Here is a 55,371-nt window from a genome sequence, read left to right as displayed (position 1 = left end):
GGGGAGTCTGGGATGATGGTGTCCAGCTCGAGGTCAGTGTCGTTGATGTTCTCCTGGATGGAACCGACCATGAAGTCAGCATCCATGCGAGGAGCCTCAGCGCGGTTGTTGGAAGGCAGGTAGCCAACCAGGTCGCGGACGAAGTCCAGAGCGTCGGCATCGTCAGCACCGGTGTAGTGGGAGGTGCCGGACATTGCCATGTGGGTGTGAGCGCCACCCAGCTCTTCCTGGGTGACCTCTTCGCCGGTGACAGTCTTGATGACGTCTGGGCCGGTGATGAACATCTTCGAGGTCTTGTTCACCATGACGATGAAGTCGGTGATTGCTGGGGAGTAGACGTGTCCGCCTGCACAAGCGCCCATGATCAGGGAGATCTGCGGGATAACGCCGGAAGCCTGAACATTGCGGTAGAAGATCTTGGCGTAAGCGCCCAGGGAGACAACGCCTTCCTGGATACGGGCGCCAGCGCCCTCGTTGATGCCGATCAGCGGAACACCGGTCTTGACAGCCAGGTCCATGATCTTGACGATCTTCTCGCCGTAAACCTCACCAAGTGCACCACCGAAAACAGCGCCATCCTGGGAGAAGACACAGACCTTACGGCCTTCAATGGTGCCGTAACCCGTGACAACACCGTCGGTGACTGGGCGACGAGCGTCCAGGCCGAAGTTCTTGGAACGGTGGCGAGCCAGCGCGTCAACCTCAACGAAAGAGCCCTCGTCGAGCAGGTACTCGATGCGCTCGCGTGCAGTCTTCTTGCCCGCAGCGTGAACCTTCTCGATGGAAGCTTCACCCATTGGGGCGTGGGTCTCGGCAATGCGGGCACGCAGGTCGGCCAGCTTGCCAGCGGTGGTCGTTAGATCAGGCGTCTGTGCGCCAGTGTTCATTGCGGCAGTCATGGGAATCAGTCTATGTGGTAGACCCACTTTTGTTTACTGAGTGGGCAATCGAATTGGTCGGAACCCTAAAACTCGTGGTGATTCGACCCGCTTTTAGGGGTAAAAGCGGGGTAGATCACGATTCGCCCGGCTCCAGTGTGATCGTCATAACTTCAATCGCGTTGGCAAAGTTTGCGAAAACGGCTGAATTACAGCGGAATGTTGCCGTGCTTGCGGGCAGGACGAATCACGTTCTTGTTGCGAAGCAGGCGAAGATTCCGGGAGAGCTGCTCGCGGGTCTCGGATGGCAGGATCACAGCGTCGATAAGCCCGCGCTCGGCGGCGGCATATGGGGTGAGCATGTGGTCCTCGTACTCACGCTCGAAGGACTTCACTAGCTGGTCAACATCCAGACCCTTAGCCTGAGCGTCCTTGATCTCGCGGCGGTAGATGAAGCCCACCGCGCCGGCTGCGCCCATGACCGCGATCTGGGCGGTCGGCCACGCCAGATTCAGGTCGGCGCCCAGACCCTTGGAGCCCATAACGCAGTACGCTCCGCCGTAGGCCTTGCGCATGGTGACGGTAATCTTCGGGACGGTCGCCTCGCCGTAAGCGTAAAGCAGCTTCGCGCCGCGACGCAGGATGCCGCCGTACTCCTGGCCAGCGCCCGGAAGGAAGCCAGGGACGTCGACGAGCATGACGATTGGGATATTAAAGGCATCGCAAGTGCGGACGAAGCGAGCGGCCTTTTCGGAGGAATCGATGTCCAGGCAGCCGGCGAAGTGCATCGGCTGGTTTGCAACGAAGCCGACGGACTGGCCGTCGATGCGGCCGAAGGCAATGACGACGTTTTCGGCGCGGTCAGCCTGGATTTCGAAGTAATCGGAATCATCCGTGAGGACGGCGATGACATCGCGGACATCGTAAGGGGTGGTCGGGGTGTCCGGGATGATGGAGTCAAGCAGCAGATCGTCCACGGACTGCTCGAAAGGCTCGGCGTCTTCCACAGGCGCGTAGTCGCGATTGTTGCTTGGCAGGAACTCCAGCAGATCCTGCACCCACTCCAAGGCTTCCTCATCGTCCTGGGCCACGAAATGGCAGTTGCCGGCGGTGGACATGTGGGTGGAAGCGCCACCCAGCTCCTCCTGTGAGATGATCTCGCCGGTGACGGTCTTGATCACATCTGGGCCGGTAACGAACATCTTGGATTGCTTATCCACCATGACCACGAAGTCAGTTAATGCAGGGGAGTATGCGTTGCCGCCCGCGCAGGCGCCCATGATGACGGAGATCTGTGGGACCACGCCCGAGGCGTTGACGTTGTGATAGAAGGTGCGTGCGATCTGGTCTAGGGACACCACGCCGTCCTGGATGCGGGCACCAGCGCCCTCGTAGAGGCCGACGAGTGGGCGACCGGTGGTGACGGCCAGCTCCATAATCTTGATCATTTTCTCGCCGTAGACCTCGCCGAGTGCGCCACCCATAATGGTGCCGTCCTGGGAGAACACGCAGACCTCGCGGCCATTGACGGTGCCCCAGCCGGTGACAATGCCGTCCGTGACCGGGCGCTTGGCGTTCATTCCGAAGTCGTGAGTGCGGTGACGGGCGAGCATGTCGGTTTCCACAAAGGAGTCCTCGTCCAAGAGGAAGTCGATGCGCTCACGTGCAGTGAGGCGTCCATCGCGCTCCTTGGAAATGGTCAGAGCTTCGCTCCGGCGCGCCTTCAGATCGGCAATCTTCTCGGATGTCGTGGCGTGCGCTGCGGTTACTGGTTCCTGCAGGCGAGGCAAAGGTGAGGAAATGGTCATGTTTGGGGATTGTAAAGGGATTTTTGGTTAGTTTCTACTAAGAAACCAAAATAGTTGAGGTTTTGCTCACGTTTGCGCTGTTCAGGGTATAAAAGAAATCTGCGTCACACCGGCGTGTCGCAAGGGGTGATTAAGACGGTGTATTTCTAGATTCTGTCCTGGGGATTTGCGAACCGGAATGCGGAATTTTACTTACGGCTAAACTGACTCAGTATGAGAACGCCTTTGGATGTCGAAAAACTGCGCGCACTGCCACTTCCGCGCATCGACTACACCGCCGAAACTGGCTCTACTAATGCTGACCTGGTGAAAGCAGCCCTGGCAGGCGCGCCCGAGTGGGCCGCCGCCGTTACTGAATTCCAAAGTGCAGGCAGGGGGCGCCACGGCCGAGTCTGGACGGCTCCACCGATGTCCCAGGCGACTCTTTCTATCTTGATCCGGCCTTCTTCGGCAGCGGTGGACCGACTGGGAACCATGCCACTAGTTACGGGCCTCGCGCTCATTGACGTCCTCGGTGCGGACTACAACGCCACCCTGAAATGGCCCAATGATGTGCTTATCGACGGGCGAAAGGTCTGTGGCATCCTCGCTGAAGTCGCGCAGTTCCAGCCGTCTCCGGCCATCGTGATTGGTCTGGGCGTTAACGTGTCGCTGACACAAGAAGAATTGCCGGTTCCGCATGCTATTTCCTTAGAGATGGTCGGCGACCCGGTGGACCGTACCCAGCTGGTGGGGGCGATCCTACTTGCGCTGAAGAATCGTCTGACGCAGTGGATGAACAATGACCCATCGCTAATGAATGACTACCGAGCGGTGTGCAGTTCGATCGGCCAGCAGGTGCGCGTGCATTTGCCCGGCGACAAAGAACTGCTCGGGGAATGTGTAGGCGTGGCCGATGACGGGCTCATCCAGGTGCGCTCGGAAGATGACGAGGTTCATGCCATTGCCGCTGGCGACGTAGTGCACTTGAGGTTGCAATGATGGGCGAAGCTGTTCGGTACGACCTCACCTCGTCCTTATCCTCTTTGACCTTTCCGGTTATTGAGGCGCTATTTCTCACGGCCGTCTGCTGGATGGCAATCGGGTGGGTGGATGTGCAGGGCATCCCAGACCTTCACAATGGCATCGTGGCACTGTGGGCGCTACTGATGCTGTGGCGGCTGATCCTTCCAATCATGCGCTCGCGTCGTCAGCGCTTTGCGATCACGGACCAACGGATCATTGTTCGTGCAGCAAGCTTCGGGGCCCGCGAGGATTCGATCCCGCTGGCGCACGTGCTTGGCGCATACAAGCGCAAAGGCGCCCTCTATGTGGACGTGGCTGGGATGGGGCGGCCGCTTGTATTTCGGGATGTGCCAAGGGCCAAGAAAGTCGCGATTGAAATCAATGAGCTGGTGGGGCAGCGGGGCAGAGGCTGGTAGGAAGCCGAGCTCTTAGTTGGCATTGGGTGCGTTGTCGCAGGAATGAGGATAAATCCGCTCACTACTGACTCTTCAATGGGGCTGCCGCCTATCCCGATACTAGATGGGATTTCGACGATAACCTCAATTATTGGCACCGGCCTAACATCACATGCTCCATCCGAAATCATCGGAAGGTTTGGTTTCTAGTTTTGTAGCATCAGATGAACGAGCACTGATGGTCACGCCCCACGGAATCTCGTCGATGTAGGCAAACAGTCGGGGCGTATCTTCGTGGCTTAATCCGAAGTGGCTGTCCCACGCGAATGCCCGAGAGTCCACCCCCAAGATGATCTTCGTGACGAGCATCCACAGGCACTCATTGTCGGTGGTCAGATCGATTCGCCCGCAGGGGAGTTTATAAGTCTCGGCCATTCGCTTGAGGTCGAAAAGTAGCGGCACGTGCAATGTCCACGAAGGCTGGTTTTCGGTGGTGACTATCGCATCGGGGTAGAACAACAGGTCGTCGGTAAGCTGCACATAATCGCCGAGTTCGATGCCGCTTCCCGCGCACATTTTTGCCCACGTCGCGGGAAAAGCGCTCCTATCGAATGCCATAAATCCCAGGTTATTCGAGTAGCACGCCACCCGCTATAGTTATTAGCCGTGACTTACAACATCGATAATCCGGCAGCGCACGCACCAGACATGCCAATTCTGTGTGTGATTGGCGATGGGCAATTGGCTCGCATGATGCAGACCGCAGCGATCGAGCTCGGTCAGTCCGTGCGCGTGCTGGCCAGCTCGCTGGAGGAAAGCGCCGCGCAGGTCGCTGCCGATGTTGTGCTCGGTGATTACACGCTTATCGACGACCTCCGCGCCGTCACCAAGGATGCAACCGCGGTTACCTTCGACCACGAGCACGTGCCGAACGAGCACTTGGAAACTCTGATTTCCGAGGGCGTGAATGTCCAGCCTCGCCCGGCAGCGCTGATCAACGCGCAGGACAAGCTGGTGATGCGCACGCGGCTCAAGGAGCTAGGCGCGCCTGTGCCTCCATTCGCAGCAATTGAAAGTGTTGAAGACGCAACCCAGTTCTGGACCGAGGTCGAAGGCCGAGTGTGTCTCAAGGCCCGTCGCGGTGGTTACGACGGCAAGGGTGTCTGGTTCCCTTCTTCGCTGGACAACCTGCAAGAGCTGACCGAAGAACTGCTAGCCAACGGCACCCCGCTCATGGCCGAGGAAAAGGTCAACTTGGTTCGCGAGCTCTCCGCCATGGTCTCCCGTCGGCCATCTGGTGAGGTCAAGGCCTGGCCGGTAGTGGAATCCATCCAGCAGGACGGCATCTGCTGGTTTACTATCGCTCCGGCTCCTGGCCTTAAGGAAGAGCTGAGGAAGCAGGCAGAAGAAACTGCTATCATGACCGCAGAAGTCCTCGGCGTCACCGGCAACCTGGCTGTCGAGCTTTTCGAGACTCCAGAGGGGATCTTCGTCAACGAGCTGGCCATGCGCCCGCACAACACCGGCCATTGGACTCAGAATGGCTGCGTGACCGACCAGTTTGAGCAGCATGTCCGCGCGGTCCTAGACATGCCACTGGGCAGTACCGACACACTGCAGGAATGGACCGTTATGGCTAATGTGCTCGGCGCCGCTGAGGATCCAGAGATGCCGATGCCACAGCGCATGGTCGAGGTGTGGCAGCGCTTCCCAGAGGCGAAAATCCACTTCTACGGCAAGGGGCATCGTCCGGGCCGTAAGATCGGCCATGTGAATATGACGGGCAATGGGGACGTCGAAAAGCTGCGTCGAAACGGCGAGCTCGCCGCCCACTTCCTCGTGCACGCGGAATGGAAGGATCAGTAATGGAACCACTCGTAGGACTCATCATGGGCTCGGACTCGGATTGGCCGACTGTCGAGCCAGCCGCCGAGGTGCTCGCGCAGTTCGATATCCCGTTTGAGGTGGGCGTTGTCAGCGCACACCGTACCCCAGAGCGCATGCTTGCTTATGCCAAGGAGGCACACAAGCGTGGTCTGAAGTGCATCATCGCTTGTGCGGGCGGCGCTGCCCACCTGCCGGGCATGGTTGCTGCTGCTACGCCGCTGCCGGTCATCGGCATCCCGCGCGCGCTAAAGGATCTCGACGGTATGGACTCACTGCTGTCGATCGTGCAAATGCCTGGTGGCGTGCCGGTTGCGACCGTGTCTATCGGCGGAGCAAAGAACGCTGGCCTGCTGGCTGCGCGCATCCTTTCCGCTGGTGATGCTGCTCTCGTGGACAAGATGGTCACCTACCAGGACAACATGCGTGATGAAGTTCTCGCCAAGGACGAGGCCCTGCGCCAGCGTCTCATGGAGGGCTAAATGCACGAGCCGGTGCTGATTCTGGGCAGCAGGCTTTTGGGCGGCCGTCCCGGCAGCACCCTCACCCGTCGCCTTGAAGCGGCCTTGCCCTATGCGCTGGAATCCCTGCACGTGGTGGTATCCGGCCATATGGGTGAAGCAGAAGCGATGTTTCAGTGGCTCGTGGAGCACGGGGTTGCCCCGGATGTGATCTCGGTGGAGAACCAGGCCCGTTCGACAAATGAAAATCTGGAGCAATCGTTTGCCCTGCTCAAAGGGTATCCCTCGTGGGTGGTGGTGACTAGTGACTTCCATTCACTAAGGACCAAGATGTGGGCTTGGCACCATGGGCTCACCGTGCAGCTGGTCACCGCGAAAACTCCGTTCCGGAAGGCACCGAAGATGTGGCTGCGTGAAGTATTGGCACTCCCGCATTCCCTGGGCAGGATCCTCTGGCGACGGGTGCGGGGCTAGCTAATCACTCCGGCCCGGAACGCCCAGATCACTAGCTGCACCCGCGAACTCGCACCTACCCGGGCCATCGCCGAGGACAGGTGGGTTTTGACCGTCGACGGCTCCAAATACAGCTCCCGCCCGATTTCGATATTCGTTAAGCCCCGACCGAGCGCGCGAACGCAGTCCAACTCCCGTGCGGTCAGCAAGTCTGAGTCAACTACCGCCCGCGCTTTTCGACGCCCAAATTCCGCGATCACTCGCTTGGTCACCGACGCATCGACCATGCCTTCGCCTGAAGCAGCACGTTTGACCCCCTCGATGAGGTCGGTCATGGGGGAGTCTTTGAGCATGACGCCACAGGCTCCGGCTTCGAGTGCACCGAAGACGTACTCGTCGAGGTCAAAGGTAGTAATGACGATGATGGCGGGCGGGTCCTCACGCTTATTGATTTCGGCGGTCGCATAGATCCCGTCGCCGTCCGGCATTCTGATGTCCATGCAGACCACGTCCACGTCGTGAGCTTTGGCGATCGCTTCGTTCCCAGAACCAGCCTCGGCGACAACGGCAATCTCGCCGGTGGCCTCAAAGATCGCTTTGAGCCCCTGGCGGATGAGGGGCTGATCGTCCACCAAAAGTACGCGAATCATTGCTTCCTCCATGTGAGCTGCACGAGCCAGCCGTCAGGTACCGGTCCGTTGAACGCAGTCGCACCTACGGCGTGTGCGCGTTCCTGGATACTGATGGTGCCACGGCCTGATGCTCCGCGCTGGTAGGAGCCTGGCGTGAAGATGCGCAGCTCATCGTCACTCAGAGTGACGGTTACTGGTGCACCCGGGGCATGTTTACGGGCATTGGTGAGCGCTTCCTGGGTGATGCGATACGCCGCGACCTGTTCAGCTCCCACCAAATGCGAAGAGTCGTCGAAATCCACCTGTTGCCCCAGCATGCGGACCTCCTCGATCAGCGCAGGAATATCCGTGGGCTGTGGCACGCGTTCGGTTTCGGCATCCGACACTGACAGCTTGCCGACCGTCGCGCGAACGTCGCGGAGCGCACGAGTGATCGAGGCCGACACATGGTCTAAATGCTGCTTGGATGCTTCAGGATTGACGTCGATAAGCGCGCGGGCAGCTTGAGCCTGAATGGCGATGGCGGAGAGGTGGTGGGCAGTGGTGTCGTGGAGTTCGCGGGCGATGCGGGCGCGCTCCTCGATGATCGCGTTGCGCTCGGCGAGCTCAGCTTGTTTGGCTAACGAAGCGTTCAGCTCGCGGCTGCCACGGACTGCGAGCCCGATGCTGAAAAATATGAGGAGGGGGAGGAGCCAGCCGAGCGTGGTGAGAAGGGAAAATACGGGACGAGGCATCTCGGCCATGGGAGGAGTAGTCAGGGCGCGGAAGATGCCGACGACCAGCCCGGATGCGGTCAGGACTATCGAGTCCCGCAGTTTGGCACGAGTGTGCAAACCCAAGGAAAAGGCCGCCACAGCCGCCGCAACGCCGTTGAAACCAAAGCTCTGTTCGCCCGTGGCTAGGGAATACAGCGGAATCACGAGTTCGACTGCAGAAATGGCTAGCAGAATGAGCATCGGAAACTGGCGGCGAAACAGTAGTAGCGCGCTTTTGATGACGATGCCAACCAGAACCAGCCAATATTGAACAGGCGAGATGTCGAAGTTGAACGTGGCCGGCACCACCGCGCTGACCATCAAGAATCCGAACAGATCCAGTCCCAGCACGATGGCGGCCAGCGCAATATCCCTAGTTGAGGGTCGAAGCATATCTTCCAGCTTAGAGGTTGGCGCGGCCAAACCGGGCGAGTCCCAGTCCCAGGCTCAGCACTGCCCATCCCACAAGAGCGGCGATGCCCGTCCACGGATTGGCGGTCTGCATGAGGCCTTGACCGCCCGCGGTGGTCACCGCAGAGGTGGGGAGCCAGCCGTAGACGATCGGATCCCAGCCAGCCATCGAACCAATCGTGCCGAAAATGACCCCGGCCATGAGTACCGCCACCACGATTCCGATGGCAGCGCCCACCTTCCGAACGGCCAGAACGACACCCACGATAGAAGTAGCTAGCAGCACAATCGCCAGGCTGCCTCGGAGCCACATCACCACAGTATCTCCAGCGGGAGCTACCAACGACGCGCTGTTCATGGGGGCTGCCACCAGGGAAATCACGGTGGTGAGGGCGCACGCACCCACGCACACGAGGAGAACCGCTCCAAGTACCGCGGCTGTCAGACTTAAGGACCACCTCATGCGCGAGCCGGTGCCGACAACTTTCCAGACCACAGCGCCACTAGAGAAGGCGTAGCTAGCAGCAGTTATGGTCAGCGCGACGATGGCGATGAGAAACATGGAGAGACCCGAAGATTGGCCAGATCCGGTGATATCGAGGGCAGCTAATTGAAAGTCGGCGGTTACCGGGTCTGCGGCGTCGATCAGCGCCTGGACCTGCTCGCCTGCGGGGCCGTCACCGGCCTGGGGCGGATCGATCTTGAGCAGAAATGGTAGAGACCATTGCAGGATTGCTCCGACACCGGCCAACACTATCGACAACACGGCGACGATGGTCACGGTCGGAAGTTTCCGAATCGTGTAAAACTCAGATTTGAGTGAATTCATTGTTCTAGCCTTTCGAAGTGAGAGTGAAGTAGGTGGATTCCAGGTCATCGATGCTGCTGAGCGCGCCGTTGAAGATGGTTTCGCCGCGTGCGATGATGACGACATCGTCGGCGATAGCTGCGGCTTCCGCCAGGTGGTGCGTGGCCATGATGATGGCCTTCCCTCGATCAGCCTCGGAGCGCATGAGCTGCCCAAACCACCGAATTCCGTCAGGATCCAGCCCGGAAGATGGCTCATCGAGAATCACAATGTCTGGGTTTTGCAGCATGGCGCCCGCCAGGGCTACTCGACGCTTCATCCCCAGCGAATAGGTCTTGATCCGCCGGTCGCAACTGTGCGCCATGTCGACCAAGTCCAGAACTTCCTGCACCCGCTGCTTATCGACGCCATAGAGCTTCGCCATGGACAGCAGGTGCTGTCGACCAGTGAGGGAGGGGACCAGGCCGCCATCATCAAGGAGCAGACCGATGGTTCCGTGAATGTCTTTTGAACCCTCGGAATTGATCAGTCCCAGGGCTGCACGGAGAGTGGTGGATTTGCCTGCACCATTAGGGCCGAGCAAGACGGTGATGCGGCCAGGAGATGCAGACAGGTTCGCCCCATGGACGACCTCAGTGCCATTGAAAGAGACCCGGATATCGCGGGCAACAAATGTGGTGTTCATGACTCTTACGTTATGGCTGGCCACCACGGAAAACATCGGCTAAGCAGGCACTCTTTGACCTCCGCCAAATGGGGGAGGTAGCCAGATGTAAGGATCGTCGGATTCGGTAAAGCAGCCGGACGAATTCACCCCAAATCGTCAGGCTGCTTTACCAGATTCAGCACGGTTAGCTCTGAGCCAATTGCGCCGTGGCGTCACGGTCAATACGGCCGAAGTTGTAGTACGCCGCGCAAGCGCCCTCTGGGGAAACCATGCAGGTGCCGATCGGGGTCTGCGGTGTACAGGCAGTGCCGAAAACCTTGCATTGCCAAGGCTTGATGCGTCCGGTAAGAACGGAGCCACATTCGCAGGCTGCGGGGTCTTCGACTCGGTTGCCTGGGACATCGAAACGCTTTTCAGCGTCCCATTTGGCGTATTCGGGTGCGATGCCCATGCCGGAGTTATCCAGCCAGCCGAGGCCACGCCATTCGAAGGTGTCGCGCAGCACGAAGGTGCGATCGAGCAAGGCCTTCGCTGCTGGGTTGCCTTCAGCGCGCACCACGCGGGCGTACTGGTTGTCCACGCGCTTGTCCTCGTTGTGCGCGAATTGCGATACGAGCATCGCTACGGCCTGCAGGATATCGAGAGGTTCGAAACCAGCCACGGCGCACGGCATGCCGAATTCTTCCACGAGGAAGTCGAAAGCGTGGGTGCCGATGATGGTGGAAACGTGACCAGGCCCAATGAAGCCGTCTACTTTGGTCTCGCCGCCGTTGACGATCGCGCGCAGTGGGGGCTCGATAGTGACGTGGTTGGAGAAGACGGAGAAGTTGGCAATGTCCTTCTTGCGCGCTGCCTCCAAGGTCACTGCAGTGGACGGGGTGGTGGTTTCGAAACCTACGGCGAAGAAAACCACCTGCTTGTCTGGGTTGTCTTCGGCCAGCTTCAACGCATCCAAAGGAGAGTAGACGAAGCGGACATCGCAGCCCTTGGCGCGCGCTTCCAAGAGGGACTCATTGGAGCCTGGTACGCGCATCATATCGCCGAAAGTGGTGAGGATGACATCGGGCTGATTGGCGAGCCAAATGGCGTCATCCACGCGGCCCATGGGGATCACACATACTGGGCAGCCGGGACCGTGGACGAGATCCACGTTTTGCGGCAGCAGGTTTTCCAGGCCATATCGGTAAATCGTGTGGGTGTGTCCACCACACACTTCCATCAGCCTGACAGGTTCGTCCAAAAGCGCTGCATCGTGTTCGATGCGCTTTAGCAAGGCCTTCGCAGCCTCGGGATCGCGGAACTCGTCGACGAATTTCAAATCGAACTCTCCTTAAACGACTCCAGCTCATCCTCAAAGGTGTTCGCACCGAGTTGCTTGATTTGCTGCAGCGTCAGTTGGGCTTCGTCTTCGTCGATCTTGCTGAGGGCGAAACCGACGTGGACGAGGACCCATTCGCCGACGGCGAGGTCCTCGGTCATGAGGTCAGTCGAGATCATGCGGGTGACACCGCTAATGGATACTTTCGCGCGCGCAGGTTCTGGAATTTCAACGATCTGCGCAGGAACGCCAAGGCACATATGTTCTCCTTCGAATATGGCCTTGAGCTTACCAGCGCTACCATTGTCGGTAGTACTCACAGCAAGGAGCAGCAATGGATCCGAAGAACCGTCTCAACGAGGACGAAACCAAGGTCAATTCCAACATTGAGCGTGTCCGGTCACGCCCGTTCCGCTTGTTGGAGGACCGTGTCACCCTCGCCCACGGCGCTGGTGGCAAGTCCTCCGCAGCCCTCGTTGAGCAGGTCTTCTTCGACGCGTATGGCAATGATCTGCTCGCCCAGGGCGGAGACAGCGCCGTAGTATCCGCCGCCGAGCTTATCGATGCCCACGGCTCCAAAATCGCAATGTCGACCGATTCTTATGTGGTCAATCCGATTGAATTCCCGGGCGGCAACATCGGCGAGTTGGCGATCAACGGCACTGTGAATGATCTCTCAGTTGCCGGCGCGATTCCGAAGCTGATTTCAGTGGCTTTCATCCTGGAAGAGGGGCTTGAGTTTGAAACGCTGCGCCGCATCGTGGCATCCATGCGCGAGGCAGCAGACAAGGCTGGAGTGACGATCGCGACCGGTGACACCAAGGTGGTGCCCAAGGGGACTGGCGACAAGGTCTACATCACTACTGCCGGTATCGGCGTGATTCCGCCGGAGCGCGAACTCGGGTTCGAGCAGGTCCAGCAAGGTGACAAGATTATCGTGTCCGGGCCGATCGCTGACCATGGCATGGCTGTGATGATGGCCCGCGGTGACCTGGCCATCGAGGCGCCGATCGAGTCCGACACCCGCTCAGTGAACGATCTAGTGGAAGCACTGATCAAGACTGCGGATGTGCGCTGGATGCGCGATGCTACCCGTGGTGGCTTGGCCACGTCCATGAATGAGATGGCTCGTGCCACCGGCAAGGCCGTAGTGCTGGAGGATTCCAAGATCCCCGTGCGCGATATGACCCGCGGTGCCTGTGACATTCTCGGCATCGATCCGCTCTACGTTGCCAACGAAGGCACCTTCGCTGCCGTTGTCTCTGCTGACAGTGCTGATGCCGCTGTAGCTGCGTTGCACGCAGCAGGGGCGGAAGGCGCCTGCGTCATGGGTCGTGTTGAGGACGAGCCCGCAGCATCTGTTGTCCTGGTTACCGGTTTTGGTGGCACCCGCATGGTGGACATGCTGGTGGGTGATCCGCTGCCACGCATTTGCTAGTTTTCTTCGAGATACAGCCTTCCGGCCAGGGCCTGGCCGAGGCTGAGCCCACCGTCATTGGCGGGCACACTTGTATGCTCCAGGAGCTCCAGTTCAGCAAGCTCGGTTCGTAGAAATCCCATGAACAGCCGGTTCAGGGCGCAGCCGCCGGTGACGCCCACAAGCGGGATGCCGCACTCCTGCAGCGAGCGGGCGATGAGCACCGCGCTGCCGTGGTGAAAGCGCATGGCACGTTCCGGAACTGGCACTGAAGACTCCAGAACTTCCAGCATGAGTTCGCGCCAGGTACTGGCGGCGGAGCGCAGCGACCCAGTGGCCGCCCGTTCCAGCTCCATGGCGGCCTGCGCCTCGTAGGTTTGCTCGGTGCACACTCCGAGCATGGCGGCGACGGCGTCGAAAAGCCTGCCCATGGATGATGTTTGCACTAGTCCGATTCCCTTGCTGAGCTGCAAGGACACCTGCGCGGCCTCTTCATGTGAATAGGAAAACGGCAAATCCCAGGCGTGGGCGAGGCCCATGGCGAGCCGCCAGGGTTGGCGCACCGCGCGGTCGCCGCCGACGATGGGGAAGTGTGGCAGGTGCCAGGCGTGCTCGAAAGAACGTAGGTCTTCCGAAAGCACCAGGATTTCCCCGCCCCATACCGTTCCGTCTGTTCCGTAGCCGGTGCCATCCAGTGTCGCGCAGGCGAAGGGACCCTCGAACCGGCCATGCGAAGCCATCAGAGACAGTGCGTGCGCATAGTGGTGCTGAACTGGCAAAACAGGGTAACCGGAGCGCTCCGCCCACGCGGTGGTGGCGTAATTTGGGTGCATGTCGCACACCACGAGCTCAGGCTCGCAGCGCTGCATCGTCAGCATTTGCTGCACCGAGCGATCAAAGGCTTGTTGGCTGGCGAGCGAGCCCATGTCGCCAATGTGCGCAGAGACATGTGCAACGTCATCATGCGCCAGGCAGAACGTGTTTTTCAGCTCACCGCCGACAGCGAGAACTGTGCCCGAACCGGGAAGCGGGAAGGGGAGGGGAGCGTACCCGCGGGAGCGGCGTACCGGCATCGACTCCAGAAACACGGAGTCTTCCACCGGCACGTAGATATCGCGGTCGTGCAGCAAGAAGGCATCCGCGAACTCACTGAGCCGAGCTATGGCGCCCTCGTTGGTAAAGCACAGTGGTTCGCCGGAGAGGTTTCCGGACGTGGCTACCAGTGGGCGGTCCACCAGCAAGGTGTGTAGCGGTGTGTACGGCAACATGACGCCCACGTCCGACAGCCCCGGAGCCACCGAGGGGGCGAGGTCATAAGTACTGCTCATTGGCGCAATCACTATCGGATGTGCTGGGGACTCCAACAATTCCTGCTGTTCATCCGTCAATACCGCGAAATCTAAGTCAGGTGTCATCACCGCGAAGGGCTTGCCGGGCCGGGCTTTTCGACGCCGCAGCTCGGCCACAGCTTGTTCATTTCGGGCATCGCAGAGCAGGTGAAAACCGCCGAGCCCTTTGACCGCCAGGATCTTTCCTTGGACCAGCAGCTCCTGAGCCGTACTGATGGGATCTTCCGAGTCGATTCCTTCCAGCCACAACCGCGGGCCACAGTTTGGGCAGGAAATCGGCTGCGCGTGATAACGGCGATCATTGACATCCGTGTATTCAGCCGCGCACTCCGGGCACATCGGGAACTTCTTCATCGTGGTCAGCGGACGGTCATAAGGGAGATCCTCGATGATCGTCAGCCGCGGCCCGCAATTGGTGCAGGTAGTAAACGGGTACTGGTACCGCCTATTTGAAGGATCAGCCATGTCGGCCAAACAGTCTGCGCACGTCGCCACATCAGGTGGCATGAGAGTGCGCACTCCGGGGACATGGCGCGAGGACACGATGCGGAAGGAATGGTCGTCGATAAGCGGCAGTTCCTCGGTGGTGACAGACAGTACGCTCGCAAGTGGTGGCAGGGTGACGAGCACGGCGTCGATAAACGCTGAGACGTCGGAGGGCAAGCCCTCGGCCTCGACAAATACCTCGCGGTCATCGTTCCCGCACAGGCCAGTAATGGGGAAGCGGGCCGCCGTTTGAGCTACATGCGGGCGAAAACCAACGCCTTGAACTACGCCGCGCAAGCGGTACAGCCGACGAATCTTCATAGCACTTAAGCCTAGACTGGAATCCATGCATGAAGTTGCACTCAGTACCCAGCTCGCACGTGCCGTTTCCCGCGCCGCGAAGGGGGCCAAGGTTTATAGCGTGCGGATGCAGATCGGAGCGCTGCGCCAAGTGGTTCCTGAGACATTGGAATACGCCTGGGGGTTCGTCATCAAAGACACCGAACTCGCCGGAGCGACATTGGACATACACTGGGTGCCGTTAAGCGTGACGTGTCCGAACGGGCATGAGACGCAATTGGACGACTTGGATTTCACCTGCCCGGAATGTGGCCAGCCCGCAGAAGTTACCGCCGGCAACGAATTCACCATCCTCGACATTGAAGTAGCAAGGAGCTAACCCATGGGACGTTTCCACCGCCACGACGACGGCACCGTGCACAGCCACGATCATGACCACGAGCATCACGACCATGATCACGACCACGGCGAGCACGTCCACCTCGACCACATCGACCCAGCTACCAGTGAGCATGGCGACCACTCCGGCTATGAGACCGGCCGCGAGCGCATCGTGGTGCTCGAGGATATCTTCGCCGAAAACGACCACCTGGCTGCGCACAACCGCGAAGCCTTTGACCAGCACGGCGTGCATTGCATCAACTTGATGAGCGCGCCGGGTTCTGGAAAGACCTCGGTGCTGCAAAAGACCTTGGAAGCGCTACAAGGCAAGGTGCGAGTCGGCATTGTCGAAGGCGACATTGAAACCGCTATCGACGCCGATCGGCTCGAGGGCTACGGGGCTCAGATTTCTCTGCTCAACACCGGTAACGGTTTCGGTGGCGAGTGCCACCTGGATGCGCCGATGGTGGCGAAGGCGCTGAAGGGGTTGGACCTGTCCAAGCTTGACCTCGTGCTCATTGAGAATGTGGGCAACCTGGTGTGCCCTGCGGAGTTTGAGGTGGGCGAGCATCGCAAGGCTATGGTCTACTCCGTGACCGAAGGTGAGGACAAGCCACTGAAATACCCGGTCATGTTCCGCTCAGTAGAAGCCGTGGTGGTCAACAAGATCGACCTACTGCCACACCTGGACTTTGACATGGAGCTGTTCACAGCGAACCTCGAGAAGGTGAACCCAGGGGTGAAAATCTTCCACGTGTCAGCGAAGACAGGTGAGGGAATGGATGCCTGGATCAAGTGGGTTTCTGCCCCGAATGGGTTGGATTGATGTATTAGCAATCAGAAATGTGACGAAGATTGCGTTTTTGTTTGGGGCCCCTCTTGCTGAGAAGTAAGGGGGGCTTTCGCCATTGTTGACAGTCTTATGTGCGCAGCTAGATGTGGCAATCCGTGGAGCGATTCGGTCCTTGAATTACGCAACAATGTTGTATTGTAATCCCAGCTCAGTGGCCCTTTTCACACTTTTCGATAATGTTGAACAATGTCTGGTTTGCGGGGTGGTCATATCCACTGCACAACTCCGGTGTTACTTGATACGGTGCTAATAGAGGTGTCGTCACGACACTAGTGTATTTGTGCCTAGAGTCACACCAACAGAAATGGGGCTCGCCAAATGAATTTTGGTGCTAACTGGCAAGGGAAAACCCTCGCCGACAACTTGGAACTCCGCGGAGTGCCGCGTCGAGACTTCCTCAAAATGTGCGGCGCACTCGCCGGTGTTTATGCAGTGGGATCACCGCTGGCACAAATGCCGGAAGCAGCCGCCCAAGAAATCGCCGACAAGCTCGGCGCCGTCAAGAAGCCGAATGTTGCCTGGCTCCAACTCCAGGAATGTACCGGCTGCATGGAATCCACGATCCGCTCCGGTGGCGCAACTGTAGAGGAGATGGTTCTCGAGCTGCTTTCGGTGAACTACAACGACCTCGTCATGGCAGCCTCTGGTACGGCAGCTGAGCAGGCATTGCATGACGTCAACAAGGAGCCGCACATCCTCGTCGTCAACGGCTCGGTCCCGCTCAAGGACGATGGAATCTACTGCACCATCGGCGGAAAGTCGGTCGAGCAGGTCTTGAAGGAAGCGGCCGAGAACGCCACGGTTGTCCTCGCCGTTGGTGCGTGCGCCGTTTATGGATCCGTTCAGGCGGCGCGGCCAAACCCAACCGGAGCGGTCGGCGTCGATGAAATCATCAAGGACAAGCCAGTCATCAATGTCTCCGGCTGCCCACCGATCGGCGAAGTGATCACCGCCTCTCTGACATACATCCTCACGCACGACGGCAAGGCCCCCGAGGTCGATGCCGAAGGGCGCCCGCTGTTCGCCTATGATCAGCGCATTCACGATTCCTGCCCACGTCGCGCCCACTTTGACGCCGGTCAGTTCGTCCGCTCCTTCGACGATGAAGGTGCCCGAAACGGTTGGTGCCTCTACGAAGTCGGCTGTAAGGGACCTTCCACCTTCAGCCCCTGCCCGATCGTCCAATGGAATCTCAAGTCCGGCTGGCCAATCGGCGCGGGGCACCCGTGCATTGGTTGTACGGAAAAGGACTTCTTTGACAAGTTCACGCCGTTCTACAAGGAACTGCCGAACGTAACTGGCTTTGGCATCGAGGAACCGGTGGAGAAGGTCGGCCTGGGTCTGATTGGGGCAGCGGCTGTCGGTACTGCCATTCACGGCGGTATGACGCTATTCAAGTCCATCCCAGTCCGCGACTCTTCCCAAGACGATAAAACTCTGGCCGCATTCGGCGACGCCCCTGTGGCAGAAAAGAAGGAAAGCTAATGGCTACTGAGCGCGTTGTCATTGACCCGCTGACCCGTATCGAAGGCCATCTGCGTCTCGAACTCGAGCGTGATGGCGAAAAGATCTCCAAGGCATGGGCGGAAACCACCCAGTTCCGCGGGATCGAAACGATCGTCAAGGACCGCGACCCACGCGATGTGTGGGCGTTCGTTGGTCGCATCTGCGGTGTCTGCACCGGTGTCCACTCCGTGGCTTCCGTCGCCGCGGTTGAGGATGCCATCGGCTCCCACCCTCCGAAGCAAGCTCAGCTGATCCGTCAGTTGGTGCTCGGCTCCCACGGCATCCACGATCACGTGGTGCACTTCTACCACCTGCACGCTTTGGACTGGGTGAACGTAGTCTCTGCCTCCAAGGCCGACCCAGAAAAGACCGTTGAGTTCGCTCGCTCCATCGGATCGACCTGGAAGCTGAACTCCGTAGATAAGTTTGCCAAGGTAAAGAAGACTCTGGAAGATGTGCTGGCCTCCGGTCAGCTGTCGATCTTCACCAATGGCTACTGGGATCACCCTGATTACCGGCTCCCGCCAGAGGCCAACCTCATGGCGGTCTCTCACTATCTGGACGCCCTGGAGTTCCAGCGCTCCATGATCCGAATCTCCACCGTCTTTGGTGGCAAGAACCCACACCCGAACTTCCTGGTGGGCGGCATGGCCTGCTCCATTGACCCGGATAAGTCCGAAACGGTCAATGAGGTCTCACTGAACAACATTCGTGAGTGGGTCAAGGAGATCGACGAATTCGTCAATGAGTGCTACGTGCCTGACGCGCTCGCAATCATGGGTGTGTACAAGGACTACTTCGATATCGGCAAGTCCTCGGACAACATGATGGCCGTCGGTATGCAAGGCACTGTGTATGCCGGAAAAGTCAAGGACGGAATACCGGTTTCCACGCCGAACAAGGATGTGAAGCCAGGCATCTTCCTGGATGGAGACTTCCGTACGATTCACCCATTCGATGAGTCCAAGATCGAGGAGTTCATCTCCTCTGCCTGGTACGCCTACGAAGAAGGCGATGACGCCGGCAAGCACCCATCAGTCGGTGAGACCGATGTCGAATACACCGGGCCGAAGCCTCCGTACGAGTGGCTGGCTGATGACCCTAAGTACACCTGGTCCAAGGCACCTCGCTACGATGGTCGCCCAATGCAGATGGGCCCGGTCGCACGCGTACTCCTGGCCTACGCACAGGACGAGCCAAAGACGAAGCAGCTTCTTGATACCGCGATGCTGAAGCTCGGCATCACCCTGGAGCAGATGAACTCGACAGCTGGCCGCACGCTGGCCCGCGCTATCGAAGCCGCTACTAACGCCGATCAGATGATCAACAAGCTGCTTCCGGAGTTCGTCGCGGGCATTCGCGACGGCGACATCGACGTCTTCGACTCCACCAAGTGGGAGCCAAAGTCCTGGCCAAAGGACTGCTCTGGCTATGCCTTCGTCGAGGTTGCCCGCGGTTGCCTCAGCCACTGGGTCACTATCGAAGGCGAAAAGGTCACTCGCTACCAGGCCGTGGTTCCGACCACCTGGCTAGCATCGGGTCGCGATCCAAAGGATCAGCTTGGCCCATACGAGGAGGCGCTCTCCGGCGACGGCAAGCACCCACTCGTCGATCCAACACAGCCACTGGAGCCAATGCGAACCATCCACTCCTTCGACCCATGTATGGCCTGCGCGGTCCACGTCCTGGACCCTGATGGCAAGCCATTATTCCAGGTGATGACCTCATGACCGCTCTGAAAGAGATTCGGATTGCGCAGGTGTACTCCGCCGGAAAATACACCCCGGATGAGATCCTGCGATTCGCCGCCGCTTCGCGCGCCGGAACCACTGACCCAGTGGAAATGGCGCTCCAGCGCGAGGCTGGCACGGTGGTGGCCGATGAATACGTTCCTGTCACCGACAACGGCCGGTTCTCCCTGGCCAGCATTAGCGAAGGCCGGGGCAAGCAGCTCGTCATGCGCGGTGAGACCAAGACGATCCTCGACAAAGCGTCGATGGAGCGCACCAAGAAGCGCGACTTCATGGATAACTTTGAAGCCGCACGCATCCTCGGGCACCGCATCATGACTGTCGCCGTGGCCGACGTTGACCCGATTGGGCAGAAGTCGCAATACTACGTTGAGGGATTCGTGGCGATGGGCGTCGATAAGCCCGAAGAGCACGGTCACGAAGGAAACAACCAGTGGGTGCGCGTGCATCTGTGGAGCAAGTCGCTGCGCTTCCAGCACTGGATGAACGTATTTCTGATCGTGGTCATGTCGCTGACTGGCTACTACATCATGGATCCGTTCTTCGGTGGCCAGCCGACCGATCCGGGCACCGCGGGCTACCTGATGGGCTACATCCGTTTCGCTCACTTCGTGGCGGGTTTCGCGTGGGTGGCGATGGGCGTGTGGCGTCTCAGTCTCTGGTTGTTCTCCCAGTATCGCCAGCTGCGGTGGCGTTCGCTGTGGCCGTTCGATTCGAAGCGCGATGTGGACGGGCTCGTGGATACGATCCTGTACTACTGCTTTATCAAGAAGGAACACCCGACGTACCTGGCGCACAACCCGCTGCAACAGCTCGCATACACAGCCATCTACGTGCTGTGCATTGTGCAGCTGATCACCGGCCTGGCGTTGTTCGGACTCTATGACCAGACCAGTTGGTTCTGGGGTCTGATCAGCATGCCGGTGCACTGGCTCGGCATTCCGATGGTCCGTCTGATCCACGCCGCGCTGATGTTCATCCTGTGGGCTTTCGTCGTGATCCACGTCTACCTCGCAGTGCGCGCGGACAATCAGGAAACCCTGGGTGGTGTGTCCTCCATGATCAATGGCGGTGTGTGGGTGCGTAAAGGCACGCTGCCTCGCGACGCTCACCGGATCGGCAAGGTGTAGCCCGTGCCGATTACTGTCATCGGCATCGGCAACCCGATCATGCAAGACGACGCAGTTGGCCTGGCCATCCTGCGTCGCCTGCAAGGTGGCTCCTCAGACGAGCTTGCCTGGGTGCCTTCCCGAAGCATTACTCCGGTGCTGCCCAGCGATGACGCGAGCGACATCCGTTTCGTTGATGGCGGCACGTCCGGGATGGAGCTGCTGCCGCTCATTCAAGACTCCGAGAACCTCATCATTTTGGATGCTCTGGCGGGTCCTGGGGAGACCGGCAGCGTAGTGACGCTGGTGGGGGATCAGATCCCGCGCCTGCTGAATTCTAAGTTGTCTCCGCACCAGGTTGGCCTGTTAGACCTGCTTTCGGCCGCACGCCTGCTCGGGCGCGAACCCGCACAGGTAGGCGTCGTGGGCATCGTGGTCGGTGGTACCGACCTACATGTCGGGATGTCTCCCGAAGTAGTGGCCGCGATCCCGAAGGCGGCGCAGTCCGCCCAGGAGCTCATCAATCAGTGGTCGGTTTCCACGTCCACGTAAGAAATCTCGAATTCCCGGCCATGGCGCAGATCGGCGGTGGGGAAGTCACAGGCGGGGCAGGCGAGGGCGAAGAATTCGTCGATCGGTTGCTCCGTTTCGCATTGCGGGCAATACACCGTCGCTTCGATCATCTCGATCGAAAGGCTGGCATCGGCGCAGTCAGTGCCTTCGATGGCGATCGGCCACGAGGCGGCCAGTGCCTCTTCGATGACGCCACTGCGGGTGCCGACCCTCAGACCGACCGCTGTGATCGCTCGGCCCTGCGCGGCCTCGGTTACGGTGGAGACAACGCCGGTGAGGATTCCCAATTCATGCATAGGTCCATTATCTTCAGGAGCGCTCCATGAGCAAAACAACGCTGCAACTCGATCAGTTCGTCGACCCCTTCGAAGCGAAGGTCGTTTATCAGCGCGATGCCGCTGGCAAGATCACGGACGCGCGTTTCGACTTGTCCGGTCTGCCTCGCCTCGACCCGCTACTGATCAGCAGGGAAGTGGCCGGAGTGCCGGATATCGTCAAACGGCTGTGTGGCATCTGCCCGGTCACTCACCACCTGGCCGGAGTCCGCGCCCTCGACATGCTCTTTGGTGCCGAAGTTCCCGAAACTGCCCAAGCCGTGCGCAGCCTCCTCGCGGATGGTGCCATCCTCGATGCCGCCGCTCCGAAGTTGTTTGCCACCAACCGCGAGGTCGCCACACTGCTAAAAAAGGTGGGAAAGCAGGCGATGGCTGCGGCCGGCTCCCCGGGACATTTCCCGGATGTCGCCATTCCGGGTGGCGTGCGCGCTCCCGGCGATCCCAGCCTCGTCACCGACCTGCCAGCGCTTATCGACGCCCTGGGCACCCTCACCACCGAATCCACCTGGTCTGACACCTTCAGCGGCCTCAGCGTCGCTCTCGTCACTGACGGCGAGCTGGACAGCCTAGGAGACTCAGTGGCTATCAGTGACGGCCGGGTCCTCAGTCCCCGCGAATTTGCAGATTTAGCGATCGAATCCCTCCCCGGGCAGTCTGCACCGCGCCCGCTGCTGGATGGTCAAACCTATCGCGTCGGGCCGATTGCCCAGGCCGTCATCGCGGGCGAGCCTCAGGGCCCGCAGGGGGCAGTGAAGGCGATGCTGATGGGCGTCGTGAAGCGCATGCAGCGTACGTTGGCAGATCCAGCGCTCCTGGAAGGGCCGCTGGTGGGGGACGGAGAATTTCGCGCGGGAGAAGGCATCGGTCTTGCTGAAGGGCCACGCGGGCTCCTCATGCACCGCTATATCGCCAATGACGCCGGGCTGTTGACACAGTGCCAGATCCTCACCCCGACGGCGCAGAACGAGCCGTGGCTCGCGCAAATGCTGCGGGAATCGCTGAGCTCGGGAGGATCGCTAGAGACTTCTATTCGCGCCGCTGATCCATGCCTACCCATCACCTCGGCGCCGGTAGGTGCCATGACCATCGACGTTGCGGAAGTAGACTAGAGCTATGTGTCTTGGAATTCCAGCCCGAATCGTATCCATCGATGAGGGGCTCATGCCCACCGCGACCATTGACGTTGCGGGCCAAGTTCGGCAGTGTTGCACGGCCTACGTCCCTGAGGTGAGCGTGGGCGACTACGTGCTGATCCAGAATGGCTTCGCCATGAGCGTGTTGTCCGAGGAAGATGCGCTGCTCTCGCTCCAGGCCATCCAGGAAAATAATCTACTTCCAGCGACGCCAGACGATGACCGTCGAGGTGACCAAAACCAGGGCTAGCACCGCCGGCCACATTTTAGGCTCCGGCTGCACCACGTTGAGTGCGGCCTGGATTACCGACATCACCGAAAAGAACGTCAAGAAACCGAGCAGCGTCTGGCGCTGAAGTCGTTTACGTTCGTCGGACATAGGTGTGATTGTACTAGCGGGGCCTAATTAGCTAACTTAAGACTTCACTCCACCAGCGGTAAGCCCGGCGACGATACGGCGCTGGAAGAGGAGCACCATGATGACCAGCGGGATGGTCACCAGCGCGCCGGCGGCCATGATGGATGCGTATGGGTACTCGAATGAGTTCGGGCCGGAGAAGCGGGCGATGGCCACCGTGACGGGTTCCGTGGCATTGGTGGATAGCTGCTGCGCGATCATGAATTCGTTCCACGTGGCGATGAACGCCAGGATGGCAGTGGTAAAAAGCGCAGGGGCTGCCAGAGGCAGCAGTACGAGTCGAAACGCCTGGCCACGGGAGGCGCCGTCGACACGCGCAGCTTCCTCAAGCTCCCACGGAAGCTGCCGGAAAAAGCTCACCAGGGTGTAGATGGTCAGTGGCAGTGCGAAGGAAATATTCGGGATGATGAGGGCGCGGTAGGTACCGATCCAACCCATATCACCGAACATCTGGAACAGCGGAGTGACCAAGGCGATGCCAGGAAACATGGACGCGGCGAGCACGATGCCGGTGACAAATCCCTTGCCACGGAACTCTAGGCGGGCCAGCGCGTAGGCGGTGAACACGCCGACCATGACGGCCAACACCGTGGTGATCAGGCCGACGATCAGAGAGTTACCGATAGCCCCTAGGAAGTCGTTGCCCTTGTCAGTAGCCAGCGCTTCCTTGAAGTTGTCCAGGGTCACATGGGTAGGCCACGGGGTGGTGTCAAAGGTATGGCTTTTGTGTCGGAAGGCCGTGACCACCATCCAGTAGAAGGGCGCCAGCCCCCACACCAGGATGAGGATGACACCGAGGTAGTTGCGGAGAAACTTCACGTCAGCGGCCTTCCTTCGCGGAAACATCTGCACCGAGGAACTTAATCATCACGAATGCGACAAAGAAGATGAGCAGGAAGATGAGAGTCGACAGGGCGGACGCAGAATTAAAGTGGCCCTGGCGCATGTCTTCCACCACCAGCTGCGAAATCGTGGCGGTCGGGGAGTTGGACGACGCGGAAATCAAGATCACTGGCAGGTCGTACATGCGCAGCGCATCCAGCGTACGGAAGAGAACGGCCACCATCAGCGCAGGCTTGACCAGGGGCAGCGTGATCCGAGTGAAGATTTGCCATGACGACGCGCCGTCGACACGGGCTGCCTCATACACATCCTTCGGGATCATCTGCAGGCCAGCCAAAATGAGCAACGCCATGAATGGGGTGGTCTTCCAGACATCGGCGATGATCACCGCGAACCGAGCCGCCCATGGATCGGTCGTCCACCCAACCGAGGTCCCGAGCAGCGAGTTGACAATGCCGTGATCGGCGAAAATAAACTGCCACAACTTCGCGGTCACAGCGGTCGGAATCGCCCAAGGGATGAGAACCGCGGCGCGGAGAAGCCCGCGACCTTTAAAATCACGATTCATGACAGTGGCCATCCACATGCCGAGGATAGTTTCTAGTACGACGGTGACCACGGCGAAGAAAAGAGTGATCCGGACAGCTGGCCAAAAGTCGGTCGAGATGACTCCCGGTGGGCAAGTACCGATCTCACCCGACGGAGTCATACACCGCTGGGTGAGCCAGTACAGATAATGCTGCATACCGGCGAAGCCACCTTCGACGAACATGCCAGTGTCCGGATCGAGGTGTTTGTCCGCCTGGAAGGACAACCAAATAGCGCGAATAATCGGATAGCCGATCACCACCGCCAACACAGCGAGCGCCGGGGCGATGAGGGCGTAGGCTGACTTATTCTTCAGCACTGGGAAATTTCCTTCCGGGCGGAACAGGGGACTTACTTGGCGGCGTTCTCGATGGCAGCCTTCATGTCCTTGGTAGCGTCATCCACGCTCTTGCCAGCGGTCAGCGCTGCGTAAGAGTTGTCCTGGATGGCCTTAGAGATGGCTGGGTAGAACGGAGACACCGGACGTGGGGATGCGTTCTCCAGGGATTCTTTCAGTGCAGGCAGGTATGGGTACTTCTCCACCAGGGAGGCGTCATCGTAGATGGAGGCCAGAACTGGTGGGAAGGAGTTTTCTGCGAAGGACTTCTGGTTTTCCTCAGAGATCACAAACTCAATGAAATCGCGGGCGGTTGCCTTGTGCTTGGAATTGACGTTGATGCCGTTGTTGTAACCACCCAAGGTGGAAACGCCGACGCCGTCCTTGCCGACCAGTGGCTGGACCTCAAACTTGCCCTTCACCGCAGACTCTTCGGAGTTGGAGAACATGTATGGCCAGTTGATCGCGAAAGCGGTCTTGCCCTCGGTGAAGGACAGGTTCGTTTCCTCCTCGGTGGCAGAGATAGAGGACTTGGAGATGGTGCCGTCGCCGTAGGCGTCGACAAGCGCCTGCAGGCCAGCCTTTGCTTCTGCCGAATCAACCTTCGGGGTCTTGCCGTCCTCAGCCAGGACCTTGCCGCCCCAGCCTTCCATGAAGCCCACGGTGTTCACGGTCAAGCCTTCGTACTGCTTGAGCTGCAGAGTGAGGCAGTCAGCCTCCTTGACCTGCTCGCAGGACTTCTTCAGATCGTCGAAGGTCTTTGGTGCCTCAGGGGCGAGTTCGGTGTTGCGGAACAGGAGCTGGCCGTTGGTGTTCTGTGGCACGGCGTAGAGCTTCTTGTTGTATGTTGCGGAATCAACGGTGGATTCCAGCAGCTTGGAGGTGTCCACCTTCAAGTCGCCCTCGAGCGGAGCGAGCCACTTGTTAGCAGCGAAATCGGCGGTCCAGATGACATCGAGCGCCATGACGTCATAGTCGGAGTTGCCAGCCTGGAGGGACTGCACGAGGGTGTCGCGCTGTGCGTCGGCCTCGCCAGCAAGTTCCTTAAGCTGTACTTTTTCATCAGGGTGAGCAGAGTTCCACTTCTCGATGATCGGCTTGATCTTATCCGTGTCGTTCTTGCCCATGGCAAAGGTGATGGGGCCACGGGCGGTGGCGGAAGCGGAATCGGTGGTGCCGGACTTTTCGTCCGAGGATGAGCAGCCGGTGATCAAGGCCGCGGTCAGACCTGCGGCCGCGAGTACACCGGCAGTGCGTCGGGTGAACTTCATGAGGTTATAACCTTTCCGGTAGGGGGTTTATATCAAACCTAGCGTTAATTAAGCCTATTTCCAGTAGTTTTGGAAAAATAATGTGCCCGCTTGAGGTCAAACTCAAGGTGAACCGTGGCGCCTGGCTGGGGGGAGTGCCCTGGCAATTGGCGACTGACCAGCGACGTACCCGGGGAATCTGCGGTGTGGGAGTAAATGTAAGACTCGCTGCCGAGCTCCTCGACGATGTCCACGACCGCAGGGATAGCTCCCGGCACGGGCTCGGCATGCGTGACGACGTGTTCGGGCCGGATGCCCATCGTGACGTCTCCAAACTCCGGATGGCGGTGAGACACCAAATTCATGGCGGGGGAGCCGATGAAGCCTGCGACGAACTCGTTGGCAGGGCGTTCGTAGAGTTCACGCGGTGGTGCCACTTGTTGCAGCTCGCCGTCCTTGAGTACCGCGACGCGGTCACCCATCGTCATAGCCTCTACCTGATCGTGGGTGACGTAGACCGTGGTGGTTCCTAGGCGACGCTGCAGCGCCGCCAGTTCAGTACGGGTCTGAACGCGCAGCTTGGCATCAAGATTGGATAGTGGCTCATCCATGAGGAAGACGTTCGGATTACGCACGATGGCGCGACCCATGGCTACGCGCTGACGCTGGCCACCGGAAAGATCCTTCGGCTTGCGCTCGAGGTAAGGGGTCAGGCCGAGGACCTCCGCGGCCTCGGCAACCTTTGCCTTAATCTCCGACTTGGGCATTTTGGAAAGCCGAAGGGAAAACCCCATGTTGTCCGCTACCGTCATGTGTGGATACAACGCATAGTTTTGGAACACCATCGCGATGTCACGCTCGGCAGGCTCGAGTTTCGTGACAGCCTTGTCGCCGATGAGAATCTGTCCCGACTCAACCGGTTCCAACCCTGCTAGGGAGCGCAAAACCGTGGATTTTCCGCAGCCCGATGGGCCGACGAGAACGAGAAACTCGCCGTCATCGATCGTTAGGTTGAGCTCGCTCACGGTGGGCGCAGGCGCTCCAGGGTATCTGATTGTGACGTCGCTGAAGGTTACCGAAGACATACTAAAACGCTATCAGGATGATAAGCGTCTCGTAATGCGTTCTGCCTGGGAGATTTTTTCCAGGCGATCCGTCGACACAGGTCCAGAGACGATGACAGCGCTGCCGCCACAGGCCAGCGGAGCCAGCGCAGTACGCGCGAAGCTCTCCCAATCAGTCCAACCAGGGGAAAGCACGCGTTCCCCTGGGGAAAACGTCAAATAATCCTCTGGTAAACACTCGGCCAATGTTCGAGTATCCGGCAGAAATTGGTCGCCGTAGAAACGGACAGTTGGGCCGAAATCGACCGCGCCTTCCGGCAGCTGCGCGCCAATTTCTGCCACGCCCCGACCGAAGGGATCCTCCGTGACTATCGCAACGTCGGCGTAGTCTGAGCTGACTGCGCAGTCGAGGCCGCAAAACAGGACATCTGCCGGAAAGTCACCAAAATGTACCTCGATGCCTGCAGCTAGTGCCCCCAAAGAGATAGCCGCCGCCTGCCAGCTGGGTGGGAGATCAATGGCGATCGCATCTCCAGTGGTCAAATCGAACTCCTCCACCAGCATGTTTCCTACCTTGGCGGCCCAATTATCTAGGGTGATGGCCGAGAAGTCGAGCCGAGAACCAGTGGACTCGTTATAGAAGGTCAACCGAGGAGCTGCGGGGTCGGTGTCCAGGAGGTTGTGAAGAAGTTGCATACCTTCCAGATTAGAGATTTTGCACAGGTCGCGTCGTGAGCAATCAGCTAGTTCACACAGCGCGGACCATCGCCACCGGCATTGATCGTAGGGGCAACTTCGATGTCTTCGCCGAAGTCGGCACCTGGCTGGCCCACGGTCTCCGCTTCTGTGGCTTCGGCAGGTGCTGGTTCAGTGGATTTCGGCCCGGCGTAGTCATCAGCGATGACCACAACAAGGGAGTTGGCATCCAAGGACGGAGAGGCGGTAATCGGGACGCCACCGAGCTCCTGAGCTAGGGAAACTGCTTCCGCCGATTCTGGATTGGCGGCGACGATCTGGGTCTGGCTGTACATTCCGGCCGGCGCGTTCCCGACCTCAGCGATCGAATACCCAGAGCTGGTAAGAGCAGTCGCTACTTGGGTAGCCAGGCCTCCGGTAGCGGTGGCATTCAGGATATGCAGCTCGGAAGTCTTCGAGGCGCCCGGCGTGGTTGTCTTCGTGGTAGAAGATGCGGTCGCGCTCTTCGTTGAACCGCTGCCGAGCAGAGTGTCAAAGTACGCGTGTACTTGGGCCGGATCAATGGTGACCACGGACTCGCCGTAATCACCCACACCGTCAATCGAGGTCACTGGAATGGTTTCGAAGCGAACGTTTCCGCCGGCAAGGTTCTGTAACTGTGTGGCAAAGCTCATCACATCCCAGTCTTCGTCGATGACAACTGAGCGGCGCACGGCCTCGGACAAGCTTGACAACTTCCCAGGATTGGTCAATGTGCCTGTGGTGAGCGCCTGGTTGACCAAGGAAGCCATGAAAGCCTGCTGGCGGACGATGCGGTCCAGGTCGCCACGTGGCAGTCCATGGCGCTGACGGACGAATGACAGCGCGTCCGGCCCCTGCAAGGTTTGCACACCCTTCTTGAAATTAGCTCCCGAATACTCATCTTGTGTGTCCTCGTTCAAACACACTTCGACGCCACCAACAGCATCAGTGAACAACACGAACCCAAGCAGTCCGATCTCGGCGTAGTGATCCACAGTGATGCCAGAAAGCTTGGCGACGGCGTCGATAAGCCCCTTGCGGCCGGCCTCGGTGCCCTGTGACTGCAGTTTCTTTTGATCGGTGACCCCTTGGGCCATCATCTCGTCCGTTTTAGCGGACTTGTAACCGCGGTAAACACCGTTGATTTTGGTGTTGCCGAGCTTGGGATCGCGAATGTAGGTATCGCGAGGAATGGAAATGGCGGTGGCGGAGGAACCATCATTGGGAACGCGAATCACCATGATGGTGTCGGTGTTGTCGTTTTCCTCATCGCCGGCGCGTAGCATGCTGATCTCGTTTTCAGAGAGCGCATTGCCTTGGGCATCGGTACGCGAGTCAGAACCGACGAGAAGGATATCGGTTGCGCCGTCCTTCGCGTCCTTGATTCCCTTGCCGCCACCGCCCAAGTGCAGGCCGCCTGCGGAAGCCACATCGCGGCCCAGCGAGCCGACCAGGGCGTAACCCGATCCCGAAACGAGGAGCACAATGGCAGATAGCGTGGCCAAAAGCATCTTTAGCGAACGCGGTCCCGCCTGGACCAGGTCGGGCTTTGGCACCGGCGCGGGCTGAATGTCGCGGCCGTGGCGGGAAGAATGAGTCACGCGGAGCTCCACTAGGTCATCGGGAAATGTAATTTAGAGTGGTTAAGGTTAGTCGTCAAAGGAGTCTAGGGCAATGCGGGTCATCGTCGTTGGAGGTTCGGGCCAACTAGGGCAAGCTTTGCTGCGAACCGCCCCAGAAGGAGTTAGTGTCCTGGGATTATCCCGGGGTGAATTTGATCTCACCGCAATGGACGTCGAGAAGCTCGCGGGCGCAGATGTCATCATTAATGCAGCAGCCTACACCGACGTGGACGGCGCAGAGGCAAACCCCGAACTCGCTCACGAGGTCAATGCAGTCGCGCCGGGCAAACTTGCTGAGGTTGCGACAGCGCAGAGCTCCCATCTCATCCACATCAGTACCGATTATGTTTTCGGTGGGGACGCCCCACGACGGCCACTGCTTGTCGACGATCTGAAGCGCCCTAACACCGTCTATGGGCGCACCAAGTTGGCTGGAGAACAATCGGTTTTTGCGGCCTGCCCAGACGCTGCCGTGGTGCGCACCGCGTGGCTGTTCACCGGTGATCTTCTCCCGCACAAGGACTTTGTATCCACCATGTTGCGACTCGCTCGCGAAGGGAATGGCCCAATTAATGTGGTGAATGATCAATGGGGCAACCCGACGTGCGCAATTGATCTTGCAGGTAGCCTGTGGCGGATCGCTGAGCGACGTATCCCCGGGGTTTTTCATGGTGTGGGCTCGGGTTACTGCACCTGGTTCGACCTCGCACGGGAAACTTTTGCAGTCTGTGGGGCCGATCCCGAGCGCGTGAACCCCTGTAGCACTTCTGAGTTTCCGCGTCCCGCGCCCCGTCCGGCCTGGTCAGTGCTGGATGCGTCAACATGGTTAGCTGCGGATTTGCCCGCACTTCCGGAGTGGCGCAGTGCCCTCCGAGGCGCGGTGTCCACTAAGCTCTGACAATTGTGAATGAACCAATAGCGATCGTCACCGTGACGTACTCTCCTGGAAAGTACTTGACGTCTTTCCTGGATTCAGTACCAAGTGCGTCGGCAACGCCGTGTCATGTGGTGATGGCGGACAACGGTTCCGTCGATGGGGCTCCTGAAAAAGCTGCCCGTGATTACGCCAATGCCGAATTCCTGCCGACCGGCGGGAATATTGGATACGGCAGTGCCATTAACTTCGCGGCTCGCGCTCTGAAAGAGCGACACGAGCGCGGCCAGATCAATAGCGAGTTCTTTGTCATCTCCAACCCTGATGTTGTCTTCGATGAGGGGTCAATTGACGAGCTGATCGACTGTGCCCGTCGTCATCCGCGTGCAGGAGCTGTCGGACCTTATATCCGTGAGGCCGACGGATCCGCTTATCCGTCGGCGCGAGCCGTGCCGACTCTAGCCAACGGTATCGGCCATGCGCTGTTCTCAGCGGTGTGGCCATCAAATCCGTGGTCGAAGGCCTACCGCAACAGCGAGGACATGACCGTTGAGAGGGAAGCTGGTTGGCTGTCCGGCTCTTGCCTGCTGGTCCGGTGGGAAGCCTTCGAAGAAATCGGCGGCTTTGACGAGGGGTACTTCATGTATATGGAGGACGTTGACCTAGGTGACCGTCTCGGCCGAGCAGGTTGGGCCAACGTGTTCTGTCCGACTGCGCGGATCCAACACAGCAAAGGCCACGTGGCGGGAGAACATCCGGAGTTGATGCTGCCGGCGCACCACCGCAGTGCTTATAAATTCCAAGCAGACCGGCATCAGGGGTGGGGACAGGCTCCCATCAGAGCTGCGCTGTGGCTCGGATTGAAGTTGCGTAGCGAGATAGCCGTCGCATTCGCACGTTCAAAGCAAAAGTAGGGAATACTAAAATCATGATTCAAGAAAAAATACCTTGTTCAACCGACGCCGTCATCCTGGTGGGAGGTAAGGGAACGCGCCTCCGTCCGCTGACCCTGTCGACGCCAAAGCCAATGCTGCCGACTGCTGGCGTGCCGTTCCTGTCTCACCTCCTAGCCCGCATAAAGGCAGCGGGAATCACCCATGTAGTGATGGGAACCTCCTACAAGGCTGAAGTGTTCGAAGAGTACTTCGGCGATGGCTCCGAAATGGGCCTGGAGATCGAGTATGTGGTGGAGGAGCAGGCGCTAGGCACCGGCGGCGGTATCCGCAACGTCTACGACAGACTGCGTCATGACACGGTCATGGTATTCAATGGTGATGTTCTCGGCGGAACCGATCTAACCAAGGTGCTGGATACTCACGCTGCCAAGGATGCTGACCTAACGATGCACCTGGTCCGAGTTTCTGATCCGCGTGCCTTCGGTTGTGTGCCTACTGATGCCGAGGGCCGGGTTCTCGAATTTCTTGAGAAGACTGAAGATCCACCAACGAATCAGATCAATGCTGGCATTTACGTGTTCAAGCGTGAACTCATCGCCACCATTCCTCCGGGACGCCCGGTGTCGGTCGAGCGTGAGACTTTCCCTCGGTTGTTGGAGGAGGGACGTCGAGTTTTCGGTTACGTGGATCAGTCCTACTGGCGCGACATGGGCACCCCGGATGACTTCGTGCGAGGTTCTTCAGACCTTGTCCGTGGCATCGCACCATCACCACTGCTTGAGGGGCGCACGGGCGAGGGCCTTATCGACGACACTGCCGGCGTTTCAGATGGTGCTTGGTTGCTCGGTGGCTCCGTAGTCGGTCGTGGCTCGGAGATTGGGGGCGGCGCTCGCCTCGAGTCAACTGTCGTTTTCGATGGGGTGAAGGTGGAACCAGGTGCGGTAATCGAGAACTCGATCATCGGTGCTGGCGTGACCATCGGGGCTAACGCTCGCATCTCGGACTGCGTCATCGGCGAAGGAGCCAAGATTGGTGCTCGTTGTGAACTGAAGGGTGGCATGCGCGTATGGCCCGGCGTTGTTATTCCTGATAACGGCGTGCGTTTCTCCTCCGACGCCTAGCGTCCCTGACAGCAGTGGGACTTGTATCAAGGCGATAGTCAAGCATCTTTGTCGCGACACGCCGAGGTGAACCCAGAGTTGTCTTGGCGGGGTTAACCCCCCACTAGATGTAGTACCCCCGACCCTCGCCCCCGCGGCGGGGGTCTTGTTATTGCTGTTACTGCTGTTACTTCTCTCTTGGGAAAACGCTCCGAGTTGAAGAAAAAAGACAGTCTGAGGTTGACGATATCTAGTGATCGGTGTGTAATCACACTTGTGTAAGTCAAACAGCCAGGGAACGGATTATCGGATCACTTGGCAGTGTGGATGGCACGACTAGACAACAAAAGTTCACCAAACACCTACGGAAGAAGGAGGAGCGTCTATGGAGTACGTGGCGAATGACGCAACTTCCCGCGGGATGAATTCTGGGTTGGATACCGGCTCTGATCTGTCCTTTGATGCTCTATTTGGGGCAGTGGAGCAAGAGTGGCAGGATCAAGCGCTGTGCGCACAAACCGATCCAGAGGCCTTCTTCCCTGAAAAGGGTGGCTCCACTCGAGAGGCCAAGCGAATCTGCCAAGCCTGCGGTGTTCGAGATGAATGCCTCGAATTTGCCCTTGAGCACGACGAGCGTTTCGGGATCTGGGGAGGGCTGTCGGAACGTGAACGACGTCGCCTCAAAAAGCAGATCGGTTAACTACCAAGAGAAGTCGGGATCGATATCCGCCGGATCGATTCCCAAGTGATTAGCTACTAGCGTTGTGAGAACCATTTTTAGGATCTCGCTGCGCTCTTCTTTATTTATGCACCGAGCCTCAATAGGCTTGCGGAAAATAACAATGCGGGCACGGGTTGGCTTGCCGTGGCGATCAATGCCGGCAGGAATGACGCGCCCAAGGGGAACTGGGCCGTCAGCTACGATCTCATCTGGCAGTACCGTCATGTCTGAACTCAGTCGCATGCGGGGAATGGTGTCAACGGCAATGTCAAGGTTCGATAGCTCGTGTGGAAACGCATTGGCGATCGGGGCATAGGACTCGAGGACTGCGGTGTCGAAAAGCTGCGACCGCGTACGAAAACGGGGAGTTGCCTGTGGCAGCAACGGGCCACGTACTCCACGGCCGTGACGATTCCGGGCGGTTCTGACATCCATGAGCCCTACATTAGGGCTGTGCGGGCCGAGGAAGCGCCCGGCACGCCGAGCAATACTTCGCAAAGTGTCAACTTAAGGTCTAGACTTTGTCAAGTGAGTAATTTTCGTCGTTGCAGTCGCCCGGGATGCGGTAAGCCCGCAGTCGCTACGCTGACTTACGCGTACGCAGAATCTACCGCTGTCATTGGCCCACTCGCACCAGCTTCCGAACCGCACAGCTGGGATCTATGCGAAGAACACGCCGCAAAGATCACCGCACCGCTCGGTTGGAACATGCTGCGCGTTGCCGAAATTGATCGCGATGAAGATGATGACGATCTGACCGCACTTGCCAAGGCAGTGCGTGAGGCCGGAAGTCAGTCCTCTGGGTTGGTAGTCGACGAACCTACCCAGAACCATCCAATCCACCGCTCCCAGCGCAAGCAGGAGGAAAAAGGCAGGCGTCGGGCGCATCTGTACGTCGTTAATGACGAGGATTGATCTAGAATAGGTAGCTACTCATCGTAACTATCTAGGAGAAGGTTAATGCGCACTGCCACACCCCGTAGCCGCGAAGCGGTCGAAGCTGTAATTAAGGCCTATGACGTTCGTGGCATCGTCGGCGAAGGGATCGATGCCGACTTTATGCGTGACACCGGTGCGGCCTTCGGCCGACTGATGCGCTCCGAGGAAGCCACCCAGATACTCATCGGACACGATATGCGGGCGTCCGGCCCCGGACTTGCACGGGCATTCGCCGACGGCGTGCTGGAGCAAGGCGTAGACGTAGTCATGCTGGGACTTACTTCCACGGACCAGTTGTATTACGCCTCTGGAGTGCGAAGCTGCCCCGGTGCCATGTTCACCGCTTCCCACAACCCGGCCGCATACAACGGCATCAAGTTGTGCCGCTCCGGCGCTCGTCCCGTGGGCCAGGAATCCGGCCTGGCCACCATCATCGACGACCTCGTCGCTGGCGTGCCGGGCTTCGACGGTGCCCGAGGCACCCTCACGGAGGATGACTGCCTCGAAGGCTACGGCGAATACCTGCGCGAACTGGTTGATCTCTCCGGAATCCGCCCGCTGAAGGTCGCAGTCGATGCTGCCAACGGCATGGGCGGCCATACCGTGCCTGCCGTACTGAAGAACCTCCCACTCGAGATCGAACCACTCTTCTTCGAACTAGACGGTTCCTTCCCGAACCACGAAGCCAACCCCCTGGACCCGAAGAACCTGGTAGATCTCCAGAAGTTCGTGTTGGACACCAAGGCTGACATTGGACTGGCCTTTGACGGTGACGCAGACCGCTGCTTCGTCATCGACGAACTTGGCCAACCGGTAAGCCCATCCGCCGTCTGCGCAATTGTGGCCGAGCGCTACCTTGCTGAAAAGCCTGGAGCGACGATCATCCACAACCTCATCACCTCCAAGGCAGTCCCGGAGATCATCGCGGAAAACGGTGGTAAGGCAGTGCGCACCCGTGTCGGCCACTCCTTCATCAAGGCCACCATGGCCTCCGCGGGAGCCGTTTTCGGTGGTGAGCACTCCGCGCACTACTACTTCACCGAATTCTTCAACGCCGACTCCGGCATGCTGGCAGCGATGCACGTCCTCGCCGCCTTGGGAGGCCAAGCCAAGCCGTTGAGCGAAATGATGGCCAAGTACGACCGCTACGAAGCCTCTGGAGAAATTAATTCCCAGCTGGCTTCCAAGGCCGCCCAGGAGGAACGCACTCAGGCCGTACTTGATCACTTTGCAAATCGGATTGAGAAGATCGACCGTCTTGATGGCGTCACCGTGGAGCTCAAGGGAACTAAGGCGTGGTTCAACGTTCGCGCTTCCAATACTGAGCCGTTGCTTCGTCTCAATGCCGAGGCGCCAACTCGCGCGGAAGTAGACGCACTCAGCGCCGAAGTGCTGTCCGTTATCCGGGCCTAAGACTCCACAGAAGGGGAGCGCAATGTACGACCGAAACGCGGTGCGATTCTTTGACATTGCCCACGAGGGGGCTTTCATTCGAGGCGCCCGCAGCCTCATCGACGACGGTGTTAGTTCTGACATTGCTGCGCTGAGCCCGCGGAGCCTCATAGTGATCGTCGCCGATGAAATCTCGCGGGCTGCAGCCCGCCTCGCCTGTGCGCTGCTCGAACCAGCACCGCTGCCGATTGTCGTAGTGGATGAACTTCCACGTTTTGCCGGGGCGCTGGATGTGGTGCTGATGGCGTCGTCGAAAAGCGTCACCCGACAGGAGCGCTGCCTGCATGCTGCGGACAGTCGCGGCGCAGTGACCGTTCTCCTAGCTCCCCCTCAAGGTCCGCTGCGTGCGGAGGCTCCGGCGCGAACAGTGATTGTTCCGGTGCCTCCCACAGCGGCAGGTGGCTCGCCGGCAGCAGTTATAGCGACGATGTTCGCCCTCGTTGGCCCGTTGACCAGCCCTGAGCAAGCAGTGGCCGAAAATCTTGACCTCGCCGCTGCGGCGGTGGATGAGGAACTTCTGGCGGTGTCCCCAGAGCGAGATAATCTGGTCAACGCTGCTCGACAGCTGCAAAATTATGCCGTTGATGGTCGGATCATTCACGCGGGTATGTCTGGAAGGTCAGCGGCGTTAGCTGCATTGATCGCAACTTGGTGGACGAGCAAAGGGGTAGTCAGCTCGGCTCTCGAGCTGGAAGAGCTGCACGCGTCACTACCGAATTTCGCTCAGAGCGAGACCAACATTTTCTTTGATCCGGTCGATGAAAGCTCTAGTTCAATGATACCCTTAAGGATCGTTGTCTGGGCGCAGCAGGAGAGTAAGCTCCCTCACTCGATCGCTCAAAGCGCGGACAGCGACGAGTTGACGCTTGAGAACATTCTGCGACTGACGGTGAGAGGTCTAGCCGCAGCCGTGGTTTAAAAAGGAGTTTTTGATGGAACTGCTGACGGGCAGAATACGAAACTACCCTTGGGGTTCCCGCGAACTTATCGCGAACCTCAGAGGGGAAGAGGAATCATTGCAGCCGGAAGCAGAGCTCTGGTTCGGCGCACATCCCGCAGCTTCTGCCACCATTGGCGATCAGGAACTCATCGAACTCATCGCTGCTGACCCAGCTTTCCACCTCGGTGAGCGCGTCAGAAAGCGCTTCGGTGACAATCTGCCATTTCTGCTGAAAATCCTGGCTGCCGCCGAGCCGCTTTCCCTGCAGGCGCACCCGTCACTGAGCCAGGCGCAAGAAGGCTACGCACGCGAGAATGCACAGGGCATTGACGTGGCAGCTGACTATCGCAATTACAAAGACGCCAACCACAAACCGGAGCTCATCGTAGCGCTCACTGAGTTTGAGGCTATGGCGGGTTTCAGGCCGCTGGCCAAGACTTTGGAGCTCTTTGACGAGCTGCACTGTGCCGAGATCGAGCGCTATTTGGCAATGCTCGACCGCTCTGAAGCGCGTGAATCCACCGATCTACGAGTGTTGTTTACCACCTGGATCACCATTCCAAGTGCGAGCCGTACGAAGCTTATTGACGACATCGTCACCTCGGCCGCTTTGGCACTTGCACGCACGGACCTTCCACAGTGGATGCGTGAAGAACTAGCTAATGTGGTGGCGCTCCATCAGCGATATCCATACGACGTGGGCGTTCTGGGCGCATTGCTGCTGAACAAGTTCACGCTTCAGCCAGGCGAGGGCTTATACCTTGATGCGGGACAGCTGCATGCCTACGTCAAGGGCTTGGGCGTGGAGATCATGGCCAATTCGGACAACGTACTTCGTGGTGGGTTGACATCTAAGCATGTGGACGTGCCGGAATTGGTGCGAGTCCTCGAGTTTGAGTCCTTGGAAGATCCACGAGTACGCCCGATCATTCGAGGCCGGAACGTGGAATTCCCAACTCCCATCACTGAGTTTTCACTGACGAAGTGGGATCTAAGTGAAGGCGCAATCTTCAATGCGGATGGTCCTGCCATCATCCTGGTGACTGAAGGGGGCACGGATTTGACCTGTGACGGTCGCCAGGTGCACGCGCGCGCCGGCGAAGCCGTATGGATTCCAGCGGGCGATCCTGAAGTGCGTCTCGCTGCCGCCGATGCCACAGTGTTTGTAGCTACGGTCTAGCTGATCAAACCGTACCAGCGGTGCTCGCTAGGGGGTCGATACTAACGGGCGTGGAAGTTACGGTTGACGTTGGATTCGCATCTATTGGAGTGGGTTCTGCCATGCCCGAACCAGAGCCCGCACCGATTCCCATGGCGGGCGAAGTAGTGGTAGGCACTGGCTCGCTGGTCGTGGTCCCATTTGTTCCACCCGGACTGATGGGGGATGGTTCCGTAGGGCCAGTTGTGGTGGTGACCTCAGCGGTAGGCTCCGGCTGAATCAGAGTTGGCGGAGATACCGGAGTTCCCGTCGGAGTTGGCTCCGGAACTGAGGTGGGAACCTCGGTAACCGGTGGCTCAGCGACTGGCGATGTGATGGCCGGAGTCTCGGTGACAGACGGCTCGGTGGCTGGCGGTGCAACGACTGAAGTTGCAGGAGCCTCAGGCTCATTTGAAGTGGTAACTGTCGCGGACGGCTCGGAAGTTGATCCGGAGCCATTGGTTTGAGTTGGCGATGCCGAAGTCCGTGTGGTTTGGCTACCTGCCGGTGCGGTGCTCTGCGTCGTGGCGGATGTCGCTGGAGCGTACACCCTGGTCGGCTGCGCCGCGATTACGGAATCCTCTGGAATGAAGGCATTAGGAGCCAAGAACGGATCAGACTCCGACACCTGGGCCTGCTGAGCAGGTCGTTTGTTCACATCTGAAGAAGGAACTGGAACTGAAGGAGCGGACGCCGTGGTCAGGGTGGTGGAGTTTGGGCGGTCAGTACCTGACGAAACAGTTCGGGAATACGGAGATTCTCCCGTGGCGCGGGCACTTTCAGGTGTTGAGTTCAGCCACACACCCCAGCCCACGGCACCAGCCGTGACGCAGCCAAATGCCACGAACGCCACGAAACCTCGGGTCTGTTTCTTCAAGTGCCGTTCTCCTTCAGAGAGATCAAAAAGCGCGCTGAGTAGGCGTTCTACTCATGTGATCGTGGGGGAGGGCAGATTAGTTACAGTATCTTTACTCGTAACGAATCTATAACAACGCTGACCATAGCATGACATATCTTTCAACGAAAGATTTCGAGCCAAAAACTTCTCAATCCATTCGGCTTTTCCCTAATTAGCGCGCTTGTGCGCTCCAGCTAGGGGCAGTAGTGGCGCAGCGCGCGCAATCCAAGTAAACCTAGTAAGTGACTGTCGGATCTACGAAGCACACCAATAGCCTCGGCCTGCGTAGCGGGCCCTTAAATAGCAGGAGAGACATGGGAGCCTGGGACATCGCAATTTTTGCGGACGAGAACAATGCTGACTTCCTTGACGAAATGGCAAGTCTTGATTCTGAAGACATTGTCGAAGCGGTAGAGGATGCGGTCGCCCTGGTAGCTAGTGGCAAGGCCGTGAACGAAGAGGAAACCGCCAACGGCCACCTTGCAGCCACCATTGCTGCCATTTGGGCGGGTGCGCCATTTACTGCAGGAGAAATCGCGGAGAATTATCCATTCGTGCGTCAATTGGCAGGATCTGGATCCGAGCTGCTGCGCGAACGCGCAGGCGCAATTCTTGAAGAAGTAGACACTGAAGAAGACCTCGAGGTCTACCTCGAGGCTCTTAACTAAGCAGCACACGCGTGATTATTTCTATTGAGGGTATCGACGGTGCCGGCAAGAACACTCTCGCTCGTGCCCTGACCGAACGCATCAGTGCGGACCGACTCGCTTTTCCACGCTACGAAGAGTCGATCCATGCACAGCTGGCTGCCCGCGCTTTGCGTCTGGAAATGGGTGATCTCACCAACAGTGCCTATGCGATGGCCACGTTGTTCGCGTTGGATCGGCATGGGGTCGTCGAAAAGCTGCGCGCTGCCTCGGGCCGCGATGAGATTTTGTTGCTCGACCGCTACGTCGCTTCGAATGCGGCCTATAGCTGGGCCCGGACTGAAGATGAATCAGTAGTGCAGTGGGTGTTTGACCTCGAATTTGGTGATCTCGGATTACCTCAGCCGGATCTTCAGGTACTCCTCGATACACCAGTGAAAGTAGCTGCCGAGCGCGCCGAAAAGCGGGCTGAGGCCGATGCTTCCCGCGCGAAAGACGCATACGAGACTGACGGCGGGTTGCAGGCCCGGACGTGCGAGGCTTATCGACGACTGGCGGCCACATCATGGGCTGGCCAGTGGATTGTCGCACAGCCAAATGAGGACGTGTCATCATTGGCGGAGCGAATCATCACGCGCATCCAGGCACAAAAGAACCTATGATGGACGATTATCGAATAATTGATAGCCAGTAGCACAGCAATGAGGTTGCAATGACTAATGCGAAAATTCTCGTGGTGGATGATGATCCAGCCATCTCCGAGATGCTCACCATCGTCCTCCAAGCCGAGGGCTTTGACACCGTCGCAGTAATGGACGGCAGCGAAGCTGTGGCCACGTTCCAGCGCGAACAACCGGATCTAATCCTGCTTGACCTCATGCTTCCGGGGATGAATGGCGTGGATATCTGTCGAGCTATTCGCCAAGAGTCGATGGTTCCCATTGTGATGCTCACCGCGAAGACGGACACGGTTGATGTCGTACTTGGTCTGGAGTCTGGCGCCGATGACTACGTGAGCAAGCCTTTCAAGCCCAAAGAGCTGGTTGCTAGGATTCGCGCTCGCCTGCGCCGTACGGATGAAGAGCCGAGCGAGCTCATCGAGGTTGGTGACCTCACGATCGACGTCCCCGGTCACCTTGTTAGTCGTGGTGATGATGAAATTCAGCTCACCCCGCTCGAGTTTGATTTGCTGTTGGAGATGGCACGCAAGCCCCGCCAGGTTTTCACCCGCGAGGAGCTGCTCGAAAAGGTCTGGGGCTACCGACATGCCTCCGATACCCGTTTGGTGAACGTTCATGTCCAGCGCTTGCGTGCCAAGATCGAAAAGGATCCAGAGAATCCACAAATCGTGCTCACTGTCCGCGGCGTTGGGTACAAGACTGGCCACAACGACTAGTCCTCCTCACTTATGACTTCTGCCCGCCACACGTGGGAGCGGATGCTCGATAGCTGGCGTACCTCCCTGCAAGTTCGAGTGATCGGCTCCATCCTGGTTTCCACCACGATCGTGGTGTTGTTTCTAGGACTCACGCTGATCAGCATTGTCGCGCAGCGACTCGTTGACTCAAAGCTTGAAACCGCTGATAGCGAAGTTGATCGCGCGCGGGTGGCCGTCGAGAAGCAAATCGCTACGTCGGACTCCTCGAACTCGCTGCAAGCGCGACTAAATTCTGCACGAGCGACGCTGATCAACTTAGGGATGGTGGCGTCATCGGGGCCGAATTCAACCTATGAGCCGGTGCTGGTGGTGGAAAATCCGGATGGGACAACGACTACGTCCCCAGAAGGGTTCGAAATTCCCGATCGGCTGCATCACTTCGTCTCGCAAGGGCAAGTGTCCTACCAGTTCGCCACTTTGAACAACTCGCAGGGCGAACTCTATAAGGCTCTGGTTATCGGCTCGCCAACTGACTCCGACATCGCCGGGCTGCAGGTATATCTCGTCATGCCACTGTCGAATGAAGAAGCCACTCTCGCGCTGATCAAGGGCCTGTTTTCCGCAGGTGGCGTTGTCTTGCTCGTCTTGATCGTCGCAATCGCCTGGTTGCTCACCCAGCAAGTCACAGCGCCAGTACGTTCCGCCAGCCGGATTGCCGAACGCTTTGCCGCCGGTCATCGTCGCGAACGCATGGTGGTCGAGGGCGAGGACGAAATGGCCCGGTTGGCTAACAGCTTCAACTCCATGGCGGAGTCATTATCCAAGCAAATCGACCAGCTAGAGGAATACGGTGACCTGCAGCGCCAGTTCACCTCCGATGTGTCGCACGAGCTGCGTACCCCACTGACAACCGTCCGCATGGCAGCCGACATGATCGCTGACAATGTGGATGATTCGGATCCTTACATCAAGCGCGCCTCTGAGCTTATGATCCGCGAGCTTGACCGATTTGAGTCTCTGCTCGCCGATCTGCTCGAAATTTCTCGTCACGATGCAGGCGTCGCCGACCTATCCGAGGAACGCGTTGATATTCGCAGTGCCTTGCAAGCAGCCTGGCAGCAAGTCGAACACCTCTCTGAGAAGCTGGATGTCCCGGTTTCCTTCGATCTGCCGGATGAGCCGGTGAACGTGGTCATCGACTCGCGTCGCATCGAGCGTATTCTGCGCAATCTGCTCGCCAACGCCATTGACCACTCCGAAAGCAAACCGGTAAACGTGGTGTTGCGGACTAACGAAGACGCCGTGGCTATCGCTGTCACCGATCACGGCGTGGGCCTCAAACCTGGTCAGGAAGAACTGGTATTCAATCGATTTTGGCGCGCCGACCCATCCCGCAAGAGGCACTCTGGAGGCACCGGACTTGGTCTAGCCATCGCCTCTGAAGACGCTCGCCTCCACGGGGGACGCCTCGAGGCCTCCGGCGAAATGGGAATTGGTTCTAGGTTTCGTCTCACTTTGCCCAAGGTAGCGAAGCAGCACTTCAACGAAAGCCCCATTTCATTGACATACCCCGATGCGGTGCAGGAACTTCCGGAAGCACAACCAGTAAAAACCGATGGGGTGATCCTCGATGAACACTAAGATCCTGGCCGCAGTAACCATTGCGGGACTGACTTTGGCATCCTGCACAACCATCCCCAGCTCATCGAGCCCGCAGGCCCTGCGTACATTCGAACCCGCAGCACAGGGGGTAGAGAACGCTGGTCCTTATCCTGGCCAAGAACCGGACCTGTTGGTGCGTGACTTCTTCACTAATTCTGTGAAGCCAATCCAGCGGCACCAAGCGGCTCGCCAGTATCTCACACCTGAGGCTGCTAAGTCCTGGGATTCCCAGACCGGCATGCTGGTCTTGGATCGCATCGACGTTAACTCATTGCCGGGTGCAAGCGATCAGAAAATTTCCTACAGCGTGCGTGGCCCGGTAGTCGGATCGATCGGAGTCGGGGGCGTGTATCAGCCGGAGCACGGTCAGTATGAGGCGACTATTGACGTCGAAAAACGTGATGGACAGTGGCGGATCAGTAACCTGCCACCCGGCGTGGCTGTCCAGCACACCGAGCTGCGCAACAACTACCAACCCTACGCGCTGTACTTCATGGACCCGACCGACAACGACCTAGTGATCGACCGGCGATGGGTGTATAGCGGAAACTCTTCGCTCAACACGGCACTGCTCTCGCTGCTGGTAGAAGGGCCACAACCGGTGCTGCGTCCTGGTGTGAAGACGTATGTGCCGCCGGGAGCGACGTTTTCTGGATTCAACTCAGGGGTGTACTCCTTCTCTGGGTTCGGTGACCTCAGCGCCGAGGGGCGGTATCGCTTCGCTGCGCAGGTTGTCTGGACGTTGGCGAAAGCGGGTGTGCCAGGGCCGTACAAGATCGAGATCGATAACACGCCGATCGTTGAAAACTCTGAGTTCCTGACCGTTGAACAAGTAGCCGAGTACAACCCGGGGGCCTCAGCGGGCGCAGCCTCGCCGCTGTATGCCCTGGCTGACGGCAAAATCAAGTCAGTAGAGGGTGAGCGGGCAGTGCCACTGGCCGGAGAGTGGGGAGAGGTCTCCGGCATCTCGTCTGCTGACTTTGAAGCGGGTACGGGGCTGGTTGCCGCGGTGCAGTCGACGGGTGAAGAACCAGATCGCCGAGCCACGTTGCTCCTAGGCAAGATTGGTGAGCAAGGGCGTCGTGGCGTCGAAGCGAAAACTTTGTCTACCCCGACTTTCGAAAACAGTGGCAACGCCGTCTGGACCGTTCTGGATGGCCGCAAGGTGGCCAGAGTCGCACGTTCGACCACCAGCGGGGATCTCTCGCACACGGAGGTAGATACGAGCGAGCTAGAAGGTTATGAAGGATTGATTTCGGTGCTTCGCCTGTCGCCGACGGGCGTGCGATGTGCCTTCATCATCAATGGTCGGGTCTATCTGGCCACTGTCGAACGGCCTAACGCCGGGAACCGTAAACTGACCAACGTTCGTGAAATCGCACCAGCGATTGCGGGTACGGCGCTGACGGTCGATTGGAAGATCGACGGGTCCCTGCTGGTAGGAACCTCGACTCCTGAAACCCCGGTGTGGCAGATTCAGTCGGATGGCTCGGGCCTGACTCCGCTGCCTTCGGGCAATGTGACGGCTCCAGTGGTAGCGATCTCTGCAAGCTCGTCCACTGTGTACATCACCGATTCTCGAGCAGTTCTTCAGCTGCCGATCAGTACCACTGGCGTCGCGTTTTGGCGCGAGGTGCCAGCACTGCAGGGGCAGCGAGCGGCCCCGATCGTGGCAAAATGATCGAGTTGCTGTTGCCGAAGCACTGCGCGGGGTGCGGAGCAGCAGGACGCGCACTGTGCAGTGCTTGTCGACGCCACCTAGCCCGGCCACCCCGCCGAATCTTCACTCCCGTTGATCCGCATATTCCGGTGTGGGCCTTAGGTCCCTATTCCGGGGTGCACCGCGAGGTGGTGCTGGGGATGAAGGAACGGGGACGGCGCGACATACCCGCGTATCTCGGGGCAGTGCTGGGTTCTGGAATCGAGCACTTGGCTGCGCGCGGAGAGCTTCCGGAGCCAGAGTCGCTCACGCTAGTTCCAGCGCCGACGAAGAGTGCGTCGGCTCGGTTGCGTGGTGGTGACCCTGTCACCGCTGTGGCGAAGTCCAGCGGGCTGCGGGTAGCCGGCTGTGTTCGCCATGGATCACAGGTGGGGGAGTCCGTTGGTTTGTCGGCTTCGGCTCGTCGGAGGAACCTGGCGGGCAAGGTGATATTGGACCGAATTCCGCCAGCACCTGTGCTGCTGGTCGATGATGTTGTGACCACTGGTTCCACCCTCGCTGAGACCGCTTCGGTACTTTTTGCGGCAAATGTGCAGGTAGCCGGCGCATTGGTCATTTGTGTTGCGTGATATGTATTGCTTTGGGGAGGGGTCATGGCGGAATGGTTATTACCAGATGTAAAATCAGGGGTGTAGCAAGATAAGCGTCACCGTGGACGTTGTGAGTAATCCCGCTCACATTGTGCGGTGGCTGATACCGGGAGGTAAAGCAAAGTGACTACACCTGCTGAGAACAACGACGTCCTGCGCGCTCAGTTCAACATCACTGGCCGCAACGTCGAGGTGCCCGATCACTTCGCGGAACGCGTCAAGTCTAAGCTCGCTAAGATCGAGCGCCTTGACCCGACCCTGACGTTCTTCCACGTGGAGCTTCAGCATGAGCCAAACCCACGTCGAGAAGCCCAGAGCGATCGCATTCAGATCACCGCCACTGGCAAGGGACACATCGCTCGCGCAGAAGCTAAGGAAGACAGCTTCTATGCCGCACTGGAAACCGCACTAGCCAAGATGGAGCGCTCCCTGCGCAAGGTGAAGGTGCGTCGTCAAATCAGCCGTTCCGGCCACCGCGCACCACTGGGTGCTGGCGAGATGGCTGCTGAAATGGTTGCAGAAGCAAAGAAGTCCCAGGATGCAGTCGGCGAGTTCGATGTTGATCCATACGCAGACAAGGTGCAGGATGTTGTTCCTGGCCAGATCGTCCGCACCAAGCAGCACTCCGCTGCTCCGGTGTCCGTCGATGATGCACTGTCTGAGATGGAACTCGTCGGTCACGACTTCTACCTCTTTGTGAATGAGGAAACCGGTCGTCCATCCGTCGTTTACCGTCGTCATGCTTTTGATTACGGTCTGATCGAACTGGTGGAAGAAGAGAAGTAAATTCTTCATCTGCGTTCCACATGCCCCTGGCCCAGCACGGCGGTCGGGGGCATTTTCGTAGTGGTACTAGGCGAAACTAAAACCACCGGGAATGCTCCACGGGGTGCGTCTGTGCGTAGAATGGTTGGAGATTTGTCTTTTGTTGCCTACCTACATTTGTAAGGATCAGTGCCAGTGTTTGGATTGTCCAAGATTCTCCGCGTCGGTGAGGGGCGCGCGATCAAGCGCCTTGCCGCCATCGCCGATCAAGTTCTCACTTTGGAAGATGAGTACGCTGCGCTTACCGACGAAGAACTAAAGGCGAAGACCGCGGAGTTCAAGGAACGAGTCGAAAAGGGCGAGAAGCTCGATGACCTGTTGCTTGAAGCGTTTGCGACTGCTCGCGAGGCATCCTGGCGAGTTCTTGGTCAGAAGCACTACAACGTTCAGGTTATGGGTGGCGCTGCCTTGCACTTCGGCAACGTTGCCGAGATGCGCACCGGTGAAGGTAAGACCCTGACCTGTGTTCTTCCGGCCTACCTCAACGCTTTGGAAGGCAAGGGCGTTCACGTTGTCACCGTGAACGATTACTTGGCCAAGCGTGACGCGGAGTGGATGGGCCGTGTGCACCGCTTCCTCGGGCTGAAGACCGATGTGATCTTGTCCAACATGACGCCGGAGCAGCGTCGCACGGCTTATAACGCGGACATCACTTACGGCACCAACAATGAGTTGGGTTTTGATTACCTGCGCGACAACATGGCGCATTCCTTGAACGACCTGGTGCAGCGTGGTCACCATTACGCCATCGTGGACGAGGTTGACTCGATTCTTATTGACGAAGCTCGTACCCCGCTCATCATTTCCGGTCCTGCTGACGGTTCATCCGAGTGGTACACCGCATTCTCAACCATCGTGCCTCGCATGCAGCGCGACATCCACTATGAAGTAGACGAGCGCAAGCGGACTGTAGGTGTGAAGGAAGAGGGAGTTGCCTACGTTGAGGATCAGCTTGGCATTTCTAACCTTTATGCGCCGGAATACTCCCAGTTGGTCAGCTACCTGACCAACGCCATTAAGGCGAAGGAGCTGTTCACCCGCGACAAGGATTACATCGTCCGCAACGGCGAAGTGATGATTGTGGATGAATTTACCGGTCGCGTTCTCGATGGTCGTCGTTACAACGAGGGCATGCACCAGGCCATTGAAGCCAAGGAAAATGTGGAGATCAAGAGCGAGAACCAAACCCTCGCTACGGTCACCCTGCAGAACTACTTCCGTCTCTACGGCAAGCTGGCCGGCATGACCGGTACCGCTGAGACCGAGGCGTCCGAATTGCACCAGATCTACAAGCTTGATGTGATGCCGATTCCGACCAACCGTCCGAATCAGCGTGAGGATCTCACTGACCTCATTTACAAGACGCAGGAAGCGAAGTTCGCCGCGGTCGTTGATGACATTTCCGAGCGCGTCGAAAAGGGCCAGCCAGTGCTGGTCGGTACTGCTTCCGTGGAGCGTTCCGAGTACCTGTCCCGCCTGCTGCAGGCCAAGGGCATCAAGCACAATGTGCTGAACGCTAAGCACCACGAGAAGGAAGCAGAGATCGTCGCACAGGCTGGTCTACCTGGTGCTGTCACGGTGGCCACCAATATGGCTGGACGCGGTACCGACATCGTGCTGGGCGGTAACCCCGACATCCTCGCCGACATCAACTTGCGCGAGCGTGGCCTGGACCCAGTTGAGAAGCCGGAAGAGTACGAAGCTGCATGGGACGAGGAAATCGTCCGCGTGAAGAAGCGCTCCGAAGAGCTTGCGGAAAAGGTTCGCGATGCCGGCGGTCTGTACGTGCTGGGCACCGAGCGCCATGATTCCCGCCGTATCGATAACCAGCTGCGCGGTCGATCAGGGCGTCAGGGTGACCCGGGTGCAACCCGTTTCTACCTGTCCATGCGTGATGACCTGATGCTCCGCTTCGTCGGCCCAATGCTGGAAAACACCATGAATCGGCTGGATATCCCAGATAACCAGCCGATCGATTCCAAGATGGTGTCTAACGCGGTGAAGAATGCACAGACCCAGGTAGAGTCGCAGAACTTTGAAATGCGTAAAAACGTCCTGAAGTACGACGAGGTGATGAACGAGCAGCGCAAGGTGATTTACGCTGAGCGTCGCTCTGTGCTTGAGGGCGCCGATGTTTCCAAGCAGATCCAGTCCATGATCGACGATACGATCACGGACTACGTCAATCACGCCACGGCCAATGGCTATGTGGAGGACTGGGATCTTGAAAAACTCTGGAACGCTCTGGAGAGTCTGTACAGCCCATCCATGACCTGGCAGTCTCTCGTTGACGGCACCGAGTACGGTGCTGCCGGAGAACTCTCCGCCAAGGATCTGCGCGAAGCGATTCTGAAGGATGCCCGCACCTTGTACGCCGACATGGAAGACAAGGTGTCCGCCATCGGCGGCGAGGACCAGATGCGCAGCATCGAACGCGTTGCCATTCTGAATGTGGTGGATACCAAGTGGCGCGAGCACCTCTACGAGATGGACTACCTCAAGGAGGGCATCGGCCTGCGTGCCATGGCCCAGCGCGATCCACTGGTCGAGTACCAGCGCGAAGGTGGCGACATGTTCAACGCCATGAAGGACGGCATCAAGGAAGAGACTGTCCGCCAACTGTTCCTCATTCGCAAGCAGTTCGTACCTCAGGCTGAAGCTGCGGGCACCGTTGACGTCAACCGCGATGGCAAGATCGATGCCGAAGATCTCGGGGCAAAATCGGGTCCACGTCCGGACCAGATGCGTACCTTCGGCCCAGAAGAGGTCTAGTTTTCTAGAACAGGCGCAGGGTTCGCATGATCCATTGGCGTTTGCCTTCCGGTAATTCAAGCCGGGTGGCAAACGCCTTTGCCTTTCCTGACACCGAGTAGGTACCTACGACCTCGGCCGCCTCCAAGATGCGGATGGCGAACGGGTCGGTGACAGGTGGCGGTGGAACGAGGCGTACGTCGATATGCTGCAGTGCTACCGGCCCGCGAAGGGTGTGAGCCTTTAGATAGGCGCGAACATGAATGCGCACTTGACCGTCATAGGTGGGGCGCTGGAGTGATGCCGTTGGTCGTACACCACAGGCGACGTCGAGGGCGATCTGGATGCAGGCCCGTAGGGAAGCGTCAGGCGATGACCGTGGTGCGGACATGGCGGTGCGTTGGCTGGATGGGGATAGGCACTTCAGGTGGCTGTATCCCGGGATGGCGCGAAGCAAGGGGGGTGTCCTTCGATTTGAGACGTGGCACCCGAGGTCGTCTGCGACCCGCCGAAAGGTCATGGGCTGTGGAAGAATTGGTGACGCAGTGGCTGTCGCTTGATAGCAGTGTGCCATGGATTAGTATTTTCGTCGAGTGAGAATCAACCAAAGGAAGCGGGAAGTAAGAGCGTGCGAGGTTTAATCGTCGATTATGTCGGTGTCCTGGACGGTATGGAAGAAGATCAGCGTCGCTGGCGAAATTTGCTAGCCGCTGCCAAGCGCGAAGGCGTTGCGACTGCCATCCTCTCCAATGATCCAGGTGGCCCTGGCGCAGATCCAATCCGTGAATGGCAGCGTGGCGAATTTGTGGACGCCGTGGTTCTCTCCGGCGAGATCGATGCGGAAAAGCCAAGCGAAGAGGCTTTTCAGGCCGCGGCCGAGGCCATTGACCTGCCAATGCGGGATTGCGTGCTTGTCGACGATTCCATTCTCAACGTCCGCGCAGCGGTAGAAGCCGGCCTTGTTGGCGTCTACTATCAACAGTTTGATCGCGCAGTCGTGGAGATCGCCGGGCTGTTTGGCCTGGAAGGGGAGTTCTAGATGCGGGTGTACTTTCCGGCAACGTTTTCCATACTTCGCGAGCTAAAGGAAACCGACTCCTTTTCAGCTCGATCGGGATGGGGCTTTGCTGTTACCCCCGCGTTGGTGGACTTTTTTGAGGATGGAGACGAAGAAGAATTCGCTCACTTTGCTTTCATTGAGGCCGCACGGGCTTCGCTGCGCCTGCTCGCGATTGGTGATGAAGAGAAATTTCCGCACCGCCGTGTTGTTATCACCGCTGACCTAGATGATTCTCGTATCGAACTTGCGCCGGAGCAGGGTGAGGCCGTGGTGAAGATCAGCCCAGCGCGCATCGGCTTCGAAGAGATCGCCGCGCTGCATGTAGATATCGAGACTTCTGAGCAGGCAACGGCCGCTGCTATTGCCGCGATCGACGCTGCCGATCTCGGTGACGAAGATGCCGAGCTGACCGTCGGAGATGCCGATGAGAACTTCTTGGCATGGTACGACACAGTCGAACTGCCGTTCCTAGTTGACCTGCTGTAACGATTCTCCTTGATAAAACTTCCTCGGCCCAAAAAGTCGTGGGAGTTTTTGTGTTGCACTTGCCAACCCAACCTACGCACGCGTAAGCTACGCAACCGTACCTTAAGGTGTTGCTAGCGAAACGAAGAGAGATATGAAAACCACTCTAGATGCATTGGCGGGCGTACGCACCGCACTCAAAGCGTGGACTACTCCGCTCTTGCCAGATGACTACACCGCCCTGCTCAATCCGCTGTGGAGTACCCGCGAGCTGCGCGGAAAAGTTGTCAAGGTAACCAAGCACAATAACGATACGATCAGTTTGGATGTTACCCCTGGCTGGGGCGTTCCCGTCGACTTCGCGCCGGGACAGTACATCGGCGTTGGCGTACAAGTGAACGGGCGCTATGTTTGGCGTAGCTATTCTCTCACAAATGTCTCAGGCGCGGATAAGCTATTTAGTATTACGGTCAAGGCACAGCAGGGGGGAAGGCTGTCCGAGCACCTCGTCGAATGCGCTCAACCAGGCATGAACGTGCGCATCGCGCGCCCTGCCGGCGATTTTCACCTGCCTGATCCGATCCCGGAAAAGCTGCTCTTCCTGGCTGCGGGCACCGGTATCACCCCGATCGTGGCTATGATCCGCGCTCTAGAGCTGCGCTCCCCGAATCACGACGCAGTACTGGTGTATTCGGCGCGTACCGAACAGGACGCACTGTTCATTGAGGAGCTACGCCAGGTGCCAGGCCTCACCTGCCACCTGCGAATTACTTCGGAGCAAGGGCGCGTCACTCCGGAAGAAGTTGGCAACCTGGTCCCGGATTATGCGGAGCGTGCTCCTTTCGCTTGCGGGCCGGGAGAGATGCTGGAGGCACTGGCAAAGTGGTGGGACGAGGGCGTCGAAAAGCGTCACGAGCTGCGCACTGAGCGCTTCACCTTGGATCGCACCTCGGACGCAGAGGGAGGTCTCATTACCTTCGGCGCCAAAGGCCAAGTTCAGGCAGACGGCGCCACCACTATCCTCGAGGCTGCGGAGTCCGAAGGGATTCAGCTGCCGTTCGGATGCCGCATGGGCATCTGTCACACTTGCGTGCAGACGATCAAGGACGGCGCAGCGCACAATCTGACCACCGGCGAAGCCCATGAACTGGGCGAACGCATCCGAACCTGCGTGTGCGTAGCGCGTGGCGACCTAACCCTCGACGTGTAAGGATACTGACATGGCTATCAAGAACATTCAAGCGTATTCCCATCTGACCGACGAAGACATTGAAGAGATCGGCCGTCGCTTCGACGCCATCAAGCAGGAAGTCGAAGCCAGCCTCGGCGAGAACGACGTTAAGTACATCAAGGGCCTGATCAAGGTACAGCGTGGCACGGAACTCACCGGTCGTGCGTTGCTCCTGCTCAGCCATAAGAAGCCATTTTTCTGGGCAGGCACCGGCTTGCTCAGCCTGGCCAAGATCCTCGAGAACATGGAGATCGGCCACAACGTGATCCACGGCCAGTGGGACTGGATGAACGATCCTGTCATCCACTCCGCTACGTGGGAGTGGGACATGAACTGCCCAAGCTCCCAGTGGGCGCACACGCACAACCACGTGCACCACACGTACACCAACATCCTGGGCATGGACCACGATGTTGGATACGGCATTCTCCGCGTTACCCGTGACCGCAAGTGGACCCCGATGCACGCCTTCCAGCCGGTGACCAACGCGTTCCTGGCGTCCTTCTTCCAGTGGGCCATTGCGTTCTACGACGTCGAGCTCGGGCGCGTCTTCGCAGGTAAACAGACCTGGGAGGAGACGAAACCGAAATTCTGGGAGACCATGGGCAAGGTTCGTAACCAGGTGCTGAAGGACTACGTCCTCTACCCAGCGCTCACCGGCCCGAATTTCCTGCACACCGCGAAGGCGAATATGATCGCTAACCTGGTGCGCAACTGGTGGTCTTACGCTGTGATCTTCTGTGGTCACTTCCCAGATGAAGTGGAGACCTTTACCAAGGCGCAGTGGGAGAACGAAACCAAGGGCGAGTGGTACCTGCGTCAGATGCTGGGTTCCGCGAACTTCCGTGGTGGCAAGATCCTCACCATCTTGTCCGGCAACCTGAACTACCAGATCGAGCATCACCTGTACCCGAACATGCCGTCCAACCGCCTCGCAGCGGTGGGTAAGCAAGTTGAGGCGATCGCCCGGGAATTCGATCTGCCGTACAACACGGATTCCTTCCCTGTGCAGTTCGGCAAGGTGCAAAAGACCCTGCTCAAGCTCACGCTGCCGAACTCCATGCTGGCCGCCGATCCTTCTAACGCGCCAGAGGTGCGTTCCGAAGAGGGCTTCACTCCGGAAATGGAAGCTCAGCTGCATGTGGGCAAGAATGAGCATGGTTTGCGCCGTGGCCTGGTACCGGGCCTGCAGCTGCTCAAGGAAGCGCGCCCGAGCGTCGGCGAGGCGATCCGTTACGCGCTCATGCGTCCGGTACGTCGCTAGTCGCGCTTAGCGACGCCGATTGCCGACAAATAGTGCAGATGTGAATGGGGCCAGCCGCTGTTCTTCGTTAACAAGCAGGCCCCATGCACGTACTGCCAGCGCGGCAGCTACAACTGCAACGAACACGGGCAGGTAGCCTTGGGCTGCCATGTCCGTGAATTCGATCGCTGCGATGAGGCCGAAGAGTGGGGCAGCCATTGCCGTTGAAAGGAACGCTGCGCCCCCAAGCACGGCGAAGGCTCCGAGGGGAACACCGGGGAAAAGCGGTCCGAGAGCAATGCCGAGCAGCGCCCCGCAGATCGCCCCGAGGCCGAATGCCGGGGTGAGAGTACCGCCGATGACACCGACGCGGAAGCTCAGCACGATTGCGCACACGCGCAGCACACCCACCAGGATCAAGCCCAATGCGACGTTGTCTGCGGTGAGGATGGTGTCAGTGGTGAATCGGGCATTCGCGCTGACCCCGGGCACGAAATAGGACATCACTGCTAGGACCGCGAACCCCACAGGCATCTGCCACAAGAGAGCTTTGCCGGTCGCGCGACGCTGCACCGCGATGCGGGCGAGCTTGCCAAAAAAGTGTCCGAGCAACCCGGCGCAAAAGCCCACGATGATCGCGACGATGATCGTCGGCAGATTCTCGGAAACGTCCACGCTGTGGAAAACCGGGTGCGGGGTAACGAAAGCTCCGGTCACGGCCGCGGCGGTGGCAGAGGTGAGCATCACGGTGATGACCGCCTGCGCGGACATTTCCACGAGCAGTAGCTCCAGTGCGAACACTGCGCCCGCCAGTGGTAAGTGAAAGGTTGCGCCGAGACCAGCACCGGCGGCAGCGCCGATGAGTAAGCGACGCGATGGCTGGTCCAAGTGTCGCCACACGGCGAGGCGTGATGCAGACAGCCCGCCGACGATGCGAGGTGCATTCTCGCGCCCTACAGGAGCGCCAGCAGCCACTGACATCACTTGAATGAAGGCGGAAGCTAACGTCGCCACGAGGGGCATTTTCCGGCCGGCCATTGCGCCGGGGACGGATACTTGTTCATCGCCATACTTGTTCAGCAGAAACCAAGCCCAGGACAAGACGAAGCCGAGTCCCAGCAGCGTGAGCGCCAGCCGAAGTGGCGATACGACAGACGTAGGATCAGGGGAGGCCAAATGGTCTGTGCCAAACACCAGGCGTTCAGTCAGGATAACCGCCCAGTTCAGCGCTGCTACCGCGAGCCCAGTGAGAGCGCCAGTGAGCACAGCGAACAGGGACAATCGACTGATTGAGGTGCTTTCGAGAGGCACAGACTTAGTCCTTTTCTATTCCGAGCTCCCAGTCATCGTTGGAGCGAAGCGCTTCGAGGAGCTTGCGTACGGCCTGCGCACGGCGCAAAGAAGCGCCTGTGAGGCTATCTAGCGCGCATTCCGGGTCAGCAGGCGGGCCCATATGGGAACACCCGCGGGGGCAATGTTCGACGGTCTCTGCGAGATCCTCGAATACACCCACCACGGTATCGGCATCTACATGTGCGAGGCCGAAGGAACGAATACCGGGGGTATCAATGATCCAACCACCTTGTGGCAAGCGCAGCGCCACGGACTGGGTTGAGGTGTGCCGGCCCTTGCCGACGCCCGATACTGCGCCAGTGGCGCGGTCGGCATCGGGGACCAAGCGGTTGACCAGGGTTGATTTTCCTACCCCGGAATGCCCAATCAGGGCGGTGACGTTGTCAGCAACGATGCCTTGAACTTCATCTAGGTTGTCGTTCACACCCGCGATGACCACTGGGATGTCGAGGTCTGCGAACTCGGCGGCAAAGGTTGCCGGATCTGCGAGATCAGACTTGGTCAGGCACAGCACAGGCTTGAGGTGTCCTACGTAGGCCGCAACCAGCGCTCGTTCGACGAACCCGGCACGCGGCGGGGGATCGGCCACCGCAGTGACGATGAGCAGCTGGTCAGCATTGCCTACGACAATGCGTTCATACGGGTCAGTGTCATCGGCGGTGCGGCGCAGGACGCTGGTCCGCTCCTCAAGCCGAACGATGCGCGCGAGGCTACCTGCACGCCCAGTGGTGTCGCCGACTACGCCGACGCGATCGCCCACCACAATGTTCGTCCGCCCCAACTCTTTGGCCCGCATGCAGACGACCGGTTCGATCTCTCCGTCCAGAACCACTCCCCATCGTCCACGGTCCTTAGATACTACCATGCCGAGTTGGGCGTCCTCGTGCGTCGGCCGATCCTTCGTTCGCGGGCGGGAGCCCTTGCGACCCGGACGAATGCGGACGTCGGATTCGTCGAAGTAGCGACGGCTACCCATCGATCATTGCCTGCCACATGAGCTCGAAGCCGGGAAGAGTCTTAGACGTGGTCTGGATGTCCTCTACGAGCACGCCCTCCGTAACGAGGCCGATGATCGCACCCGCGGTAGCCATCCGGTGGTCGGCGTATGAGTGCCACACACCGCCGGCCAGCGGAGCCGGTTCGATGACTAAGCCATCGGGGACTTCGGTACAGTTGCCACCCAGGCCATTGATCTCGGTGGACAGGGCAAACAGTCGGTTCGTTTCGTGCCCGCGCAAGTGGGAGATGCCCTCCAAACGGCTTGGCGTGGAGGCCAGCGCAGCCAGCGCCGCGACGGTTGGGGTCAGCTCGCCGATATCGGACAGATCAATGGTGATGCCCTTGAGCTGACCGCGAGGCGGGCCAGTGACGACCAGATCGTGCCCGGCACCATTCGCGCGAAACTCCGTGGTGCAACCCATCTGCTCCAGGATTCCCCGAATTGCGTCCCCAGCCTGATGCGTCTGCATTGGCCAGTGGCTGATTCCAACTTGGCCGCCGGTGACGGCGGCAGCTGCGAGAAACGGAGTCGCGTTCGACAGATCAGGCTCGATGGCCCAGACTTGGCCGTCAATAAGCCCCGGCCAGACCCGCCACTCGTTCGGAACTGTGGCGTCCACGCGTACCCCGGCTTGGCGCAGCATGTCTACGGTCATCTCCACATGGGGCATCGACGGCAGGCGACCGCCCACGTGCCGGACGGTTAGCCCTTCGGAGAAACGAGCGCCAACGAGCAGCAGCCCGGAGACGAATTGGGAGGAAGCGCTGGCATCGATCTCGACTAGACCACCGCAGACCTCGCCGGTGCCTTCCACCGTGAAAGGGAGACTGTCGCCGGAGACTGCAACTCCGAGGGTGCGGAGCGCGTCAAGAATTGTATTCATTGGGCGTACCCGAGCCTGCGGATCGCCGTCAAAGAATA

At 58.9% G+C, this 55,371-nt stretch carries 58 protein-coding genes (2 of these 58 running past the window's edge); 34 read left to right on the top strand and 24 right to left on the bottom strand.

Annotated features, from left to right (window positions below; translation table 11 throughout):
* A protein-coding gene (locus tag CKALI_RS09295) for an acyl-CoA carboxylase subunit beta (protein ID WP_156193083.1) crosses the window boundary here: on the bottom strand, nt 1–899 show its 5' portion. Its footprint begins 727 nt before the window's first position; 899 of the gene's 1,626 nt are visible here — the first part of the coding sequence; its start codon is at nt 897–899; its stop codon lies beyond the left edge, outside the window.
* Between the two features lie 188 nt (nt 900–1,087).
* The gene (locus tag CKALI_RS09290; protein WP_156193082.1) at nt 1,088–2,686 is read right to left on the bottom strand and encodes an acyl-CoA carboxylase subunit beta; all 1,599 of its coding nucleotides are present in this window, start codon (nt 2,684–2,686) and stop codon (nt 1,088–1,090) included.
* Between the two features lie 213 nt (nt 2,687–2,899).
* On the opposite strand from CKALI_RS09290, the gene CKALI_RS09285 reads away from it, so the two are divergent.
* Both CKALI_RS09285 and CKALI_RS09280 read left to right on the top strand, forming a co-directional pair.
* Entirely contained in the window at nt 2,900–3,667 is a 768-nt protein-coding gene (locus CKALI_RS09285; RefSeq protein ID WP_156193081.1) for a biotin--[acetyl-CoA-carboxylase] ligase, read from the top strand.
* A 92-nt stretch (nt 3,668–3,759) separates the two neighbouring features.
* Nucleotides 3,760–4,107 carry a hypothetical protein gene (locus CKALI_RS09280; protein WP_156193080.1) on the top strand — a complete coding sequence of 116 codons (348 nt, stop codon included), beginning with the start codon at nt 3,760–3,762 and terminating at the stop codon, nt 4,105–4,107.
* Nucleotides 4,108–4,254: 147 nt separating this feature from the next.
* On the opposite strand, the gene CKALI_RS09275 is transcribed toward CKALI_RS09280, so the two are convergent.
* Nucleotides 4,255–4,704, bottom strand: coding sequence for a hypothetical protein (locus CKALI_RS09275; RefSeq protein WP_156193079.1), 450 nt, complete (start codon nt 4,702–4,704; stop codon nt 4,255–4,257).
* Between the two features lie 90 nt (nt 4,705–4,794).
* Here CKALI_RS09275 and CKALI_RS09270 point away from each other — a divergent pair, with 90 nt between their 5' ends.
* The 3 genes from CKALI_RS09270 to CKALI_RS09260 are packed head-to-tail and all read left to right on the top strand — an operon-like array spanning nt 4,795 to nt 6,905.
* Complete coding sequence (locus CKALI_RS09270; RefSeq protein ID WP_231580569.1) at nt 4,795–5,952, top strand: 5-(carboxyamino)imidazole ribonucleotide synthase; 1,158 nt, start codon at nt 4,795–4,797, stop codon at nt 5,950–5,952.
* Nucleotides 5,952–6,452, top strand: a complete 501-nt coding sequence (gene purE / locus CKALI_RS09265; RefSeq protein WP_156193077.1) for a 5-(carboxyamino)imidazole ribonucleotide mutase — start codon at nt 5,952–5,954, stop codon at nt 6,450–6,452. Before CKALI_RS09270 ends, purE begins: the two co-directional genes overlap by 1 nt.
* Nucleotides 6,453–6,905, top strand: a complete 453-nt coding sequence (locus tag CKALI_RS09260; protein WP_156193076.1) for a YdcF family protein — start codon at nt 6,453–6,455, stop codon at nt 6,903–6,905.
* On the opposite strand, the gene CKALI_RS09255 is transcribed toward CKALI_RS09260, so the two are convergent.
* From CKALI_RS09255 to CKALI_RS09230, 6 genes are all read right to left on the bottom strand, one after another.
* The gene (locus CKALI_RS09255) at nt 6,902–7,534 is read right to left on the bottom strand and encodes a response regulator transcription factor (RefSeq protein WP_156193075.1); all 633 of its coding nucleotides are present in this window, start codon (nt 7,532–7,534) and stop codon (nt 6,902–6,904) included. The two genes, CKALI_RS09260 and CKALI_RS09255, sit on opposite strands and share 4 nt — an antisense overlap.
* The gene (locus CKALI_RS09250) at nt 7,531–8,664 is read right to left on the bottom strand and encodes a sensor histidine kinase (RefSeq protein WP_156193074.1); all 1,134 of its coding nucleotides are present in this window, start codon (nt 8,662–8,664) and stop codon (nt 7,531–7,533) included. The genes CKALI_RS09255 and CKALI_RS09250 overlap by 4 nt, the downstream gene beginning before the upstream one ends.
* 10 nt (nt 8,665–8,674) lie before the next feature.
* On the bottom strand, nt 8,675–9,511 hold the full coding sequence (locus tag CKALI_RS09245) for a hypothetical protein (protein ID WP_156193073.1): 837 nt from the start codon (nt 9,509–9,511) through the stop codon (nt 8,675–8,677).
* 4 nt (nt 9,512–9,515) lie between these two features.
* A complete protein-coding gene (locus CKALI_RS09240) occupies nt 9,516–10,175 on the bottom strand; it encodes an ABC transporter ATP-binding protein (protein WP_156193072.1) in 660 nt (219 codons plus the stop codon).
* A 166-nt stretch (nt 10,176–10,341) separates the two neighbouring features.
* On the bottom strand, nt 10,342–11,475 hold the full coding sequence (gene hypD / locus CKALI_RS09235; protein ID WP_156193071.1) for a hydrogenase formation protein HypD: 1,134 nt from the start codon (nt 11,473–11,475) through the stop codon (nt 10,342–10,344).
* Nucleotides 11,472–11,735 (bottom strand): HypC/HybG/HupF family hydrogenase formation chaperone, encoded by a 264-nt coding sequence (locus tag CKALI_RS09230; RefSeq protein ID WP_156193070.1) that lies wholly within the window; start codon nt 11,733–11,735, stop codon nt 11,472–11,474. Before CKALI_RS09230 ends, hypD begins: the two co-directional genes overlap by 4 nt.
* Before the next feature lie 74 nt (nt 11,736–11,809).
* Between CKALI_RS09230 and hypE the strand changes: the two genes are divergently transcribed.
* Entirely contained in the window at nt 11,810–12,913 is a 1,104-nt protein-coding gene (gene hypE, locus CKALI_RS09225) for a hydrogenase expression/formation protein HypE (RefSeq protein WP_156193069.1), read from the top strand.
* On the opposite strand, the gene hypF is transcribed toward hypE, so the two are convergent.
* Entirely contained in the window at nt 12,910–15,048 is a 2,139-nt protein-coding gene (gene hypF, locus CKALI_RS09220) for a carbamoyltransferase HypF (protein ID WP_156193068.1), read from the bottom strand. The two genes, hypE and hypF, sit on opposite strands and share 4 nt — an antisense overlap.
* Before the next feature lie 25 nt (nt 15,049–15,073).
* On the opposite strand from hypF, the gene CKALI_RS09215 reads away from it, so the two are divergent.
* The 6 genes from CKALI_RS09215 (at nt 15,074) to CKALI_RS09190 (ending at nt 21,179) form a co-directional block, all read left to right on the top strand.
* Nucleotides 15,074–15,406 (top strand): hydrogenase maturation nickel metallochaperone HypA, encoded by a 333-nt coding sequence (locus CKALI_RS09215; RefSeq protein WP_156193067.1) that lies wholly within the window; start codon nt 15,074–15,076, stop codon nt 15,404–15,406.
* A 3-nt stretch (nt 15,407–15,409) separates the two neighbouring features.
* Complete coding sequence (hypB, locus tag CKALI_RS09210; RefSeq protein ID WP_156193066.1) at nt 15,410–16,234, top strand: hydrogenase nickel incorporation protein HypB; 825 nt, start codon at nt 15,410–15,412, stop codon at nt 16,232–16,234.
* Between the two features lie 345 nt (nt 16,235–16,579).
* A complete protein-coding gene (locus tag CKALI_RS09205) occupies nt 16,580–17,746 on the top strand; it encodes a hydrogenase small subunit (protein WP_156193065.1) in 1,167 nt (388 codons plus the stop codon).
* Entirely contained in the window at nt 17,746–19,497 is a 1,752-nt protein-coding gene (locus tag CKALI_RS09200; RefSeq protein ID WP_156193064.1) for a nickel-dependent hydrogenase large subunit, read from the top strand. Before CKALI_RS09205 ends, CKALI_RS09200 begins: the two co-directional genes overlap by 1 nt.
* On the top strand, nt 19,494–20,648 hold the full coding sequence (gene cybH / locus CKALI_RS09195) for a Ni/Fe-hydrogenase, b-type cytochrome subunit (RefSeq protein ID WP_231580453.1): 1,155 nt from the start codon (nt 19,494–19,496) through the stop codon (nt 20,646–20,648). The genes CKALI_RS09200 and cybH overlap by 4 nt, the downstream gene beginning before the upstream one ends.
* A 39-nt stretch (nt 20,649–20,687) precedes the next feature.
* On the top strand, nt 20,688–21,179 hold the full coding sequence (locus CKALI_RS09190; protein ID WP_156193751.1) for a hydrogenase maturation protease: 492 nt from the start codon (nt 20,688–20,690) through the stop codon (nt 21,177–21,179).
* Here the strand turns inward: CKALI_RS09190 and CKALI_RS09185 are convergent.
* Nucleotides 21,152–21,496, bottom strand: coding sequence for a hydrogenase maturation nickel metallochaperone HypA/HybF (locus CKALI_RS09185; protein ID WP_156193063.1), 345 nt, complete (start codon nt 21,494–21,496; stop codon nt 21,152–21,154). The two genes, CKALI_RS09190 and CKALI_RS09185, sit on opposite strands and share 28 nt — an antisense overlap.
* 26 nt (nt 21,497–21,522) lie before the next feature.
* Here CKALI_RS09185 and CKALI_RS09180 point away from each other — a divergent pair, with 26 nt between their 5' ends.
* The gene (locus tag CKALI_RS09180; protein WP_156193062.1) at nt 21,523–22,644 is read left to right on the top strand and encodes a nickel-dependent hydrogenase large subunit; all 1,122 of its coding nucleotides are present in this window, start codon (nt 21,523–21,525) and stop codon (nt 22,642–22,644) included.
* 4 nt (nt 22,645–22,648) lie between these two features.
* Entirely contained in the window at nt 22,649–22,918 is a 270-nt protein-coding gene (locus tag CKALI_RS09175; RefSeq protein ID WP_156193061.1) for a HypC/HybG/HupF family hydrogenase formation chaperone, read from the top strand.
* Here the strand turns inward: CKALI_RS09175 and CKALI_RS09170 are convergent.
* The 7 genes from CKALI_RS09170 to CKALI_RS09140 are packed head-to-tail and all read right to left on the bottom strand — an operon-like array spanning nt 22,865 to nt 29,486.
* Nucleotides 22,865–23,047 carry a hypothetical protein gene (locus tag CKALI_RS09170; protein ID WP_156193060.1) on the bottom strand — a complete coding sequence of 61 codons (183 nt, stop codon included), beginning with the start codon at nt 23,045–23,047 and terminating at the stop codon, nt 22,865–22,867. The genes CKALI_RS09175 and CKALI_RS09170 overlap by 54 nt on opposite strands.
* Nucleotides 23,048–23,083: 36 nt before the next feature.
* Nucleotides 23,084–23,932 carry a carbohydrate ABC transporter permease gene (locus CKALI_RS09165; protein WP_156193059.1) on the bottom strand — a complete coding sequence of 283 codons (849 nt, stop codon included), beginning with the start codon at nt 23,930–23,932 and terminating at the stop codon, nt 23,084–23,086.
* Nucleotides 23,907–24,836: a carbohydrate ABC transporter permease gene (locus CKALI_RS09160; RefSeq protein WP_156193058.1), complete on the bottom strand. Its 930-nt coding sequence runs from the start codon at nt 24,834–24,836 to the stop codon at nt 23,907–23,909. The genes CKALI_RS09165 and CKALI_RS09160 overlap by 26 nt, the downstream gene beginning before the upstream one ends.
* A 32-nt stretch (nt 24,837–24,868) precedes the next feature.
* Nucleotides 24,869–26,125, bottom strand: a complete 1,257-nt coding sequence (locus CKALI_RS09155) for an ABC transporter substrate-binding protein (RefSeq protein ID WP_156193057.1) — start codon at nt 26,123–26,125, stop codon at nt 24,869–24,871.
* 44 nt (nt 26,126–26,169) lie between these two features.
* Entirely contained in the window at nt 26,170–27,189 is a 1,020-nt protein-coding gene (locus CKALI_RS09150) for an ABC transporter ATP-binding protein (RefSeq protein WP_156193056.1), read from the bottom strand.
* Between the two features lie 12 nt (nt 27,190–27,201).
* Entirely contained in the window at nt 27,202–27,864 is a 663-nt protein-coding gene (locus CKALI_RS09145) for a TIGR03089 family protein (protein WP_156193055.1), read from the bottom strand.
* Between the two features lie 47 nt (nt 27,865–27,911).
* Nucleotides 27,912–29,486 carry an LCP family protein gene (locus tag CKALI_RS09140; protein ID WP_407643750.1) on the bottom strand — a complete coding sequence of 525 codons (1,575 nt, stop codon included), beginning with the start codon at nt 29,484–29,486 and terminating at the stop codon, nt 27,912–27,914.
* A 73-nt stretch (nt 29,487–29,559) separates the two neighbouring features.
* Between CKALI_RS09140 and rfbD the strand changes: the two genes are divergently transcribed.
* The 4 genes from rfbD (at nt 29,560) to CKALI_RS09120 (ending at nt 33,077) form a co-directional block, all read left to right on the top strand.
* Nucleotides 29,560–30,405 carry a dTDP-4-dehydrorhamnose reductase gene (gene rfbD, locus CKALI_RS09135; protein WP_156193054.1) on the top strand — a complete coding sequence of 282 codons (846 nt, stop codon included), beginning with the start codon at nt 29,560–29,562 and terminating at the stop codon, nt 30,403–30,405.
* A gap of 5 nt (nt 30,406–30,410) precedes the next feature.
* Nucleotides 30,411–31,295 carry a glycosyltransferase family 2 protein gene (locus CKALI_RS09130; protein WP_407643749.1) on the top strand — a complete coding sequence of 295 codons (885 nt, stop codon included), beginning with the start codon at nt 30,411–30,413 and terminating at the stop codon, nt 31,293–31,295.
* A gap of 14 nt (nt 31,296–31,309) precedes the next feature.
* The gene (manB, locus tag CKALI_RS09125) at nt 31,310–32,398 is read left to right on the top strand and encodes a mannose-1-phosphate guanylyltransferase (RefSeq protein ID WP_156193053.1); all 1,089 of its coding nucleotides are present in this window, start codon (nt 31,310–31,312) and stop codon (nt 32,396–32,398) included.
* 400 nt (nt 32,399–32,798) lie between these two features.
* Nucleotides 32,799–33,077: a WhiB family transcriptional regulator gene (locus tag CKALI_RS09120; protein WP_231580567.1), complete on the top strand. Its 279-nt coding sequence runs from the start codon at nt 32,799–32,801 to the stop codon at nt 33,075–33,077.
* Here the strand turns inward: CKALI_RS09120 and CKALI_RS09115 are convergent, their stop codons facing one another.
* The gene (locus CKALI_RS09115; protein WP_156193051.1) at nt 33,078–33,533 is read right to left on the bottom strand and encodes a metallopeptidase family protein; all 456 of its coding nucleotides are present in this window, start codon (nt 33,531–33,533) and stop codon (nt 33,078–33,080) included.
* Between the two features lie 93 nt (nt 33,534–33,626).
* Here CKALI_RS09115 and CKALI_RS09110 point away from each other — a divergent pair, with 93 nt between their 5' ends.
* The 4 genes from CKALI_RS09110 to manA are packed head-to-tail and all read left to right on the top strand — an operon-like array spanning nt 33,627 to nt 37,609.
* A complete protein-coding gene (locus tag CKALI_RS09110) occupies nt 33,627–34,013 on the top strand; it encodes a DUF3499 domain-containing protein (protein ID WP_156193050.1) in 387 nt (128 codons plus the stop codon).
* A gap of 45 nt (nt 34,014–34,058) precedes the next feature.
* The gene (locus tag CKALI_RS09105; protein WP_156193049.1) at nt 34,059–35,450 is read left to right on the top strand and encodes a phosphomannomutase/phosphoglucomutase; all 1,392 of its coding nucleotides are present in this window, start codon (nt 34,059–34,061) and stop codon (nt 35,448–35,450) included.
* Nucleotides 35,451–35,472: 22 nt separating this feature from the next.
* Nucleotides 35,473–36,408 carry a hypothetical protein gene (locus CKALI_RS09100; RefSeq protein ID WP_156193048.1) on the top strand — a complete coding sequence of 312 codons (936 nt, stop codon included), beginning with the start codon at nt 35,473–35,475 and terminating at the stop codon, nt 36,406–36,408.
* Nucleotides 36,409–36,421: 13 nt separating this feature from the next.
* Nucleotides 36,422–37,609, top strand: coding sequence for a mannose-6-phosphate isomerase, class I (manA, locus tag CKALI_RS09095; RefSeq protein ID WP_156193047.1), 1,188 nt, complete (start codon nt 36,422–36,424; stop codon nt 37,607–37,609).
* Nucleotides 37,610–37,613: 4 nt separating this feature from the next.
* Here the strand turns inward: manA and CKALI_RS09090 are convergent, their stop codons facing one another.
* A complete protein-coding gene (locus CKALI_RS09090; RefSeq protein WP_156193046.1) occupies nt 37,614–38,504 on the bottom strand; it encodes a hypothetical protein in 891 nt (296 codons plus the stop codon).
* A 335-nt stretch (nt 38,505–38,839) separates the two neighbouring features.
* On the opposite strand from CKALI_RS09090, the gene CKALI_RS09085 reads away from it, so the two are divergent.
* From CKALI_RS09085 to secA, 8 genes are all read left to right on the top strand, one after another.
* Nucleotides 38,840–39,193 carry a DUF4259 domain-containing protein gene (locus CKALI_RS09085; RefSeq protein WP_156193745.1) on the top strand — a complete coding sequence of 118 codons (354 nt, stop codon included), beginning with the start codon at nt 38,840–38,842 and terminating at the stop codon, nt 39,191–39,193.
* An 11-nt stretch (nt 39,194–39,204) separates the two neighbouring features.
* Nucleotides 39,205–39,834 (top strand): dTMP kinase, encoded by a 630-nt coding sequence (locus CKALI_RS09080; protein WP_156193045.1) that lies wholly within the window; start codon nt 39,205–39,207, stop codon nt 39,832–39,834.
* A 50-nt stretch (nt 39,835–39,884) separates the two neighbouring features.
* The gene (gene mtrA / locus CKALI_RS09075; protein WP_156193044.1) at nt 39,885–40,568 is read left to right on the top strand and encodes an MtrAB system response regulator MtrA; all 684 of its coding nucleotides are present in this window, start codon (nt 39,885–39,887) and stop codon (nt 40,566–40,568) included.
* 12 nt (nt 40,569–40,580) lie between these two features.
* Nucleotides 40,581–42,191 carry an MtrAB system histidine kinase MtrB gene (gene mtrB, locus CKALI_RS09070; protein ID WP_197079673.1) on the top strand — a complete coding sequence of 537 codons (1,611 nt, stop codon included), beginning with the start codon at nt 40,581–40,583 and terminating at the stop codon, nt 42,189–42,191.
* Nucleotides 42,181–43,893 carry an MtrAB system accessory lipoprotein LpqB gene (lpqB, locus tag CKALI_RS09065; RefSeq protein WP_156193043.1) on the top strand — a complete coding sequence of 571 codons (1,713 nt, stop codon included), beginning with the start codon at nt 42,181–42,183 and terminating at the stop codon, nt 43,891–43,893. Before mtrB ends, lpqB begins: the two co-directional genes overlap by 11 nt.
* Nucleotides 43,890–44,501, top strand: coding sequence for a ComF family protein (locus CKALI_RS09060; RefSeq protein WP_231580452.1), 612 nt, complete (start codon nt 43,890–43,892; stop codon nt 44,499–44,501). The genes lpqB and CKALI_RS09060 overlap by 4 nt, the downstream gene beginning before the upstream one ends.
* A 144-nt stretch (nt 44,502–44,645) precedes the next feature.
* Nucleotides 44,646–45,308, top strand: a complete 663-nt coding sequence (gene hpf, locus CKALI_RS09055; protein WP_156193042.1) for a ribosome hibernation-promoting factor, HPF/YfiA family — start codon at nt 44,646–44,648, stop codon at nt 45,306–45,308.
* Nucleotides 45,309–45,482: 174 nt separating this feature from the next.
* Nucleotides 45,483–48,119 (top strand): preprotein translocase subunit SecA, encoded by a 2,637-nt coding sequence (gene secA, locus CKALI_RS09050; protein WP_156193739.1) that lies wholly within the window; start codon nt 45,483–45,485, stop codon nt 48,117–48,119.
* 4 nt (nt 48,120–48,123) lie between these two features.
* Here secA and CKALI_RS09045 read toward each other — a convergent pair whose 3' ends face one another.
* On the bottom strand, nt 48,124–48,555 hold the full coding sequence (locus tag CKALI_RS09045) for a hypothetical protein (protein ID WP_156193041.1): 432 nt from the start codon (nt 48,553–48,555) through the stop codon (nt 48,124–48,126).
* Between the two features lie 171 nt (nt 48,556–48,726).
* Here CKALI_RS09045 and CKALI_RS09040 point away from each other — a divergent pair, with 171 nt between their 5' ends.
* The 4 genes from CKALI_RS09040 (at nt 48,727) to CKALI_RS09025 (ending at nt 52,118) form a co-directional block, all read left to right on the top strand.
* On the top strand, nt 48,727–49,137 hold the full coding sequence (locus CKALI_RS09040) for an HAD-IA family hydrolase (RefSeq protein ID WP_156193040.1): 411 nt from the start codon (nt 48,727–48,729) through the stop codon (nt 49,135–49,137).
* Nucleotides 49,138–49,644, top strand: coding sequence for a DUF6912 family protein (locus CKALI_RS09035; protein ID WP_156193039.1), 507 nt, complete (start codon nt 49,138–49,140; stop codon nt 49,642–49,644). It begins immediately after the preceding gene.
* Between the two features lie 133 nt (nt 49,645–49,777).
* Nucleotides 49,778–50,833: a ferredoxin reductase gene (locus CKALI_RS09030; protein ID WP_156193038.1), complete on the top strand. Its 1,056-nt coding sequence runs from the start codon at nt 49,778–49,780 to the stop codon at nt 50,831–50,833.
* Between the two features lie 10 nt (nt 50,834–50,843).
* Complete coding sequence (locus CKALI_RS09025; protein WP_156193037.1) at nt 50,844–52,118, top strand: fatty acid desaturase family protein; 1,275 nt, start codon at nt 50,844–50,846, stop codon at nt 52,116–52,118.
* 6 nt (nt 52,119–52,124) lie between these two features.
* Here the strand turns inward: CKALI_RS09025 and CKALI_RS09020 are convergent, their stop codons facing one another.
* The 3 genes in view from CKALI_RS09020 to aroA are tightly spaced (at most 4 nt apart) and all read right to left on the bottom strand, a layout consistent with a single transcriptional unit that may run on beyond the window.
* The gene (locus tag CKALI_RS09020; RefSeq protein ID WP_231580451.1) at nt 52,125–53,408 is read right to left on the bottom strand and encodes a chloride channel protein; all 1,284 of its coding nucleotides are present in this window, start codon (nt 53,406–53,408) and stop codon (nt 52,125–52,127) included.
* Between the two features lie 4 nt (nt 53,409–53,412).
* The gene (rsgA, locus tag CKALI_RS09015; RefSeq protein ID WP_156193036.1) at nt 53,413–54,426 is read right to left on the bottom strand and encodes a ribosome small subunit-dependent GTPase A; all 1,014 of its coding nucleotides are present in this window, start codon (nt 54,424–54,426) and stop codon (nt 53,413–53,415) included.
* On the bottom strand, nt 54,419–55,371 hold the 3' portion of the coding sequence (aroA, locus tag CKALI_RS09010) for a 3-phosphoshikimate 1-carboxyvinyltransferase (RefSeq protein ID WP_156193035.1). 355 nt of this gene lie beyond the right edge of the window; only the last 953 of its 1,308 coding nucleotides appear in the window; the start codon falls outside the window, past its right edge — the gene reads right to left on this strand; the stop codon is at nt 54,419–54,421. Before aroA ends, rsgA begins: the two co-directional genes overlap by 8 nt.

Source organism: Corynebacterium kalinowskii (assembly GCF_009734385.1).
GTDB classification, from domain to species: domain Bacteria; phylum Actinomycetota; class Actinomycetes; order Mycobacteriales; family Mycobacteriaceae; genus Corynebacterium; species Corynebacterium kalinowskii.
The sequence above is the reverse complement of the archived record's forward strand: the minus strand, read 5'-3'. Positions and strand labels throughout refer to the sequence as shown.

What these genes read in the sequence shown, in the direction of transcription:
- CKALI_RS09240 (WP_156193072.1), bottom strand. Translation starts at nt 10,175, where the DNA reads ATGAACACCACATTTGTTGCCCGCGATATCCGGGTCTCTTTCAATGGC.
- CKALI_RS09030 (WP_156193038.1), top strand. Translation starts at nt 49,778, where the DNA reads ATGAAAACCACTCTAGATGCATTGGCGGGCGTACGCACCGCACTCAAA.
- rsgA (WP_156193036.1), bottom strand. Translation starts at nt 54,426, where the DNA reads ATGGGTAGCCGTCGCTACTTCGACGAATCCGACGTCCGCATTCGTCCG.
- CKALI_RS09230 (WP_156193070.1), bottom strand. Translation starts at nt 11,735, where the DNA reads ATGTGCCTTGGCGTTCCTGCGCAGATCGTTGAAATTCCAGAACCTGCG.
- CKALI_RS09245 (WP_156193073.1), bottom strand. Translation starts at nt 9,511, where the DNA reads ATGAATTCACTCAAATCTGAGTTTTACACGATTCGGAAACTTCCGACC.
- mtrA (WP_156193044.1), top strand. Translation starts at nt 39,885, where the DNA reads ATGACTAATGCGAAAATTCTCGTGGTGGATGATGATCCAGCCATCTCC.
- CKALI_RS09035 (WP_156193039.1), top strand. Translation starts at nt 49,138, where the DNA reads ATGCGGGTGTACTTTCCGGCAACGTTTTCCATACTTCGCGAGCTAAAG.
- CKALI_RS09025 (WP_156193037.1), top strand. Translation starts at nt 50,844, where the DNA reads ATGGCTATCAAGAACATTCAAGCGTATTCCCATCTGACCGACGAAGAC.
- CKALI_RS09150 (WP_156193056.1), bottom strand. Translation starts at nt 27,189, where the DNA reads ATGTCTTCGGTAACCTTCAGCGACGTCACAATCAGATACCCTGGAGCG.
- hypE (WP_156193069.1), top strand. Translation starts at nt 11,810, where the DNA reads ATGGATCCGAAGAACCGTCTCAACGAGGACGAAACCAAGGTCAATTCC.
- CKALI_RS09115 (WP_156193051.1), bottom strand. Translation starts at nt 33,533, where the DNA reads ATGGATGTCAGAACCGCCCGGAATCGTCACGGCCGTGGAGTACGTGGC.
- CKALI_RS09215 (WP_156193067.1), top strand. Translation starts at nt 15,074, where the DNA reads ATGCATGAAGTTGCACTCAGTACCCAGCTCGCACGTGCCGTTTCCCGC.
- manB (WP_156193053.1), top strand. Translation starts at nt 31,310, where the DNA reads ATGATTCAAGAAAAAATACCTTGTTCAACCGACGCCGTCATCCTGGTG.
- hypB (WP_156193066.1), top strand. Translation starts at nt 15,410, where the DNA reads ATGGGACGTTTCCACCGCCACGACGACGGCACCGTGCACAGCCACGAT.
- CKALI_RS09100 (WP_156193048.1), top strand. Translation starts at nt 35,473, where the DNA reads ATGTACGACCGAAACGCGGTGCGATTCTTTGACATTGCCCACGAGGGG.
- CKALI_RS09260 (WP_156193076.1), top strand. Translation starts at nt 6,453, where the DNA reads ATGCACGAGCCGGTGCTGATTCTGGGCAGCAGGCTTTTGGGCGGCCGT.
- CKALI_RS09285 (WP_156193081.1), top strand. Translation starts at nt 2,900, where the DNA reads ATGAGAACGCCTTTGGATGTCGAAAAACTGCGCGCACTGCCACTTCCG.
- CKALI_RS09120 (WP_231580567.1), top strand. Translation starts at nt 32,799, where the DNA reads ATGAATTCTGGGTTGGATACCGGCTCTGATCTGTCCTTTGATGCTCTA.
- CKALI_RS09205 (WP_156193065.1), top strand. Translation starts at nt 16,580, where the DNA reads ATGAATTTTGGTGCTAACTGGCAAGGGAAAACCCTCGCCGACAACTTG.
- CKALI_RS09180 (WP_156193062.1), top strand. Translation starts at nt 21,523, where the DNA reads ATGAGCAAAACAACGCTGCAACTCGATCAGTTCGTCGACCCCTTCGAA.
- mtrB (WP_197079673.1), top strand. Translation starts at nt 40,581, where the DNA reads ATGACTTCTGCCCGCCACACGTGGGAGCGGATGCTCGATAGCTGGCGT.
- CKALI_RS09105 (WP_156193049.1), top strand. Translation starts at nt 34,059, where the DNA reads ATGCGCACTGCCACACCCCGTAGCCGCGAAGCGGTCGAAGCTGTAATT.
- hypF (WP_156193068.1), bottom strand. Translation starts at nt 15,048, where the DNA reads ATGAAGATTCGTCGGCTGTACCGCTTGCGCGGCGTAGTTCAAGGCGTT.
- CKALI_RS09165 (WP_156193059.1), bottom strand. Translation starts at nt 23,932, where the DNA reads ATGTTTCCGCGAAGGAAGGCCGCTGACGTGAAGTTTCTCCGCAACTAC.
- rfbD (WP_156193054.1), top strand. Translation starts at nt 29,560, where the DNA reads ATGCGGGTCATCGTCGTTGGAGGTTCGGGCCAACTAGGGCAAGCTTTG.
- CKALI_RS09185 (WP_156193063.1), bottom strand. Translation starts at nt 21,496, where the DNA reads ATGCATGAATTGGGAATCCTCACCGGCGTTGTCTCCACCGTAACCGAG.
- CKALI_RS09170 (WP_156193060.1), bottom strand. Translation starts at nt 23,047, where the DNA reads ATGTCCGACGAACGTAAACGACTTCAGCGCCAGACGCTGCTCGGTTTC.
- purE (WP_156193077.1), top strand. Translation starts at nt 5,952, where the DNA reads ATGGAACCACTCGTAGGACTCATCATGGGCTCGGACTCGGATTGGCCG.
- CKALI_RS09190 (WP_156193751.1), top strand. Translation starts at nt 20,688, where the DNA reads ATGCAAGACGACGCAGTTGGCCTGGCCATCCTGCGTCGCCTGCAAGGT.
- CKALI_RS09255 (WP_156193075.1), bottom strand. Translation starts at nt 7,534, where the DNA reads ATGATTCGCGTACTTTTGGTGGACGATCAGCCCCTCATCCGCCAGGGG.
- CKALI_RS09280 (WP_156193080.1), top strand. Translation starts at nt 3,760, where the DNA reads ATGGCAATCGGGTGGGTGGATGTGCAGGGCATCCCAGACCTTCACAAT.
- CKALI_RS09175 (WP_156193061.1), top strand. Translation starts at nt 22,649, where the DNA reads ATGTGTCTTGGAATTCCAGCCCGAATCGTATCCATCGATGAGGGGCTC.
- CKALI_RS09270 (WP_231580569.1), top strand. Translation starts at nt 4,795, where the DNA reads ATGCCAATTCTGTGTGTGATTGGCGATGGGCAATTGGCTCGCATGATG.
- CKALI_RS09290 (WP_156193082.1), bottom strand. Translation starts at nt 2,686, where the DNA reads ATGACCATTTCCTCACCTTTGCCTCGCCTGCAGGAACCAGTAACCGCA.
- CKALI_RS09155 (WP_156193057.1), bottom strand. Translation starts at nt 26,125, where the DNA reads ATGAAGTTCACCCGACGCACTGCCGGTGTACTCGCGGCCGCAGGTCTG.
- manA (WP_156193047.1), top strand. Translation starts at nt 36,422, where the DNA reads ATGGAACTGCTGACGGGCAGAATACGAAACTACCCTTGGGGTTCCCGC.
- lpqB (WP_156193043.1), top strand. Translation starts at nt 42,181, where the DNA reads ATGAACACTAAGATCCTGGCCGCAGTAACCATTGCGGGACTGACTTTG.
- CKALI_RS09145 (WP_156193055.1), bottom strand. Translation starts at nt 27,864, where the DNA reads ATGCAACTTCTTCACAACCTCCTGGACACCGACCCCGCAGCTCCTCGG.
- CKALI_RS09250 (WP_156193074.1), bottom strand. Translation starts at nt 8,664, where the DNA reads ATGCTTCGACCCTCAACTAGGGATATTGCGCTGGCCGCCATCGTGCTG.
- CKALI_RS09060 (WP_231580452.1), top strand. Translation starts at nt 43,890, where the DNA reads ATGATCGAGTTGCTGTTGCCGAAGCACTGCGCGGGGTGCGGAGCAGCA.
- cybH (WP_231580453.1), top strand. Translation starts at nt 19,494, where the DNA reads ATGACCGCTCTGAAAGAGATTCGGATTGCGCAGGTGTACTCCGCCGGA.
- CKALI_RS09085 (WP_156193745.1), top strand. Translation starts at nt 38,840, where the DNA reads ATGGGAGCCTGGGACATCGCAATTTTTGCGGACGAGAACAATGCTGAC.
- CKALI_RS09275 (WP_156193079.1), bottom strand. Translation starts at nt 4,704, where the DNA reads ATGGCATTCGATAGGAGCGCTTTTCCCGCGACGTGGGCAAAAATGTGC.
- CKALI_RS09200 (WP_156193064.1), top strand. Translation starts at nt 17,746, where the DNA reads ATGGCTACTGAGCGCGTTGTCATTGACCCGCTGACCCGTATCGAAGGC.